This is a genomic window from Paenibacillus sp. J22P218 (assembly GCF_056269195.1).
Genome location: NZ_JBWDNL010000003.1, coordinates 633517 through 691187, shown reverse-complemented (window position 1 = coordinate 691187; position 57671 = coordinate 633517). Strand labels below are relative to the sequence as shown.

General features: G+C 53.3%; 46 protein-coding genes and 1 riboswitch (2 of these 47 only partly in view). Of the genes, 37 read left to right on the top strand and 9 right to left on the bottom strand.

Annotation, left to right across the window (positions count from 1 at the left end):
- The 8 genes from AC0YN0_RS17715 to AC0YN0_RS17680 all read left to right on the top strand — a co-directional run.
- Positions 1-2007, top strand: the final stretch of a protein-coding gene (locus AC0YN0_RS17715) for an endo-1,4-beta-xylanase (protein WP_475822437.1). The gene continues 3624 nt to the left of window position 1, outside the view; 2007 of the gene's 5631 nt are visible here — the last part of the coding sequence; its start codon lies off the left edge, out of view; the stop codon is at positions 2005-2007.
- 208 nt (positions 2008-2215) lie between these two features.
- Positions 2216-3172 (top strand): ABC transporter permease, encoded by a 957-nt coding sequence (locus tag AC0YN0_RS17710; RefSeq protein WP_475822528.1) that lies wholly within the window; start codon positions 2216-2218, stop codon positions 3170-3172.
- 12 nt (positions 3173-3184) lie between these two features.
- The gene (locus AC0YN0_RS17705) at positions 3185-4060 is read left to right on the top strand and encodes a carbohydrate ABC transporter permease (protein ID WP_475822436.1); all 876 of its coding nucleotides are present in this window, start codon (positions 3185-3187) and stop codon (positions 4058-4060) included.
- 105 nt (positions 4061-4165) lie between these two features.
- Positions 4166-5704 carry an extracellular solute-binding protein gene (locus AC0YN0_RS17700; RefSeq protein ID WP_475822435.1) on the top strand — a complete coding sequence of 513 codons (1539 nt, stop codon included), beginning with the start codon at positions 4166-4168 and terminating at the stop codon, positions 5702-5704.
- Between the two features lie 72 nt (positions 5705-5776).
- On the top strand, positions 5777-7039 hold the full coding sequence (locus AC0YN0_RS17695; protein WP_475822434.1) for an FAD-dependent oxidoreductase: 1263 nt from the start codon (positions 5777-5779) through the stop codon (positions 7037-7039).
- Positions 7040-7078: 39 nt separating this feature from the next.
- Entirely contained in the window at positions 7079-8710 is a 1632-nt protein-coding gene (locus AC0YN0_RS17690) for a response regulator (RefSeq protein WP_475822433.1), read from the top strand.
- Complete coding sequence (locus tag AC0YN0_RS17685; RefSeq protein WP_475822432.1) at positions 8703-10583, top strand: cache domain-containing sensor histidine kinase; 1881 nt, start codon at positions 8703-8705, stop codon at positions 10581-10583. Before AC0YN0_RS17690 ends, AC0YN0_RS17685 begins: the two co-directional genes overlap by 8 nt.
- A gap of 67 nt (positions 10584-10650) precedes the next feature.
- Positions 10651-10803 carry an NINE protein gene (locus tag AC0YN0_RS17680; RefSeq protein ID WP_475822527.1) on the top strand — a complete coding sequence of 51 codons (153 nt, stop codon included), beginning with the start codon at positions 10651-10653 and terminating at the stop codon, positions 10801-10803.
- Between the two features lie 127 nt (positions 10804-10930).
- Here AC0YN0_RS17680 and AC0YN0_RS17675 read toward each other — a convergent pair whose 3' ends face one another.
- The gene (locus tag AC0YN0_RS17675; RefSeq protein WP_475822526.1) at positions 10931-11335 is read right to left on the bottom strand and encodes a CHRD domain-containing protein; all 405 of its coding nucleotides are present in this window, start codon (positions 11333-11335) and stop codon (positions 10931-10933) included.
- Positions 11336-11504: 169 nt separating this feature from the next.
- Here AC0YN0_RS17675 and AC0YN0_RS17670 point away from each other — a divergent pair, with 169 nt between their 5' ends.
- Positions 11505-12104 carry a carbohydrate-binding family 9-like protein gene (locus AC0YN0_RS17670; RefSeq protein ID WP_475822431.1) on the top strand — a complete coding sequence of 200 codons (600 nt, stop codon included), beginning with the start codon at positions 11505-11507 and terminating at the stop codon, positions 12102-12104.
- A gap of 199 nt (positions 12105-12303) precedes the next feature.
- The gene (locus tag AC0YN0_RS17665) at positions 12304-12747 is read left to right on the top strand and encodes a GlcG/HbpS family heme-binding protein (RefSeq protein WP_475822430.1); all 444 of its coding nucleotides are present in this window, start codon (positions 12304-12306) and stop codon (positions 12745-12747) included.
- Positions 12748-12990: 243 nt separating this feature from the next.
- On the opposite strand, the gene helD is transcribed toward AC0YN0_RS17665, so the two are convergent.
- Positions 12991-15390 carry an RNA polymerase recycling motor HelD gene (helD, locus tag AC0YN0_RS17660; RefSeq protein ID WP_475822429.1) on the bottom strand — a complete coding sequence of 800 codons (2400 nt, stop codon included), beginning with the start codon at positions 15388-15390 and terminating at the stop codon, positions 12991-12993.
- Between the two features lie 231 nt (positions 15391-15621).
- Here helD and AC0YN0_RS17655 point away from each other — a divergent pair, with 231 nt between their 5' ends.
- From AC0YN0_RS17655 to AC0YN0_RS17645, 3 genes are all read left to right on the top strand, one after another.
- On the top strand, positions 15622-18162 hold the full coding sequence (locus AC0YN0_RS17655) for a GH39 family glycosyl hydrolase (RefSeq protein WP_475822428.1): 2541 nt from the start codon (positions 15622-15624) through the stop codon (positions 18160-18162).
- Between the two features lie 176 nt (positions 18163-18338).
- Entirely contained in the window at positions 18339-19652 is a 1314-nt protein-coding gene (locus AC0YN0_RS17650) for an MFS transporter (protein WP_475822427.1), read from the top strand.
- A 36-nt stretch (positions 19653-19688) separates the two neighbouring features.
- Complete coding sequence (locus tag AC0YN0_RS17645; protein WP_475822426.1) at positions 19689-21974, top strand: glycoside hydrolase family 3 protein; 2286 nt, start codon at positions 19689-19691, stop codon at positions 21972-21974.
- Positions 21975-22407: 433 nt separating this feature from the next.
- Here AC0YN0_RS17645 and AC0YN0_RS17640 read toward each other — a convergent pair whose 3' ends face one another.
- The gene (locus AC0YN0_RS17640; RefSeq protein ID WP_475822425.1) at positions 22408-23295 is read right to left on the bottom strand and encodes a LysR family transcriptional regulator; all 888 of its coding nucleotides are present in this window, start codon (positions 23293-23295) and stop codon (positions 22408-22410) included.
- 134 nt (positions 23296-23429) lie between these two features.
- On the opposite strand from AC0YN0_RS17640, the gene AC0YN0_RS17635 reads away from it, so the two are divergent.
- From AC0YN0_RS17635 to AC0YN0_RS17575, 13 genes are all read left to right on the top strand, one after another.
- Positions 23430-24929, top strand: coding sequence for a carboxylesterase/lipase family protein (locus tag AC0YN0_RS17635; RefSeq protein WP_475822424.1), 1500 nt, complete (start codon positions 23430-23432; stop codon positions 24927-24929).
- A complete protein-coding gene (locus AC0YN0_RS17630) occupies positions 24889-26043 on the top strand; it encodes an AbrB family transcriptional regulator (protein WP_475822423.1) in 1155 nt (384 codons plus the stop codon). Before AC0YN0_RS17635 ends, AC0YN0_RS17630 begins: the two co-directional genes overlap by 41 nt.
- Positions 26044-26061: 18 nt before the next feature.
- The gene (locus AC0YN0_RS17625) at positions 26062-26772 is read left to right on the top strand and encodes an SDR family NAD(P)-dependent oxidoreductase (RefSeq protein WP_475822422.1); all 711 of its coding nucleotides are present in this window, start codon (positions 26062-26064) and stop codon (positions 26770-26772) included.
- Between the two features lie 113 nt (positions 26773-26885).
- Positions 26886-27530, top strand: coding sequence for a ThuA domain-containing protein (locus AC0YN0_RS17620; protein WP_475822421.1), 645 nt, complete (start codon positions 26886-26888; stop codon positions 27528-27530).
- 91 nt (positions 27531-27621) lie between these two features.
- Positions 27622-28380, top strand: coding sequence for a tryptophan-rich sensory protein (locus AC0YN0_RS17615; protein ID WP_475822420.1), 759 nt, complete (start codon positions 27622-27624; stop codon positions 28378-28380).
- 405 nt (positions 28381-28785) lie between these two features.
- Positions 28786-29103, top strand: a complete 318-nt coding sequence (locus tag AC0YN0_RS17610) for a copper amine oxidase N-terminal domain-containing protein (protein ID WP_475822419.1) — start codon at positions 28786-28788, stop codon at positions 29101-29103.
- A gap of 11 nt (positions 29104-29114) precedes the next feature.
- The gene (locus tag AC0YN0_RS17605; protein WP_475822418.1) at positions 29115-29423 is read left to right on the top strand and encodes a hypothetical protein; all 309 of its coding nucleotides are present in this window, start codon (positions 29115-29117) and stop codon (positions 29421-29423) included.
- A 253-nt stretch (positions 29424-29676) separates the two neighbouring features.
- Entirely contained in the window at positions 29677-31332 is a 1656-nt protein-coding gene (locus AC0YN0_RS17600) for an AraC family transcriptional regulator (protein WP_475822417.1), read from the top strand.
- A 108-nt stretch (positions 31333-31440) separates the two neighbouring features.
- Positions 31441-32439 carry an ABC transporter substrate-binding protein gene (locus AC0YN0_RS17595; protein WP_475822416.1) on the top strand — a complete coding sequence of 333 codons (999 nt, stop codon included), beginning with the start codon at positions 31441-31443 and terminating at the stop codon, positions 32437-32439.
- 21 nt (positions 32440-32460) lie between these two features.
- Positions 32461-33468 carry a FecCD family ABC transporter permease gene (locus AC0YN0_RS17590; protein ID WP_475822415.1) on the top strand — a complete coding sequence of 336 codons (1008 nt, stop codon included), beginning with the start codon at positions 32461-32463 and terminating at the stop codon, positions 33466-33468.
- On the top strand, positions 33461-34486 hold the full coding sequence (locus tag AC0YN0_RS17585; RefSeq protein WP_475822414.1) for a FecCD family ABC transporter permease: 1026 nt from the start codon (positions 33461-33463) through the stop codon (positions 34484-34486). The genes AC0YN0_RS17590 and AC0YN0_RS17585 overlap by 8 nt, the downstream gene beginning before the upstream one ends.
- A 33-nt stretch (positions 34487-34519) precedes the next feature.
- A complete protein-coding gene (locus AC0YN0_RS17580; RefSeq protein ID WP_475822413.1) occupies positions 34520-36115 on the top strand; it encodes an alpha/beta hydrolase in 1596 nt (531 codons plus the stop codon).
- Complete coding sequence (locus tag AC0YN0_RS17575; RefSeq protein ID WP_475822412.1) at positions 36093-36671, top strand: nitroreductase family protein; 579 nt, start codon at positions 36093-36095, stop codon at positions 36669-36671. The genes AC0YN0_RS17580 and AC0YN0_RS17575 overlap by 23 nt, the downstream gene beginning before the upstream one ends.
- A 77-nt stretch (positions 36672-36748) precedes the next feature.
- Here the strand turns inward: AC0YN0_RS17575 and AC0YN0_RS17570 are convergent, their stop codons facing one another.
- Positions 36749-37612: a helix-turn-helix transcriptional regulator gene (locus AC0YN0_RS17570; RefSeq protein WP_475822411.1), complete on the bottom strand. Its 864-nt coding sequence runs from the start codon at positions 37610-37612 to the stop codon at positions 36749-36751.
- Positions 37613-37876: 264 nt separating this feature from the next.
- Here AC0YN0_RS17570 and AC0YN0_RS17565 point away from each other — a divergent pair, with 264 nt between their 5' ends.
- From AC0YN0_RS17565 to AC0YN0_RS17520, 10 genes are all read left to right on the top strand, one after another.
- A complete protein-coding gene (locus tag AC0YN0_RS17565) occupies positions 37877-39016 on the top strand; it encodes an LLM class flavin-dependent oxidoreductase (RefSeq protein ID WP_442052655.1) in 1140 nt (379 codons plus the stop codon).
- A gap of 18 nt (positions 39017-39034) precedes the next feature.
- Positions 39035-40345 (top strand): ABC transporter substrate-binding protein, encoded by a 1311-nt coding sequence (locus AC0YN0_RS17560; RefSeq protein WP_475822410.1) that lies wholly within the window; start codon positions 39035-39037, stop codon positions 40343-40345.
- Positions 40346-40349: 4 nt separating this feature from the next.
- Positions 40350-41222 (top strand): carbohydrate ABC transporter permease, encoded by an 873-nt coding sequence (locus AC0YN0_RS17555; protein WP_475822409.1) that lies wholly within the window; start codon positions 40350-40352, stop codon positions 41220-41222.
- A gap of 21 nt (positions 41223-41243) precedes the next feature.
- On the top strand, positions 41244-42059 hold the full coding sequence (locus AC0YN0_RS17550) for a carbohydrate ABC transporter permease (protein ID WP_475822408.1): 816 nt from the start codon (positions 41244-41246) through the stop codon (positions 42057-42059).
- A 169-nt stretch (positions 42060-42228) separates the two neighbouring features.
- Positions 42229-43338 (top strand): glycosyltransferase, encoded by a 1110-nt coding sequence (locus tag AC0YN0_RS17545; RefSeq protein ID WP_475822407.1) that lies wholly within the window; start codon positions 42229-42231, stop codon positions 43336-43338.
- The gene (locus AC0YN0_RS17540; RefSeq protein ID WP_475822406.1) at positions 43338-43967 is read left to right on the top strand and encodes a glycerol-3-phosphate acyltransferase; all 630 of its coding nucleotides are present in this window, start codon (positions 43338-43340) and stop codon (positions 43965-43967) included. The genes AC0YN0_RS17545 and AC0YN0_RS17540 overlap by 1 nt, the downstream gene beginning before the upstream one ends.
- Before the next feature lie 513 nt (positions 43968-44480).
- Positions 44481-45770 carry a GTPase HflX gene (hflX, locus tag AC0YN0_RS17535; protein ID WP_475822405.1) on the top strand — a complete coding sequence of 430 codons (1290 nt, stop codon included), beginning with the start codon at positions 44481-44483 and terminating at the stop codon, positions 45768-45770.
- 181 nt (positions 45771-45951) lie between these two features.
- The gene (locus tag AC0YN0_RS17530) at positions 45952-47259 is read left to right on the top strand and encodes an ArsR family transcriptional regulator (RefSeq protein ID WP_475822404.1); all 1308 of its coding nucleotides are present in this window, start codon (positions 45952-45954) and stop codon (positions 47257-47259) included.
- Positions 47260-47512: 253 nt separating this feature from the next.
- The gene (locus AC0YN0_RS17525; RefSeq protein ID WP_475822403.1) at positions 47513-48232 is read left to right on the top strand and encodes a type 1 glutamine amidotransferase; all 720 of its coding nucleotides are present in this window, start codon (positions 47513-47515) and stop codon (positions 48230-48232) included.
- 20 nt (positions 48233-48252) lie between these two features.
- Positions 48253-49512, top strand: a complete 1260-nt coding sequence (locus AC0YN0_RS17520) for an ammonium transporter (protein ID WP_475822402.1) — start codon at positions 48253-48255, stop codon at positions 49510-49512.
- A 316-nt stretch (positions 49513-49828) separates the two neighbouring features.
- Here the strand turns inward: AC0YN0_RS17520 and AC0YN0_RS17515 are convergent, their stop codons facing one another.
- Positions 49829-51241: an 8-oxoguanine deaminase gene (locus AC0YN0_RS17515; protein ID WP_475822401.1), complete on the bottom strand. Its 1413-nt coding sequence runs from the start codon at positions 51239-51241 to the stop codon at positions 49829-49831.
- A gap of 52 nt (positions 51242-51293) precedes the next feature.
- Positions 51294-51392: riboswitch (purine riboswitch) on the bottom strand.
- A gap of 190 nt (positions 51393-51582) precedes the next feature.
- Between AC0YN0_RS17515 and AC0YN0_RS17510 the strand changes: the two genes are divergently transcribed.
- Positions 51583-52902, top strand: a complete 1320-nt coding sequence (locus AC0YN0_RS17510) for a family 43 glycosylhydrolase (RefSeq protein WP_475822400.1) — start codon at positions 51583-51585, stop codon at positions 52900-52902.
- Positions 52903-53234: 332 nt separating this feature from the next.
- Here the strand turns inward: AC0YN0_RS17510 and vanT are convergent, their stop codons facing one another.
- The 4 genes from vanT to AC0YN0_RS17490 form a co-directional block, all read right to left on the bottom strand.
- Positions 53235-55484, bottom strand: a complete 2250-nt coding sequence (gene vanT / locus AC0YN0_RS17505; RefSeq protein WP_475822399.1) for a serine racemase VanT catalytic subunit — start codon at positions 55482-55484, stop codon at positions 53235-53237.
- Positions 55481-56287 carry a D-alanyl-D-alanine carboxypeptidase family protein gene (locus AC0YN0_RS17500; RefSeq protein WP_475822398.1) on the bottom strand — a complete coding sequence of 269 codons (807 nt, stop codon included), beginning with the start codon at positions 56285-56287 and terminating at the stop codon, positions 55481-55483. Before AC0YN0_RS17500 ends, vanT begins: the two co-directional genes overlap by 4 nt.
- Positions 56284-57351, bottom strand: a complete 1068-nt coding sequence (gene vanG, locus AC0YN0_RS17495) for a D-alanine--D-serine ligase VanG (RefSeq protein ID WP_475822397.1) — start codon at positions 57349-57351, stop codon at positions 56284-56286. Before vanG ends, AC0YN0_RS17500 begins: the two co-directional genes overlap by 4 nt.
- 209 nt (positions 57352-57560) lie before the next feature.
- Positions 57561-57671, bottom strand: partial view of a hypothetical protein gene (locus AC0YN0_RS17490; RefSeq protein ID WP_475822396.1) — the final stretch only. It continues 639 nt past the right edge of the window; 111 of the gene's 750 nt are visible here — the last part of the coding sequence; its start codon lies off the right edge, out of view; its stop codon occupies positions 57561-57563.

Here is a 57671-nt window from a genome sequence, read left to right as displayed (position 1 = left end):
GCCAATGCTGCCGAGCTTGAAACGGCATTATGGGTGCAAGGAACAAGCGGATCGACCGCGAAGTTCAAGACGCTGTGGGATGAGCAATACCTATATGTCTATGCGGTCGTAACCGATGCAGTATTAAGCGATGAAAGTCAGCAAGCGCATGAAGAGGACTCCGTGGAAATCTTCGTCGACCAGAACAACGGCAAATCGCCGTTGTATCAAAACGATGACGGCCAGTATCGGATTAACTTCAACAATATCAAAACGGTGGGCGGTCACGCTTCCCAAAGCAATTACGAGACGGCAACGAGGCTTGTGCCTGGCGTTGGTTACGTCGTAGAAGCGGCGATCCTGCTCGATACGATTACCCCTGCGGAAGGTACAGTCATCGGCTTCGACTTCCAGGTTAATAATGACGAGGACGGCAATGGTACGAGAGACAGCGTTGCGAATTGGGCGGATCCTTCGGGCCAATCCTACCAGGATACTTCCAAGCTCGGTGTGCTTCAATTCGTGAACAACGCGGATACGGCTCTGAACCCGCCGGCGAATGTCACGATTCGCGCAACATCCTATAATAAGCTCGAAGTCAAATGGGATGCTGTCGATCAAGCGGCAGGTTACAACGTATATCGCGCAACGTCCGAATCCGGACCGTTCGTGAAGCGGAATGCCGCTGCAATCGAAGCGGAGACCTACCATGATTCCAATCTAAGCACATCGACAACGTATTACTACAAAATCTCGTCGGTTGATGCGAACGGACTTGAATCACTGTTGTCTGATGCCGTGTCCAAGCGCACAGGTAACGCGCCTTCTGTCGATCCGGTCAATCCGAGCAGCCCGGAGGATGGTTCAGGCAGCGGCTCGAATGACGCGATTGTTCCGACGATTGCATCAGGCGGACGCGCTCTAGGCATTATCAGCAACGACTTGTTAGGCGGCCAATTAGCTGAAGCTGGGAATAATGCCGACGGCGTGAAAGAAATCGTGTTCGAGCTGCAGCCTGCAACGGGCACGAACGGCTACGCGATCCAATTGCCGACATCGGCTTTGAGCGATGATGAGGAATACGTCATTTCCATCAAGACGGATATGGGCATCATTCAGTTACCGAGCAGCATGCTCGCAGGTATGGATATCTCGTCCGATACGGTAACGATCGTGTTCAGTCCGGCAAGTCTAGAGGACGTAAGCCAGGCTGTACGTGACGAAATCGGCGATCGGCCGGTGTTCGATCTGCATGTGCTTGTGAACAATCAAGTTGTGACATGGAGCAACGATAATGCTCCCGTAACGATTATCGCTCCGTACGAGCCTACGGCGGAAGAGCTTGAATCGCCGGGCAACCTTGTCGTTTGGTACGTGGATGACAACGGCGTCGTAACGGCAGTCCCGAACGGACACTATGATGGGAAGACTGGAAGCATCGTGTTCCATACTACGCATTTCAGCATGTATGCTGTTGCTTACGTGGAAAGAAGCTTCGAAGATATCGGGCGTTATGGATGGGCGCAATCGGCAATCGATGCACTGGCAGCGCGCGATATCATTAATGGCACGTCCAGCACTACCTATTCGCCGGCTGCCAACATGAAGCGCGCAGATTTCTTGCTCCTTCTCGTTCGAGCTCTTGAGCTTAAGAACGATGGCGGAACGGCATTTGCAGACGTTGCAGCAACGGCTTACTATTACGACGCGGTCCGCATTGCGAAAGGACTTGGCATTGCGAGTGGCGATGGCAATGGACGCTTCAACCCGAACGCTCCGATTACGCGTCAGGAAATGATGGTGCTGACGGCACGCGCGCTCGAAGCGGCGGGACAGCGGATTAACTCCGAAGGATCCTTGGCTAGCTTCTCGGATGCTTCCGAAGTCGCGGACTATGCGCGTGAAAGCGCAGCGGCACTCGTCGCTTCCGGTATCGTGAACGGTATCGGCGGCGCGCTTGAACCGGGCGGCCTTCTGACTCGCGCGCAAGCTGCGGTCATTCTGCATCGCCTCTTAGGACTCGTATAGTTTAGTTTTTAAGCGATGCAGGTCTCCCTTTCGGAACACCTGATAACCCCGACCATCTAAGGTCGGGGTTATTTTTATTTGAAACCTTTATGCGTGTGAAAATCAAATTATTAATCTCTATAGAATTCGACCATAAATCAAAGGATTGTCTTCTACTCAGCTTTAGGCTCGTTCTTTACAATGAAGACACGACAGAGAAAAGAAGGTGATGAGGTTGAGTAAAGCAAGCACGATGCAGGCCTCGGGAAGACCGAACAAGAGCGGTCGCCGATGGAAGCTGATCCGTGGCAATCTCGATATGTATGCGTTGCTAATTCCGGGGATTATCTTCCTGCTATTGTTCAAATATACGCCGATGTACGGCGTCGTGATCGCGTTCCAGGACTTTAATATTTTCGGCGGCATATCAGGCAGCGAGTGGGTTGGGCTGCAGCAGTTCGAGAAGCTCATGCACTCCGATGAGTTCATGCAGGTGCTTTTCAATACGCTGCTGATCAGCTTGTACAAGATTACGATTTTGTTCCCGATACCAATCGTCATCGCTTTGCTGCTGAACGAAGTGCGGCGAATGTTTTTCAAGCGGACGATCCAGACGATCATTTATTTGCCCCACTTTCTATCGTGGGTCATTATATCGGGGTTATTCGTGAACATCCTGTCGCCATCGGGCGGTATCGTCAATGAGATTATTCGATCCTTCGGCGGGGAACCGATATCGTTTCTGACTGACAACAACTTCTTCCGCAGCATCGTCGTCTTCACGGCAGGCTGGAAGGAGATCGGGTGGAATGCGATCGTGTTCATTGCCGCTATCGCGGGCATTGAGCAAGAACAGTATGAAGCGGCAGCAATCGACGGAGCGGGGCGTATCCGGCAAATGTTCTCGATCACGCTTCCCGGCATTCTGCCTACGATCATGCTTATGCTTATCCTTCGAATCGGCAGTCTCTTGGAGGCTGGAACGGAGCAGATCTTAACGATGTACAATCCGCTCGTTTATGAGAGCGGCGACGTTATTGGCACGTTCGTGTACCGCTTAGGCTTGGGGCAGCAGGATTACAGCTTCAGCACGGCGGTCGGTTTATTCAATTCCGCGGTCGGCTTCTTGCTAATCGTGATCGGCAATATGCTCAGCCGCAAATTTTTGCAGAGAAGCATTTGGTAAGGGGGAGATAACATGCGAGGCAAAAAATTCGGAGACTACGCGCTGGACAGCGGCATTTATCTCGTTCTGACCTTAATGGGTCTCATGACGCTGCTGCCGTTCGCCAACGTATTGTCCAAGGCGATCAGCGAGGAGTGGGCGATTGTAGCGGGCAAAGTCGGGATATTCCCGAAGGGCTTCCAGCTGGATACGATGAAGTTCGTCATCACTAACAATCAATTTCTTCATTCTTTGTTTATTTCGGCACTGGTTGCCGTAGTCGGAACGCTGGCGTCGCTGCTCATTACGGCGATGACGGCTTATCCGTTGTCGAAGCGGGAGCTTCCCGGCATGGGCATTATCATTGTGTTGTTCATCTTCACGATGATGTTCAGCGGCGGTATTATTCCTAACTACCTGCTTATCCGCGAGCTGAACTTAATCAACAGCTTGGGCTCGCTCATCCTGCCGGCGTTAGTTAGCGTGTTCAACATGCTCGTTATCAAAAGCTATTTCGAGAGTCTGCCCGCCAGCCTAGAGGAATCCGCAAAGCTTGAAGGCGCGAGCAACTTCACGATCCTGTTTCGCATCATCTTGCCGCTGAGCGGTCCCGTACTGGCAACGATCGGACTGTTCTATGCGGTCTATTATTGGAACGATTATTTTAATCCGATGCTCTACATCAACAGTTCGTCGCTGAAGCCGCTTCAGCTGTATTTGCAAGACATTGTCATGAATGCGGATACGTCCTCGGCGCTTAACAAGAGTGCGGACGATCTCATGAACGTGCCGGCGGAAGGGGTCAGATCGGCAACGGTCATTGCGTCTACGATTCCGATTTTGCTGGTGTACCCGTTCCTCCAGAAGTATTTTATCAAAGGCGTATTAATCGGTTCGGTCAAGGGTTGAGTGGTGTTGGCGCCAAGCGTGCGTTAACTTGTTCGGAATGAGAGTGAATCTGCCTAGCATTTCTGGACAATTAATGATAAATAATACATTCAGGAGGGTCACGTTATGAAAAAGGGTCTAAAAGGGGTCATGATTTCGCTGGCTGCTGTGCTAATGGTAAGCGCTCTGGCAGCCTGCTCGTCCGGTAATGGCAGTGGCAATGAGAATAACGGCAAATCAGGCAATGAAGGCAACCAAGCCGCATCCGGTCCGTCGTCGGTGAAGCTGAAACGGCTTAACGTTTGGCAAAATGAAGACTACAACACATACCCTGTAGCGAAGCTGCTGGAAGAGAAAACGGGCTACAAGGTGCAGTATGATATGCTTCCGCAAGACAAGTGGGCAGAGAAGCTGAATTTGATTATGGCTTCCGGCGAGGGCTATGACCTCGTTACTTCCTACAGCGACATGGCTTTATATTCGGATTATGCGCAAAAAGGGGCGCTTGTCGATCTGACGCCGCTTATTGAAGAGTTCGGCCCTAATATCAAAAATGCGATTTCGCAGCAGTCGATGGACGCGCTTAAGGTTGACGGCAAGCTGTATGCGATTCCGACTTCCATTACGTATCCGGTGAACGCCAGTATTCTGATCCGCACGGATTGGTTGGAAGCGTTGAATCTGCAAATGCCTACGACAACGGATGAATTGACCGCTGTTCTGAAAGCGTTTAAGGAGAAAGATCCAGGCGGCAACGGCGAATATAACGTACCGCTGACGATCCGCGGCGATCTTCCGATGCTCGACAATATCGTAGGCGCTTTCGGCCTGCCGAATACATGGAATGACGTCGACGGTCAGCTTGTTCCAAGGGTGCTCGATCCGTCCTACAAGGATTACATTACTTATATGGCTGATCTCTACAAGCAAGGTCTGCTCGACAAAGAATTCGTAGCGAACAAGGATGCAACGGCGAAAGAGAAGTTCGCGGGCGGCAAAGCTGGAGCGATCATCGTCCACTGGGCCGATATCCCGACGATCTCCGATACGATGACGAAAAACTTGCCTGATGCGAAGTTTTCCTTTATTCCGGCTTTGAAAGGTCCGGCAGGAGAGGCCGGCTTCGCGGCGAACGCGGGCTTCGACCGCTTAACGTTCATTCCGAAGGCATCCGAGCATCCCGAGGATGCGATCAAATGGATCAACGCAAGCTTGGAAGAGGAGACATTCAAGACGATGGCTATCGGTGTGGAAGGTACGCACTATACGGTTGAAGATGGCGCGTACACGCCGATCCTTCCCATCTTCACGGATGAGCGCAACTTGGCAAACAACTACATGGCCGGAACGGATGAGGAGAAATATCCGCAATACTGGCAAGCGCGCGTCCGCAAAAACCCGGTCATGTTCGAAGCGTTCGACTTTATCAATAATAAACAATCGGATGATGTGAAAATTCAGAACAAGCTTGGCGTGGCGCCGTATATGCCAACTTACTCGAAGAACAACATGCAGCTGGAATCGATGGTTGGCGATTATACGATTAAATTGATCGCTGGCGCAGAAACGCTGGACGGATTGGAAGCATTCCAAGCGAAATATAAGGCAGCAGGAGCGGAAGCGAGCTCGAAGGAAATCAACGACTGGTATGTTACGACGAAATAATGGGATAAGCGGCGGCGGTCAGGGAGAGCGCTCGCCGCTTCCTTCATTCCAATGACATGGGGAGAGATTATAATGAACAACGTGAATTATGCATTCGAACGCAAGGTTGAAACGCATGCGCATGCGGACGTAATCGTTATCGGGGGCGGGCCTGCGGGTACGGCTGCTGCTATTGCCGCAGCACGCTACGGCAAGAAGGTTATCGTGCTGGAGAAGTCGGCGCAGCTTGGCGGCATGGGTACGCTCGCTAACGTCAGCATCTTCATGCCTGTCGGCAACGTAACCGGCATCTACCGCGAGATTATATCGGAGATCTTGGCAGATTATTTACCGAAGGGCCATGATGAGTCGATCGCTCCTCAATATTCGCCGTTTATTGTGCGTCAATATTTGAACGAGAAAATGAAGAAGGAACAGGTGCAGGTGAACTTTCACTGCGAATTCGTGGGAACGATTCGGGAAGGCAGCCGAATCCGCGCGGTTATCGTATCGACTCGCGAGGGGCTGCGGGCATTCGAAGCGGAGCGGTTCATCGATTGCACGGGCGATGCGCGGGTAGCGATCGATGCTGGCGTTCCTTATCACACGGGCAGGGAAGAGGACGGCCTGACGCAGCCGATGACGCTTATGTTCACGATGCAAAATACGGGCAAGCCCGTAACGCCGATCCTGCCGGAAGGCTGCTACCGTTATGAAGACGTATCCGATTTGCCGCAGGGGCGGAGACTGTACTGGGAGCAAAATGACGATGGCGTGCTTCTGGTTAATATGTCGCGCGTGAAGGCGAACGGCGCTAAAATAGAAGAAGTTAATTACGCGGAGACAGAGGCGCTTCGGCAAGTGTACTCGATCGCCCATTATTTGCAGAGAACGGGATTCGAGAATTATGCGATTTCCCATATTGCTCCGCAGACAGGCGTCAGGGAGACGAACCAAATCGAAGGGCTGTATACGCTGAACGAGCATGACGTCGTGTCCGGGACCAGATTCGCGGATGCGGTCGCGCAGACGAATTACGAGATCGACATTCATAGTCCCGATGCCAAGAAAACGACGGATGAGCGCAAGATTAGCGGGTACGATATTCCATACCGCTGCATGGTGCCTGCCGCAATCGACAATCTGCTCGTAGCGGGCAGAGCGATCGCCGCGACGCATGTCGCGATGTCCTCGATGCGCGTGCAAGCGACTTGTTATGCGCTGGGCCAGGCCGCTGGTGTTGCGGCTGCTGTATCGTTGGATAGCGAAGAGGCTGAGGCGGCTATGAGAGACGTTTCAATGGATAAGCTGCATGCTATTTTGGAACAGCAAGGGGTTAAGTTCATCGGCAAGTAAAGCTGTCAGCGTGAAATACGAGGGAAGGAGGACAGAGCGATGTATAAATTGCTAATCGTTGACGACGAACCGACGGTCAGAACGGGCTTACGCTCCTATTTCAACTGGACGTCCTACGGGATCGAAGTAATGGGAGAGGCAGATGACGGGGATGTCGCGCTGGAGATGATCGGGAGGGAGCAGCCCGATCTGATCCTGACGGATGTTCGGATGCCGAATATGGACGGCATCACGCTGTCGCGGCAAATTGCGGAGCGCTATCCGGCATGCAAAATTATCTTTGTGAGCGGCCACGACGATGCCGATTATTTGAAGTCGGCGATGAAGGTTAGCGCCGTTGATTATATTTTTAAGCCGGTTAATCTGCAGGAGCTTAGCGCGGTCATTGAGCGGGTAGTAGCCGAGCTGGATGCCGAGCGGGCGGAGCAGCTTCATAAGCAGGAGCTGCTCGAGAAGCTGAAAGAGGGCATGCCGCTGCTGCGCGAGAAGTTTCTGCTGTCGCTGATCGGGAATGGCATCCCGCATGCGGAGCTTGGCGAGCGGATCGATTTTCTTGGCTTGCGGTTACCCGTGAGGGCCTGTTATTGGGTCATTGTTATCTCCGTTGACGACCTTGCGGACGTAATGGGCAGCCGCACCGAACGGGATCGCCAATTGCTTTGGTATGGGGTTCTGAATATATGTCAGGAGCTGATCGATACGTACGTTGGCGGGTATGTGATCGAGCATCGTGGCGGCGAGTTCGTTGGCATCCTGCGTGCGGAGGGCGAGCTTGCTTCGGATGCATCGGAGGCGTTGTTCGCGCTTGCCGGGGATATTCGCGGCAATCTGGAGCGTTACTTGAAGATTGGCGTTACGATTGGCATGAGCGATCGCGTCTCAGCTCTGTCCGATCTGAACTCCGCGTATAGGCAAGCGCGCGAAGCAGCCGACCATAAATGGTATTTGGGCAAAAACCGCATCATTACGATGGATAGCTTGGAGAGCTCGATGTCGGATACGGGCGGTATCAGTAAATACGATCTCGTTCATAACGAGCAGCTCGTATCGGCTTTGAAAGCAGCTGAGGGCGACCGGCTGCGCGAGGTGCTAGGCCTCATTTTCAGCGAACTGGGCCGTAACCGGCGGGACGGTCTGAAATACGGGCTTAACGTCTGCCAGCAGCTAGTCCTTACCGTGGGGCAGCTGCTCATGGAGCTGAGCGTACAGTCACCGGAGCTGGAGCAGGCGGAAGCATCCTTATGGAAAGCGTTATCCGACAAGGAAACGCTGGGCGAGATGCGCCAGCTGCTTGAAGCTTATTTGCTCGCGGCATGCGAGCGAATTGGCGAGAAGCGGACGGGCAAGGTAGCGAACCTAGTGGAGCGGGTGCGAGCCGTCATCGAGCAGAACTATGCGAACGGCGACTTGACCGCGGCCGATATCGGCAAGGCGGTGTTTCTAACGCCGACCTATGTAAGTCTGTTATTTAAACAGGAGACGGGGCAGACGGTCGGCGAGTATTTGACGCAGGTGCGCATCGACAAGGCGAAAGAGCTGCTTCGTGATCCGCAATATAAATCTTATGATATATGCCATGCGATCGGCTATACCGACCCGAGCTATTTCACAAAGCTGTTCAAGAAGGCGACCGGCGTGACGCCGAGCGTGTATAGGGACAACTATGTATAGAAACCGCAGGTCTGTCAAAAGGGAAAGCGGCGGGAGTGAAACGGCGGGACCGATCCGACGCTTTGCTCACCGCCTTTCGATTCCCCGCCCTTGGCTTATTGCTTATCTGCTTCTGATCGTCGTTCCGGCCGCCGTCTTTCTGTACGGCTATTACGAGCGTTCGGCTGCCATTCTAAAGAGTGAAATCGTGCGGACAACCCAGCAGGCGCTGAAGCAAGCGGGCAGCAATCTTGCTTATCGGCTGGAGCATATCGAGGATATTAGCAATGCCGCTTTCATGAATACGAACCTCCATTCCTACCTTTCTGAGAGAACGGATAATGCTTCGATCGGCATTCAGATGCAGGTAATCAAGGATTTAAGGTATTTGGTCGATACCGTGCAGTCCAATTCCGACGTATTCCATGTGCGCTTGTTCGTGAACAAGTCGAAGCTGTATGCTGGCGAGCGAATCAATTTTTTTACGTTGGACAGCTTGAAGGAGCGGCCTTGGTATGACGGCATTATCGAAGGCAACGGCGGCATCGTGTGGACAGGGGCGTACGAGGAAACGTACTTAGAAGCGGGCAACGCCCGCATCTTCTCCTCTGCCCGTATGCTGAGGGATCCGGATCACTATGACAACGTGTCAGGCGTGCTCATGATCGATGTGAAGGAAAGCTTGGTGTCGAATATATTATCGGCGCTGCAATTTGCGCCGGGTACGCAAGTGTATCTCGTGGATGAGGCAGGAGCTATCGTCTATCATCCTGATCGGGAGAAGATCGGGACTTCGATTGATGCTGCCATCGAGGGCGTATTAAAGCAAGGAGACGAGGGCAGCAGCACGCTGAAGCTCGATGGGGAAGCCAATGACGTCATGTTCACGACGCTGAACCCAACCGGCTGGAAGCTGGTTGCGCAGGGTACCGAATCGCAGCTGTCGCCTCAAGCGCTGAAGCTGACGCAGCGTTCGGAGTGGACGTCGCTTCTTGAATACGTCGCGCTGTTTCTTATTCTGCCGTTCGTGCTGCTCGCTATTATCGTGCGCGGGATGAATCGCCGGGTGAATCATGTCATTACCGTTATTCGCAAGGAGGGGTCGGAGAGCCTGAACGAGCTGTCGCCTGTTAACGGCGATTTCCATATGCTCGAGCGCAGCGTCGACCATCTCATTCTTCGCGTGCGAACGCTTGTCGAAGAGAAGTACAAAGCTCAGATCCATGAGCGGGAGGCGCAGCTTCAGGCGCTTCAAGCTCAGATTAACCCGCACTTCTTGTACAATACGCTCGATACGATCAATTGGATCGCGATCGGCAAGGGCGCGACCGATATTAGCGGGATGATCGACAGCTTGGCAAAATATTTCCGGTTAAGTCTCAATAAAGGCAAAAACATCGTCAGCGTGGAAGATGAGCTACGTCTGGCGGAGGTGTATCTGGAAATTCAGCAAAGCCGGTTCCCGGATACGTTCGAATTCAAGCTGGAACTGGGGCCAGGAGTGGAAGAGCATCAAATGCCGAAGCTGATCCTGCAGCCGATCGTTGAGAACGCGCTGCTTCATGGCATCCGCAAGGCGAAGGGAAAGCGGGGTACGATCGTAATTTCCGCGAAGGAGGATAACGGCGATCTCCTCTTCACGGTATCCGATAACGGTATTGGCATGGAAGAGGAACGGGCGCGGCACCTTCTCACCGAACCGGCAGATCCGCAAAGCGAGAATAGCCTGGGCAGCGGAAGCTCCTACGGATTGTTCAACGTCAACGAACGTATTAAGCTGTATGCCGGAGACGATTACGGATTGTCTATAACGTCTCAGCTAGGTTTGGGTACGACGGTTTATGTGAGGCTTAAGGCTGGAGACGGAGCGGTGGAGTTGGATGGATATAGATAGGTAGTTGCGGGGAGCGCCCTTCAGGATGCTTTTTCGCCTGCGTTATTGTTTTGTATATTTCTAGGATATTTTTCACCGTTTTTACGTGGGCAAGATAGGTACGGCTATTTTGCAAATTATTACGATTGGCGGCTTTGGTATTTGGCTGCTTATTGATCACTGCAAACAAATCACTAAATCATATTTAATTACATATTTGCATGGTTGCGGGTTTATTTAACGTGATGAATGCAACAAAAAGGCACATCCTCGAGGGGATGTGCCTCAGACTGTCGAGAAAGTCACGACAGCCTGGCGAGCCGTTGGGCTCGTCTTTTTTTTGTTGTTCATGTTTGTATAGCGAAAAACTATACTTTTTTGACCTGACCGCGTATTTCTCCGTTCGGATTCTGGATCGTGTGCACATTCACATAAGCGTTGCCGGCATTAAACTCGGTAATTAAGTCAGCAATTGTTTGTCCGGTCAATGGTCCGATTAAATCCGCGTCCGTAAGAACGCCGCGAACGACACCCCGTCTGACGGAAATGCCGAACTTATTCGGTCCGAACAGGAAGGCAACAACGGGTCCGTTCACACCTTTTTGACCAAGATGAATGTGAGCTGCCGTGACTTTGGCGATATTGCGGACGACTAGCTGGAATCTGAGCTCGGTACCCGCACTGTTGAGACGGAAAAAAGCGGTTCCCGTTGCATTCGTCCGAACCGGCGGCACCTCGTTTCTTCCTAGTAGACAAGCTTTGTACGTTCTGATAAGACTTCACTCCTCTATACTCGTAATGCTATACACTATTCCGCAGATGAAGGATGGCTTGTTTATAAGTCTATGACTCTATGAAATATGTGAATTTTTACGAGAAGGGCAATCTAAACGATGGTATAATTAGGCATATTATGATGATACCGCCGAAGGGAGCAGGACGATGCGATATAACTGCAAGAAGGTAGAGGGAACGATTGAATCGGTGCAATGGACCGAGCTGGAGGCCGTTTCCCTTGTGCAAGTGGTGGATGGGGAACAAGCGCGACTGCGCACGACGGTTAAGGCGTGCTGGTCGCAGGAAGCGATCATGGTTCGTTTCGATTGCGAGGACGACCATGTTGTATCGACGATGACGGAGAGGGATGCGCCTCTGTATCAAGAGGATGTTGTAGAAATCTTTCTCGATGATACCGCCCAAGGCCAGCTGTACAGGGAATTTGTCGTCAGCCCTAACAACGTCGTGTATGACGCGTTGATCGGCAATGACGGTGAAGGGAATATCGATGTCAACAAGCAGTGGGATGCGGACGGATTGCGTACAACCGTCGTATCTGGGGATGATGGAGCTTGGGCATGCGAGCTGTATATCCCGTTGTCGAACTTCGACTATATGCCGGCCGTTGGCGCGGAGTGGCGCTGTAACATGTACCGGATCGACGATGATAAGCAAGGCAACCGCCACTTCTGGGCATGGTCGCCGACAGGCGCGATCCACTTCCATTTATCAAAGCATTTCGGTACGTTAGTATTTGTGGAGTAGAATATAGGATAGCCGTACGATAAAACCACACTATAGAGGACGGCGATAGCCGTTTACGCTTGATTCAAAGAATCATGCCGGATCAGAGATTTTATGGAGCAAATGACGCTCACCTTTCTGGGGCAATGACCATATCATGCAGTTAGAATGACGGTGCATGTTGCATCGTGCTGAGCTTCATAACAAGGAGTTGTGTGATATGGTCAGAATGACATTGGATATTGCAAAGCGATTGACTGAGGTCGCGGAGCAAAAAGGGCGGCAAATGGGGCTTAACTGTGATATTGCAATCGTCGATGAAGGCGCGAATCTGATCATGTTTCACCGTATGGACAATGCAAGAATCGCTGGTATTAATATTTCACAGAACAAGGCTTGGACGAGTGTGGCGATGCAGATGCCGACAGCTAATCTAGCGCAATCCGCTCTCCCAGGCGGTCCTACGTTTGGGATTAATACAACCAACGAAGGTAGACTCGTGATTCTCGGCGGGGGGATTCCTTTGATCGGCGAAGGGAGAATTGTCGGGGGGATCGGCGTCAGCGGGGGCACGAGCGCCCAAGATATTGAAGTGGCTTCTGCTGCTGTCTACGCTTTCGAGAGCATGTTGAAGGCGAATGGAATGGGACGCTATACGTATTAGAATTAGTTATGAAGCACCGTGTCAGCAGTATCATTGATTCTGTTGCACGGGGTAGTACCGACGCAGAATTGAATTTATGGAGGATTTGTGAGTCGGTACTTACACAAAATCGGCAAAATGGGTAAAAGTAATAGCTAGCTTGTTGGAAGAATGCTCTATAGTCAGCCAGTCCAGTAAACCAGACAATAAGAAAGGCTCTTGGAGCGCGAATCGCGGTCCAAGGGCCTTTTTTGTTCATGCCTGTTATACCAAGCCTGGATTGCCGGCGGTCGCAGCCACTTCCCGCACGTCGACTCGGACGTAAGTGTCGTCCGGCTGCGAAGCGGCGAACGGCGTCGGCTCGCCGATGGCGTAAATGTGGAGCAGGTGCATCGCGCGCGTGCATGCCGTATAGAACAGCTTGCGTTCGCTCTCGCGGGAGTACTGCTTCTTGGAGCCGTTATAAATAAGGACGGCGTCGAATTCCACGCCCTTCGCCAAGTAAGCGGGAATAATATGGACGCCTTTCTCGAAGTTCGGCGTCGTCTTCTTAATGAGCCTTGGCGCAACACGCAGCAAATCTTTAAGCACCTTAAAGGCTGCCTCGCTTTCCTTGGCCGTCTTGCATATGATCGCGACGGATTCATACCCTTGGTCGATTAACTTATGAACATCGGCAGCCAGCGACTCGTGCAGAATCGAACGTTCCTTCACAAGCGTGACGGCAGGTTTCTCTCCGCTGCGGTTGAATGGCACGATATGTTCGCCGCCCGGCACCATGCCGCGCGTGAACTGAACGATCTCCTGCGTCGAGCGATAGCTGCGAGTGAGCGAGATCAGCTCCGTCTGCTCGGGTCCATACAGCGCGTAAAGCGGTCCTGCATCCTGCAAGGCGGAGGAGTGGGCGTAGATCGCTTGATTGAAGTCGCCCAGCGCCGTCATCTTCGCCCGCGGGAATAACCGCCGCAGGAAGGCGAGCTGGAACGGCGAGTAATCTTGCGCTTCATCGATGAATACGTACCGGATGCCGTTGTTCGAGTGGAAGCCGAGCATCAGCTCGCGCAAGTACAAGTAAGGCGTGGAATCCTCATAAGCCAGCTCGCCCTCTTTAATGCGATTAATCGTTTGGCTGCTTAATTCATGCCAGCGAGGCGGCAATGACACATCGCCAACTAAGCGGCTCGCAAGTGAATGATTGCGGAACAGCTCGCAGTAGAGGCTGGTCGTATCGACGAAACGAAGCGCCTTAACCCACTTGCGAAGCGGCTTCAGCTTGCTGCTCACGACCATGCGGGCCATAATGTCCCGTTCGCTCATCGCATTATCCGATGAGGATGGATCCTCGTCGCCGCCCGTCAGGGCTAGATACCGTTCATACGCCTGCTGATACTGATCCTGATCGAGCAATTCGATTTGCTCCTCGACCCATAACTCTCCATACTGCTCCTTGCCATGCTTGGCAACAGCCTTGAGCACCCAGTCGCGCAGCAGCGCGAGACGGTTCGCCAGCGTGATCGATGCGTCGTAGCTATAAAATTTTCCTTTCAATTGACTTGCGGTAATGACCGCTTTGCCGCGGAACGGAATGGATTTGAAGATCATTCCTTCCTGCAGGAGCAATTCCTTATAGGAAGTAATTAATTGCATGAATTGATCGGAAGACTTGAATTGGATGCCTTCCATGCGGGCATCGTAGCCCGGCTCGGATGCCGACGAGAGCACGTATTCGAGCTGCTCGAACGGATCCTCCAGTTTGAACTCGTGGCCGAGCCGGCGCTCCAAGTATTCCTGGAATGTTGCCTGCACCATGTTCTCCTCGCCGAGCTCCGGCAATACGGTGGACACATAACTATTGAACATCGGGTTCGGCGAAAATAAAACGACCTGATCGGCGCTGATCTGCCCGCGATATTTGTAGAGCAAATAAGCGACGCGCTGAAGGGCGGCCGATGTCTTGCCGCTGCCCGCTGCCCCTTGGACGATGAGAAGCTGGCTGCGGTCATCGCGAATAATGCGGTTCTGCTCCTTCTGAATCGTCCCGACGATGCTCTTCATCTGGCTATCTGCGCTGCGGCTCAGAACGGCTTGCAGCAATTCATCTCCGATCGTTATGCCCGTATCGAACATGAACCGGATGTTTCCGTCGCGAATGCCGAATTGCCTTTTGAGCGTAAGCTCGCCTTCGATCTCGCTGTTTAAGCTGCGATAGGAAGCAGGGCCGGGTGTACTGTCATAATATAGATTCGAGATTGGCGCACGCCAATCGTAGATTAGAAATTCGTTGTCGTCCTTATCAAGCAGGGACGCAATGCCCAAGTAGATACGCTCCGGCTCGCTTCCATGCTCGGCGAAGTCGATTCGGCCGAAGTACGGCGACTGCAGCAGCTTGCGAAGCTTCTTAATTTCTACCGCCGTATTTTTGTGCCGATGCTCCCTCTCGAACAATACCTCGGATTGCTGCCGCATACTAATGGACGTTTCCCCAAGGTCAACCTCTTCCATAAAGTTCATCGTGACCTCATCCCAGAACTCGCGCCGCATTTCTACGACGTCTTTGCGCACGAAGCCGACTTCCTCCTCGATTTTGGCGATCCGCTCTTCGATGATGGACGTAATCTCGTCGACTCTCTGCTGCTCGCTAGCCCAGTCTTGCTCTTTGCTCAATGAAGCCACGCTCCTAACCTTGCTATTAATGATAATTAATGATGGATGAATGATATTTGTATATCAGGATATGCTCATTATTTGCTAAATGGCCGTATACCGCCGTTCAACGAGTCTATCTTATTGTTTCCACAAAATCAACCAAAGCGCGAGGTGACTATTACATGCCGCGCGGAAATAAGTGTATACTCCCATTATAACGAGCATTCGGGATAAAAGGAGCGGTTTGAGGTGCGCAACGCGATGTACGAGCTGGTGGAGACGGACGACAGCCTGCCGTTTGACGTGTCCTTGCACAGCGTTAATTTCGTGCCCGGCCATTGGCATACGAGCATCGAGATTATTTTCGTGCTTAGGGGCACGCTCGAGGTGACGGTGGGGAACGAGACGAGGACGCTTGGCGAAGGCGACGTGCTTCTTATTAATCAATGCCATGTGCACGAGGTCATCGGTTTCGATACGAATATTATCGCTACTTTCCTCATACCGGTCAGTTATGTGAAGGAGAAGCTCAATCGGTCGGAGGATATTGCGTTCGACTGCTACTCGGGTACGGCCGGCAAGGAACGGCGCGGCGCTTTGGATCGTATTCGCCGTTGTCTCGCGGAGATGGTACAGCTAAAGCATAAGAAGGGCGAGGTATACGAGCTCGATATGCAAATTCGGATGCTGGAAGTATTCTCGATCCTGCTCAAGCAATTCGGACTGCCGGGCGGAATAAACACAGGTGCGATGAACGAGAAGTACATGGAGCGTATGCTTCGCATCATTTCATATATAGACGATCATTATCGTGAGTCGATTACACTGCAAGCGCTGGCCGAGAGGGAGTTTTTGTCCGTTCCGTATTTGTCCAAATTTTTCGGCGACCATATCGGGCTGGGCTTTCAATCCTATCTGTCAAATGTCCGACTGAAGCATGCGGTAGTCGATTTGCTGGGCAGGGATGAGGCTTCTATCGCCGATATGGCGCTGGATCACGGCTTCCCGAATGCGAAGTCATTCTACGCGGCGTTCAAGAACAAATACGGCATGACCCCGAACGAATATCGCAAGCAGCACCGTCCAGATACGGGAGATCGCAAGGAGAAAACGTCGTCCAACTATTTGACGTTCAGCCAATCGAGCGCGCTCGGTATTATCCAGCATTATTTGCAGCGTAGTCCGGCGCAGCAGGCAGAGGACGTAATAGCTCTTGAAGCGGAGTATCATAAGATCGACGCGCTTGCGCCTGCAGCCCCGATTCGTCACACATGGCGCAATCTGATGACGATCGGCAAGGCGAAGGAGGGGCTTCATTCGGGCGTTCAGCAACAGCTTCGGGAGCTGCAGCGCAAATGTCCGTTCCGGTATTTGCGGTTTCACGGGATTTTCGACGACGCGATGATGGTGTATGCCGAAGATGAAACGGGGATCGCGCAATTCAATTTTCGATTGATCGACGAACTGTTCGACTTCTTGCTCTCTATCGGCTTGAAGCCGTTCGTCGAGCTTGGCTTTATGCCCTCCGCGATGGCGGCTAATCCGAACGAGACCATTTTTTATGTAAAAAGCTGCGTAAGCCCTCCTCGATCGGTAGCGCTATGGTGCGAGCTGATCGACCGATTCATCCGCCATTGCATGAATCGCTACGGGGCGGATGAGGTGGAGAGCTGGAAGTTCGAGTTCTGGAACGAGCCGGAATTCGATGCGTTCTGGCCGGGAACGATGGAGCAATACCGCGAGCTTTACGAGGGAACGTACAGGACGCTGAAGGCCATATCGCCGAGATTGGACATCGGGGCGCCGGGCAGAATTATTACGCTCGATTCAGGCGTTTTTATCACCGATGAATTTTTTGCTTTTTGCCGGGAGCGGGATTGCATGCCCGATTTTGTTCCGCTCCACTTCTACCCGCATGACGATCTGGGCAATGTCCTGCAAGCGGAGAAGATCGATGCTTTCAATAAGCTGGAGCCTTACCGCAAGCTATTGAAAGAGTTCGTAGGCATATCGGCGAATCCGAATTTTCTGAAGGACAGTCTTATTGAGGAGCAGAAGCTGCTGGCTAAGCACGGCTTGGCGGATGCCGAAATTTACTTAACGGAGTGGAACTCAACCGCCTATCACCGCGAGCTGACCAACGATACGACCTATAAGGCGGCCTATATCGTCAAAAACATCGTCGACAATCTCGATCGAATCGAAGGATTCGGCTACTGGCTGCTGAGCGACAATATCGAAGAAATGGCGGCGCCGCCGCAGCTGTTTCATGGCGGACTCGGCTTGGTCGCCCAATACGGGATTCCGAAGCCCGGTATGCTGGCATACGAGTTCCTTGCCAAGCTGGGGGACAGGCTCATCGCCAGGGGCGATCGATTTATGGTCACAGCGGGAAGAGGAGGTTATCAGTTGCTGACCTTCAATTACTGTCACTTCGACGATCTGTACGCGATGGGCGACATTTCGTTCATTGACCACTTGAACCGCTACAACGGCTTTAAAGACAACAAGACGGTGAAGCTCGAGATCGAATGGATGGGCCTGCCCGCCGGCAAATATAAGCAGGTAACGCGTTCAATCAGCCGCAAACGCGGAAGCAGCTTCGATCGTTGGGTGGAGATGGGTGCTCCGGATCCAATCAGCGCAGAGGATGCCGAGGACTTGATCGCCGGCGCGCGACCGCATAAGCTCCATCGTTATGTAGAGGTCGAGGAGGGGCAAAGCTACTCCTGCGTATCCGTTCTGGAGCCGCATGGCGTCGAGCTTATCGAGCTTATGCCGGTATGGTAAGGTAAGCCGCTATGTCGATATTTAAGGTCGAAAGGCTAGCCGGAGTGTAGCGCTTTCACAAAACACATTAAATAAAGACGCAAAAGTCTGCAAGCCGCCGCCTCTCCCGAGGGTGGCGGTTTCTTTTATAATCAGATTTGTAAGCGTTATCAAATTTCACTCGGGAGGTAGCAAATATGGCTGGAGCAATCGCGAGCAAGCACAATAAAACGTCGTTCGGCAGACTGACGTTCGGCATTATGTTCGGATACGGCTGCATGATGATGGCATTAATGACACCCGCGCTACTATTGTTGACTTTCAAAATGATCGAGATCGATCCCGACGGATACACGTCGTCTTACGGGCTTGTAGCAGGCATCGGCGCATTCTTCGCCCTGATCGGCAATCCGATCGGAGGCGCGATCAGCGACCGCACGAACATTTCGTTCGGACGCCGCCGCACATGGATATTAATCGGCCCCGTTATCGGGTGTGCCGCGCTGCTGTTGGTCGGATTGGCGACAGAGGTTTGGCAGATCGCGATCGGCTGGGCCGTCGCGCAGCTGTTCTTCAACTTCGGAATGGCGGCATACACCGCGCTCGTTCCCGATCAAGTGGCGCCGGAGAAACAAGGCACGGTATCGGGCTTGATCGGGCTCGTGCTGCCGATCGCGATGTCGATTGGCATGGTGCTGATGATCGTTATGACCGACGTATCTTCGGACGTGAAGTGGATTCTGATGTCGGTTATCGGCATCGTCGGTCCGGTCATCAGTCTGTTCATCATTAAAGACGGCAAGGTCGAGACGGCTCAGGAGAAGAAGGCGCATATGCCGCTTGGGGAGAAACTGAGCAAAGTGTACCCGAGCCTGCGCCAATTCCCGGAATTCACTTGGGCGATCGTATCCAAGTTTCTGCTTATGATGGGCTATTGCAGCAGCTTGTATTTAACGGTCATGCTCGTTAACCGCATGGGCTTCACGGAAAGCGAGGCGACGGCGAGCGTCGGTACGATCAACATCATTTCGATGATCGCGATGGCGATTACGAGCGTATTCGGAGGCATGCTGTCGGATAAATTCCGCAAGCAGAAGCCGTTCCTGTACGGCTCCGCATTCATTATGGTTATTGGCATACTCGTATTCGCCTTTGTTCCGAACTACATGGCCTATATTATCGCATCGGCCGTTATCGGTCTCGGCGCCGGCTGCTTCACGGCAGTAGACATGGCGCTCGTCTCGCGGATTCTGCCGCGCAAGGAAGACGCGGCTAAGGATTTCGGGCTCATGAACGTGGCGAACGCATTGCCGCAATCTATCGTTCCCGCGATTGCACCGCTTCTGCTGGCCGTCGGCGGCTGGTCCTTCTTCTATATTGCTCTCGCGATTTGCGTCGTAATCGGCATAGCGGCAGTGAAGCCGCTGCCGGAAATCGGGCAGCCATTCGGTCTAGATCGCAAGACTGGAGCAGGCGACCCGGTTGCTCCTATTCAGACCAAAACGGTTTAATTAATAAATCTGCAACAGGATATGGAGGATACTAAAATGACGAATCATACTGAAAGAGTCGCATCGAACAACCAAACCGAAATTCGCTACGTGAACAATAACGGAGGGCCGACGCTAGGTTATTCAGCCGCATCGAGCGTTCCGATTATCGAGCAGGACGGATTGTCGTTCAAAAACTTAAGCAAGGACGGCACCTTGAAGCCATACGAGGATTGGCGTCTGACGCCGGAAGAGCGGGCGAAGGATCTGGCTTCCCGCCTGTCGGTCAAAGAGATCGCCGGACTTATGCTGTACAGTCGGCACCAATCGATTCCGGCGGCAAGCGGCGGCTGGTTCTCCAGCACGTACGGCGGCAAGCCGTTCGAGGAAAGCGGCGCGCAGTCATGGGATCTGACCGATGAGCAAAAAGCGTTTCTTGCGAACGATCATCTTCGCCATGTGCTCGTTACCGTTGTGGAAAGCCCGGATACGGCAGCGCGTTGGAACAACCTTGTGCAGGCGTTCGCCGAAGGAACGGGCTTCGGCATACCGGCCAACAACAGCTCCGATCCGCGCCACGGTTCGGATTCCAGCTCCGAGTTCAATGCGGGTGCCGGCGGCAGCCGGGTATCGAAGTGGCCGGAGACGCTCGGACTGGCTGCGTCGTTCGATCCCGAAGTTACGCGCAAGTTCGGCGAAGTCGCTTCGAAGGAATATCGCGCCTTAGGCATGACGACGGCTCTGTCGCCGCAGATCGATATTGCGACCGATCCGCGCTGGTTCCGCTTCAGCGGCACGTTCGGCGAGGATTCGGCCTTGTCGGCCGATATGGCAAGAGCTTACGTGGACGGCTTCCAGACGTCGGAAGGCGATCGTGAGCTGGGTAATGGCTGGGGCTATGACAGCGTCAACGCGATGGTGAAGCATTGGCCGGGAGGCGGTTCGGGCGAAGGCGGCCGGGATGCGCATTTTGCCTGCGGCAAATATGCGGTCTATCCGGGAGGCAATTTCGAAGAGCATCTGATTCCGTTTACGGAGGGCGCGTTCAAGCTGGACGGGAAGACGGGGCAAGCTTCCGCGGTCATGCCTTATTACACCGTTTCGTACAATCAGGATAAGGTGAACGGCGAGAACGTCGGCAACTCATATAGCTCGTACTTGATTACGGATCTGCTGCGCGAGAAATACGGTTATGATGGCGTCGTCTGCACGGACTGGATGATCACCGGAGACGAATGGGGAAGCAAAGCTTCGTTCTTGACGGGCAAGCCATGGGGCGTGGAAGGATTATCGATTGCCGAACGCCATTATAAGCTCATCATGGCCGGCGTCGACCAATTCGGCGGCAACAACGAGGCGGGGCCGGTACTGGAGGCGTACGAAATGGGCGCCGCGGAGCACGGAGAGGCGTTCATGCGCAGCCGCTTCGAGAAGTCTGCCGTACGTCTGCTGCTGAATATGTTCCGCCTTGGCTTGTTCGAGAATCCTTATTTGCTTCCAGAGGAAAGCGTTGCCCAGGTAGGAAACGAGGCATTCCTGCAGGCAGGCTTTGAAGCGCAGCTGAAGTCGGTCGTCATGCTGAAGAACCAAGAGCAGACGCTTCCGCTTCCTGTTAGAAGCAAAGTGTATGTACCGAAGCGATTCACGCCGGCAGGCCAAGACTGGTTCGGCAATCCAACGCCGGAGAGGTTGGAGCATGCGGTCAACATGAACGTCGTCGGACGTTACTTCGACGTAACGGACAATCCGGACGAGGCGGACTACGGACTCGTATTCATCCATAATCCGAAGCCGGGCTTCGGCTACAGCGAGGAGGACGCGGCAAGCGGCGGCAACGGATACGTGCCGATCAGCCTGCAATACAGGCCGTATACGGCCGAGCATGCCCGCGAGCATAGCATCGCCGGCGATCCGCGCGAAGGCGATGTGCTGGACCGTGCGTATAAGGGAAAATCGGTGACGACGCATAATGAGAGCGACCTCGATACGGTGCTGGAGACGAAGGAAATGATGAAAGGCAAACCGGTTATCGTATCCATGCTGTTGTCCAACCCGGCGATCGTAGCGGAATTCGAATCAGAGGTAGAAGCGATCGTCGTGAACTTCGGCTTGGAGGAGCAAGCATTGATGGATGTGCTTTCCGGCGCTTTCGAGCCGTCCGGCTTGCTGCCGATGCAAATGCCGGCCGACATGAAGACCGTCGAGGAGCAGCTTGAGGACGTCGCTCATGATATGGACTGCCATGTCGATTCCGAAGGCCATGCATACGACTTCGCGTTCGGGCTCAACTGGAGCGGCGTAATCAACGATGCCCGTACAGCCAAATACCGCAAAACCCGCTAAGTTAAGCACCCTGAATAGCTCAACAGTTGGCCACCCGACGAGCCGCCGGTGAACGATGGTAAATGAATAACCCCGCAAAGCGTTGATTAAGCGCTTTGCGAGGTTATTTTTCGTTGTTTAGGAAATGATTGAGCTCGAAATGGGAGGTAAGCTCCTGCACGGCATGAGGCGGTACGCTCCAAAAGTCAGCTAATCCGCTATAGAGTCATTCTAGGCAACTAATTAGTCTTGTACCAAGCGAGCCACCTGTTTAGTTCGATATCAGGCAACTAAACGGGCTAGTTTGGTGAATGGGTGGCGAATCGGCCGAATTAGTTCGATGAAAGGCAACTATCGAGCCCGCAACCGTGTGGCAACTAAGATTAGTACGACGAAATGTACCTAATGAGCCATGTACCCGGCGGATAATTCACCGTTAGGTGATTTTGTTCTTTTACTGGCGTTGATCGTTAATGGTCTTAAACAGCTCGATCGTAAAGTCCTTGAACGTTTTCGTCGCGTTCGACATATAGCGGTTGCCTCTCCAAGAAAGGTTAATATCGCGGTGGCTTTCCGGCTTCTCGATCGTGACGGGGACGATACTGGGACTTAGAATGGATCGCTGCGTGATGGAAGGAATCAACGCGATGCCGACTTTAGCCTGAAGCATGACCTTCACCGTCTGCACGCTGTCGCTCTCGAACACGATATTCGGCTGAAAGCCGGAGAAGTGGCAGAGGCTGTCGGAGAGCGTCCGTATGCTCGCGCCTTTCGTGTAGCTAACGAAATTGTATTCGGCTGCCTCGCTGAGATGGATGCTTCCGCGCTTGGCCAGCGGATGGTCGGCATGAACCGCGAGCACGAGATCTTCCTTGAGCAGCAGCGTATTGTTCAGCTCCGGATAATGCGACGGCGTAGCCGATATGCACAGATCCCAGTCGTTCGACAGAAGCGATTCGTCCTTGTCCCGGCGCACCAGTTGCAGATTGATTTTCGGGTAAATTTTATAAAAGTTGATGAACAGATCGGGCATCAGATTGGACGCCGCAAGGATAAGCAGCCTTACTTTGCCGCTAGGCTCCTCGGTAGCATCCTTCAGTTCCAGCAGCGAATCGTCAACGTGGTTAACGATAACGATGGCATGCTTGTAGAATTTCGCTCCGTGCTGGTTCAATTGAATCGAACGCCCGATGCGGTCGAATAGCTGCACGCCGACCTCCTTCTCCAGCAAGGCAATCGTCTTGCTGATCGAGGGCTGCGAAACATGGCATTCATCGGCTGCGCGCGTAATGCTGCCGCACTGGGCAACCTTGCAGAAATACCGTAATTGCAACAATTCCATAACGATTCTCCTCGCAGATTCATAACCTTCAGGCTATGTTTGATATGAATGATTATGTATTAGACGTTTAGAACGGTCAAGACTATACTTGGTCTCAAGCAAGGCAAAGCGTGCGGCATGAAGGGGGTGAGCATGTGATTGTGGAGACGCGTTACGGCAAGATACGAGGACACCTCGATAACGGCATGCTTTCGTTCAAAGGGGTCCCGTATGCGAGGGCGCCTGTCGGGAGCCTGCGCTTCCAACCGCCTCAAGCACCGGAAGCATGGGACGGTGTTAAGGATGCAACAAATTACGGCAATCGTGCCATACAGCAGACGCGGGAGGAAGGCTTTTCCTATTCGGAAGATTGCTTGAACCTGAATATATGGACGCCGGCGGCAGACGGCAGCAAGCGGCCCGTCATCTTCTTCATTCACGGGGGAGGCCATGTGGAGGGCTCGAACTCCGACGAATTTTCCGCCGGACACCGGCTTATTAGGGGCAAGGATGCCGTCATGGTGTCGCTTAACTATCGGCTGGGCGCTTTCGGTTATCTATATTTGGGCGGTATTCTTGGTGAACGGTACGCCCAGTCCGGCAATTGCGGCTTGCTCGACCAGCTGTTCGCGCTGCAATGGGCGAGGGACAACATCGCTTCGTTCGGCGGCGACCCGGACAACATCATTCTGATGGGACAGTCGGCAGGGGGCAAATCGGTCGCGAATCTCATGGTCACTCCGCTCGCGCGAGGCATGTACAGCAAGGCCATTATCCAGAGCGGGGGCGTGCAGTGCATTCGGGACCGCGCAACGGCAATGGAACTGGCGAGCCGCGTATTGCGGCCGCTGGGCATAGAGGAGCTAAAGGACGCAGACGCAGCGGAAGAAAGGCTGCGGAGCATGGAGGCCGAAGAGCTGCTGGCCGCGCAGGTTGAGGCATATGCGCAGTTCTCGTCAGCCCATCTATTCGGCCCGGTCATCGACGGGCATGTGTTACATGAACCGCCCGAATGCTACATCAGCTCGGGCAAGCTGGGCGCTACTCCGGTGCTCATCGGCTATGCGCGAGAGGAGCTGACGCCGGCAGAGAAAGATCCTGCATTCGACGAGGCAGACGTACCCGACAAGCTTTTCTACACCTATGGCAACCATGGCGAAGGGCTTCTCGAAAAGTATAAGCAGTTCGCCCATCAAGCTCATCCGAGCATCGCCTTCGGCAAGCTGCAGACGCAGTATGTGTACGGCAATGCGAGCATCTCGCTTACGCAGCTGCTTGCGGAGAGCGGCTGCGAGGTGTGGTGCTACCGCTGGGATTTCGAAGGCCGGGGCTTGCCGAACCATTCCTCGGAAATGCCTTATCTGTTCGGAGTCGGCAAGGCGGAGCGCGAAGACGGTTATGATCCCGAGCATGCCTACATGGATGAGTGGATGAACGAAGCGTGGATGGCTTTTGTGACGAAGGGCAATCCGAATCATCCGGCGCTGCCATACTGGCCATCCTGCAGCTCGGGAGAAATCGGTTATCGGCTGCTGCTGGACGAGAGGCCGAATGTCGAGCCGCTTCATCTGCATGCTTACGATAAGCGGTTTCCGATGCAAGTGATTTCATTATATGAAAGCGGTTCATCGCGGGCGGGAGGAATACAGAATTGACGGCATGAGCAGCTCGCTTCAAATGATCATTACTTTTTCAATCGCGATTGCAACGGGCTGGCTGGCCAAAAGGTTAAAAATTCCTGCAGGCGCTTTGGTCGGCGGCATGATCGGCGTATCCGCCTTTCACGTTCTGACGGGAGCGGCAGCAGTCCCGGGTTTGGCAAGACCTATCCTGCAAATGGCAGGAGGGGCGCTTCTAGGCCATGCGATCAGCAGATCCGACTTGTTCAACTTAAAGAGGCTAGTCAAGCCGGCACTGCTGCTTATACTCGGTCTGATCGTCATCAATATCGTTCTGGGCTACTCGCTCTTCAAGCTCAGCCATCTCGATCTGACGACGGCGATGTATGCGGCCGCGCCTGGCGGCGTATCGGATATGTCGCTGATTATCGAGGAGATGAACGGCGATACGACGACCGTCTCCATTTTGCAGATTTTCCGGTTATTCAGCATCTATTTGCTGTATCCGCCCGTGTTCAAGCTGTTGGCCAGAAAGCTCGAACGGAAGCCGAGATCGGGACATGGGCAAGAGCAAGGCAGCAGCCTGGAAGCAGCCGCCCGGGAGATAAGCGGGGCCTCGGAAGCGCCGAAGCGGCGTTGGCGCTGGTCGCCTGCCGCCAAAGAGCAAACCGGAAACTTCACTCTGACGATGCTGTCCAGCTTGTTCGGCGGACTGTTGTTCATCTTATTGAAAGTACCGGCAGGAGGCATGGTTGGAGGCGTATTATTCAGCGGCATGTTCAACGTCCGAACCGGACGGGGCTACGTGCCGAAGAAATTCGGATTTTTCCTTCAAGCAGGGGTCGGCGCCTTGATCGGCTCGAACATGACCAAGGAGAGCTTAGTCGCGGTCCGGCATTTGATTTTCCCGATTCTGATCATGACGGCGGCGCTTATTTTATTCACGGTTATTTTAGGCTATGCGATGTTCAAGCTGACATCGCTGGACATTACGATAAGCGTGCTCGCGATTACGCCGGGCGGCATTCAAGAGATGTCGATGATCGCAAGGGATCTCGGCTGCGATACGACGCCGGTCGTCGTCATGCATACGGTTAGGCTTGTCGCCGTTATCTGCATTTTTCCAAGCGTCATTAAGTTGCTCCTATAGAAAGGATGAACGACGAACATGAACATTCTCATTACCGGCGCGGACCGGGGGCTCGGATATGGTATGACGGAAGAACTGCTGAGGCGCGGTCATACGATATTCGCCGGACAATATTTGAACGAATGGAACGAGCTTGAAACGCTTCAGCAGAAATATCCGGAGAGACTGCACTTTATTTCGCTGGACATAGGCAGTCAAGATAGCGTTGAGGAGGCGAAGCGACGGATCACGCAAACAACGGATCGGCTCGATGCCATCATCAACAACGCGGGGGTCAACGGACGAAGCGCGGATGATGAGCCGCTCAAGCAGAACTACGAGACGATGCTGGCGGTGTATAACATCAACGCGATCGGCGCAATTCGCGTGACGGAGGCCTTCCACGACATGCTGGAGAAGGGGAGCGGGAAACGGCTGATGTTCATCTCTTCCGAGGCGGGCAGCGTAACGGAGAGCAACCGGACGGACTTCTATTCCTACTGCATGTCCAAGGCCGCGCTCAATATGTACGTCAAAATCCTGTTCAACCGTCTGCGGCCGGACGGCTATCAGTTCCGGCTGTATCACCCGGGCTGGATCAAGTCTTATATGGGCGGTCAGCTATCCGACCGCGGGGAGCTGACGATTGCCGAAGCGGGCGAGCGTGCCGTTGACTATTTCTTCGATCAGCAGGTGGATGAGGAGCAGCTTGTGCTTCGCGGCTACGATGGACGTATTTTATCTTTTTAAAAATATAAGAAAGTATAAAATTTTTGTTTATATTGTGCTTATAAATTAGAAAGGGATAGCCCCGTGTCGCTCTAAAGCGGTACGGGGCTGTCCCGAGGAGAGGATGAAGGGTAATGGAACAACGCCGATATAAGGCGCTTGCGCTAGGTCACTATACGGATGCGAGGTATCATCCGTTTACCGATATCGATAAGGAACTCGAGTCCATCTTCGAGGGCAATCTGCAGGTGGAGAGTACGGATCAATACGAACGATTGAATACGGAGGAGCTGTCTTCGCACAGGCTATTCATCTCATACACGGAATTTATGAGGGAGAAGCCGCTGCCGGCCGATCAGGTTGCGGCGCTGCTATCGTATGTGGCAAGCGGAGGCGGTTTGCTTGCTATTCATAACGGCATATCGTTGCAGCGCAATGACGAACTGGCGAGCATGCTGGGGGCTGCGTTTACGGGCCATCCCGCATTTACGGCGCTGCCGGTCGGGATTAGCGCGCCGAATCACCCGATCATGCAAGGGATCGATGCCTTCACGGTCGATGACGAGCCGTATCGGTTCGCGTTCAATCCGCTTCAGCGGACGACGATATTGGCCGAATACGAGCATGAAGGAGAGAGATGGCCTGCGGCATGGGCGCATGAATACGGACTTGGCCGAATCGTTTATTTGATGCCGGGACATCAGCTGTCGGCCTTCAAGGTGGACATGTACCGCAAGCTTATTCTGAACGGCGGATTATGGGCGGCGCGAATCGAGTAAACGCTTAAAGAAAAGACAAGGCCCATATGAATAAATGTCGGACAAGATGGGTATGTATCAAACATAACGACTCACCGAGAGGGTTGATAGGATGAGGGTTCTAAATGCGGCGGCGCTTGTCTTGGTTATTGTCATGAATGTGTTGGCAGATCGACTGCCGCTTGGCGGCAAAACGACGGGAGAACTTTCCGCGCAGTATCCGGTATTGATTACACCAGCCGGTTACGCATTCGGCATATGGCTTGTCATTTATGCGCTGCTGATCGCTTTTGTGGTCTATTCCTTTACTAAGAAGGGAAGGGAGAGCAAAGCCGTTCAGGCGGTCGGCATCTATTTCATCCTTAGCTGTCTATTCAACGTTGCTTGGCTGCTGGCCTGGCATTATGAATATGTGAACAGCAGCGTATTCATTATGCTCGCGCTCTTGTTATCGCTTATCGCCATTTATATGAGAATCAACTCGTCCGTTGTGCGGACGGCTGCAACAAGCTCCGACCGCTGGCTGGTGAGGCTGCCCTTCAGTCTCTACTTAGGCTGGATCAGCGTGGCAACCATCGTCAATATCGCATGCGCCCTGTACGCCGCCGAATGGCAGGGTTTCGGCTTATCCGAGGAAACGTGGGCGATCATCATGCTGTCCGTCGCCTTCGTATTAGCTATATGGGTTGGTGCGACTAGACGCGATCCGGTCTTCATGCTCGTCTTCGTCTGGGCATTCGTCGCCATCTTCGTCAAGCAGCAGCAAGCGCACACCGCCGTCGCCATCACCGCTATCGTTCTAGCCGGCATTATCGCCGCTGGTTTGGTCGTGGTCACCTTAAGGCACCAAAAAACGATGCAGCATAAATAAATACCTTAAATGAAAAAGCGACAGCAAGGGCGAGTAAATCTCGTCTTTGACTGTCGCTTTTTTCTGTTTATTTTGGGAACTTTTCCAAAGACGATTCGTCTAGGTAGATGACGTGAAGGGGTTAGCGGACAGAGACTGCTATGTTGGATTTCTGCAGGATAGAGAGTGCCTAGGAGAGTCTATAGGTTGCTATACTGGATATTTGCTTCAACTTCGCAATGGGATGTTTGATCATCGGCAGTTACCCGGGATCGCAAGCCTACGCCAATACCTCTACATATACAGATTCAGCGAAATCCATCTCCGCACCGATTACAGTATCTTGGAATGGGAGTCAATTGACTTTAAGCCATGCTCCGGTCATGAGAAATGGGAGAGTGCTTATCCCGATTCAAAACGTACGTTTTGAACGGAAAGCAAGCAACTTTCGACGTTCCCCCGACAACGATTAATGGCGTTACCTATATGCCGCTTCGCTTCTTTGCCGAGCTTATGAATGCCGACATCAAGTGGAACGCGAAAAGCAGTACGGTCGAAATCGGGTATGAGCAGAGTCTCCATACCGCGGTTGTTGGCCATACAGCCGTATGGCTGGATACAGACGGCAAAACCCTGTATTATTCGGATAATTATAAAACGCCGGTGGCGATCAAAAATGTCGTTCAGGAGCTGAAAGGCAGCTGGGGAACGGTGTCCCGATCAGATTACAAGCGCAATCATTAAGGACGGCGCTATTGTTGCAAGATCGAGCGTTCTGTATAGTCGACAATGAAAAAAGCATTAGCACCGTTAACGGAAACGCGGTCATGCTTGACCAAGCGGTTCTGAAGCTCGTACAGCCCGATGGTAAGGCTGTCTGCAGCTATGATCTAGCGGAAATAACGGGGCTTAATACCGTCTTTACCGTTGAAGCAGTTTACGACGATTATTTGCTTATTCGTACGCATGATACGAGAATGTTAATGGGTATTCAGTTGTCCACCAAGGAATTCGTCTACTTGTACAAGCAATTATATACCGAGAAGGAGAAGGAAACGTCCTAACTTTCTCTCGTCAAGCCGTAAAAGCTTACTACGGCGGCGGTTGGGAAGCTCTTACTACTTCGTATACAATTCCTCAGAAATAGATCAAGCAGCCCTCATCATGATCGTAGGATGAGGGCTTTTTGTCGCTCTGATGTGAGCTATTTCCAGCTATTGCAGTTCCTCTGATTGCTGTAAACCATTTCAAAGCTGGTTTATATTTGATACACTTAAATGAATATGATTATCACTATCATTTACGGGAGAGTTGCCAATGGCACTGCATATAAAAGGAAACGAGCAAGTCGAGCCATTGCTCGGGAACGGAATTGATGAGTTAACAGCGAAGCTGTGGGATATTGAGATTGTGTCAGGCGGCCAAGCTCTTCGTATGATGCCGCAGCTGACGACTCATAACGCGTTGCTTGTGCTGCTGAACGGTTCGGGAACATTGATGCGGGATGCTTCAATTGTTCGCATAAAGCAGGAGACGGTATACGTCGCTCCGGCAGAGAGCACATTCGGCTTCGAGGGAGTGATCGGAGAGGAATGCGCCGTTGCCGTCATTCACTTCCGATTGTTCCGCGAATCGAGCCGAAGCCAGGAAAAGCTGCTTGCGGAGCATGCGAAGGAGCTCGTCGGAAGATGGGATGGCGTTGCGCTGTCGCCAGCCGGCCGATTAAGCGGGCTGTGCCGGATGATGAAGGAGCAGCATGGGAGCGAGGATCCGCTTTCCCGCTGGCGGGCGCAGATGACCCTGCAGGAACTGCTCTATGAGATATTCACAGCTGCGCGCAGACGTCCCAAAGCGGACAGCCGCGAGGCGCTTGAGCAGGCAAAGACGTATATGGATGAGCATTACGGCGAGGAGCTGACGATTGAGCGGCTGGCGGGAATCGCGGAGCTCAGTCCGAAATATTTTGTTGATTTGTTCAAGAAGCATTACGGCGTAAGCGCGCTGGATCATCTGACGCATGTCCGAATGAGCAAAGCGAAGCGGCTGATGCTGAGCTCGGACATGCGTCTTAAGGATATTGCGCATATGGTCGGATACGAGGACGAGTTTTATTTCAGCCGCAAATTCCGCAAGTCGGTCGGCCTCTCTCCAACTGCCTTCATTAAGAAGCGAAGGAACAGGCTTGCGGTGTACGGCTCCGCCTCGCTTCTTGGTTATTTGACGCCGCTGCATGTCGTACCATATGCCGCTCCTCTACACTCAAAGTGGGCGGGATACTATTTCAGCTTGATAGGCGCGGACATTGCTGTGCATTTGGACGCCTATCGCCACAACTACCATAAGGAGGCCAACCTTGCCACGCTTGCTGCTGCGAAGCCATCGTTCATTATTTGCCCGGCCGGACTTGAGTCGGAAGAGAAAGCGAAGCTTTTGGAGCAGGCCGAGGTCTACGAGCTGCCCGGAGAGGAAGCCGGCTGGCGAGCGGGGCTGCGCGCGGTTGCGAATCGGTTGGACGAGAGCGCCGAGGCTGAGCGGTGGATCGAGGCGTATGATCGAAAAGCGCTTCGCGCACGCGAGAGCTTGGAAAGCGAAGGCCGGGCGATTCTTACGGTACGGCTAATCAAAAACCAGCTGTATGCTCATTGCAACCGCGGCATGGCAGATGTTCTGTTTGGCTCGCTTGGCGCGACATTTCCGATCGCAGGTGCGATGCTGCCGTTCGATCGTCCAATTACGCTTGAGGAGCTCAGCGGGATTGAAGCCGATGTGGTGCTGCTGCTCATCTGCCAGGAGACGGAGACGCTGGAAGCGTGGAAGGCGCTCCGTCAGTCGCCAGAGTGGCTGTCCCTGCATGCCGTTCGCGATGAGAAGGTGAAATTAATCGCCTCCGACCCTTGGCGCGAATATTCAGCAAGCGCGATGGAACGGATGCTGGACGACGCTCTGGGCTTTTTATCAGGAAAACGTCCATAAAGGTTCAGGATTTTGTCCATGGTCGCAAAGAGACTCTTCGATTACTATCAATAATGATAGTCATTCTCAATTAAGGCTTCACCAATCGAAGGGAGATTTTTGTTCATTATGAAAAAAGCAATGTTAAGTATAGGTCTGCTCGTCATCATGGCTATGTTAGCGGCAGCATGCGGAAGCAACGGCAACAACACGAATGCGGGAGCGTCGGATACGCCGGCTTCGAATACGCCTGCTACGGAGGCGCCGAAAGAGGAGCCTGCAGCAACGACCAAAACCGTTAAATACTTGGATAAAGAGTATGTGCTTCCGGCAAGCACGGAGCGCATCGTTATTACGGGCGCAGTAGAAGCGATGGAAGATTCTATCGTCCTGGATGTAAATCCAGTTGGCGCCATTACATTCTCCGGCGTATTCCCTCCGTTGTTCCAGTCGATTACGGAAGGCGCGGAGTCGATCGGCGAGAAGACCGAGCCTAACTTCGAGTCGATTTTGGCGCTGAAGCCTGACGTCATTATCGGTTCGTCGAAGTTCAAGCCTGAGGTTACCGAGCAATTGGAAAAAATCGCGCCGACGATTCCTTATTCCCACATCGCGACGAACTGGGAAGCGAACCTGCAGCTGCTCGGAGAGCTGAGCGGCAAGCAGGAGCAAGCGGCACAGGCTATCTCGCAGTATAAGACGGACCTCGATGCGGCGAAGACGAAGCTGGGCGATAGCATGAAGGGCAAGAAGGTTGTAGCTGTACGCATTCGCGGAGGCGAGATCTTCGTCTATCCGGAGGGTGTATTCTTCAATCCGGTACTGTACGGCGATCTGGGCATTGAAGTGCCGGCGGAGATTACCGCAGCGAAGGCACAGGAAGCAGTGTCGGTAGAGAAGTTCGCAGAGATGAACCCGGACTACTTATTCGTGCAATTCTCGGCAGACGAGAATGTTGAGACGCCGAACGCGCTGGAAGATCTGCAGAACAACCCGATTATCAAAAACGTTAACGCCCTTAAAAATGGCAAGGCGTTCGTCAACATCGTCGATCCGCTTGCGCAAGGCGGCACGGCGTACAGCAAAATCGAATTTCTCAAAGCAGCAGTAAGCAGCTTGACCCAATAGATTCAATAAGGCGTGTTATTTATGCGAAAAAAAACCGCGCTGCCCGCGATCATTCTTATGATCGCTCCTGCAGCGGCAATCATTATGATCGTATTATCCGTCCTGTACGGGGCGAAAAGCATATCGGTTAATGAAATATGGGAGTCCATCGTCCGGTTCGATGCGAATAATGTCGATCATCAGATCGTAATGACCTCCCGCTTGCCAAGGGTGATCGGCGCCATGTTAATAGGCGCCTTTCTTGCCGTATCGGGAGCGCTCATGCAGGGGATGACAAGAAACTATCTTGCTTCTCCCTCTATTATGGGCGTATCAGACGGCTCGGTATTTGTTGTAACGCTCGCTATGGTGTATTTGCCAAATACGCATTCGGTTGGCCTCATTACGCTGTCGATGATCGGCTCGGCGCTTGGAGCCGGGCTCGTATTCGGCATCGCATGGCTCATTCCGCACGGGATGTCGCCGGTTCGGCTAGCTATACTAGGCACGATTATCGGAACTTTCCTTAGCGGGGTGGCGGAAGCCGTTGCAACCTATAACCAAATCTCCCAGGGACTTAGCTTCTGGTACAATGCTCGGCTGCATCAGCTTGATCCGGAACTGATCAAGCTGTCCATTCCGTTCGCGATTGTCGGCTTAGGCCTCGCGTTTGCTTTATCGAATTCCGTCACAGTGCTCTCACTCGGAGACGAGGTGTCGGCTAATCTAGGCGTGCGCACGAAGCTGATTAAAGGTTTGACGATGCTGTCGGTCGTTATTCTGACGGGCGTATCCGTGGCGCTGGCCGGCAAAATTGCTTTTGTCGGGTTGATTGTCCCCCATATCGCCAGATTTCTGTCCGGCGTCGACTACAAATGGATTATTCCCGTATCGGGCGTGCTCGGGGGACTGTTCCTGGCGCTCTGCGACTTGATCGCGCGTTTCTTCAACTATCCGTTCGAGACGCCGATCGGCGTCGTGACGGCATTGTTCGGCGTTCCTTTCTTCCTCTATCTAATCAAGACAAGAGGAGGCGGCAAGCATGCGTAAATCTTCGGCTCGAAAGTACATGGCCGTGCTTGCGGGGCTGCTGGCCGTTATTGCTTGCGCCGTATATCTCAGTCTGACGAACGGCACGTTCGATATGTCGGTGCTCGATGTTGTGAAAACGCTGCTGCGGCTTGATCCGAATCATGAGCATGACTTGGTCATATTCGAGTTTCGCTTGCCGCGTATCGTGCTGGGCGCGTTAGTCGGCTTCGCGCTCGGCGTTGCGGGGGCGGTCATACAAGGCGTTACGCGCAACGGGCTGGCCGACCCCGGTATTCTAGGCATTAATGCGGGCGCAGGAATGGCGGTGGTGCTGTTCATGTTTCTATTTCAGGGAGAGATGAATACGACCGGTTGGCTCGCTGTATTCACGATGCCGATGTTCGGGGTTGCCGGCGGCTTGGCGGCGACGGCGATGATCTATCTGTTCGCCCGCGAGCGGGGAAGCGTCGATCCGCAGCGCCTTGTTCTTGTCGGCATTGCCGTCTCCTTAGGGTTCGGGGCGGTTACGATGTACGTTTCGCTTAAAATGAATCCACGCGATTTCGAGATGGCTGCGGTCTGGATGGCTGGGAGCATATACAGCGCGAATTGGAAGTTCGTCGTTATGATGCTGCCATGGATCATCGTTCTCGTACCGCTGCTTTGGACGAGGGCGCAAATCCTCGATCTGTTCCAGCTGGAAGAGTCCAGCGTTAGAAGCCTCGGTGTAATGGTAGAGCACGAACGCAACAAGCTGCTGCTGGGCAGCATCGGGCTTGTCAGCGCCAGTGTAGCCGTATCCGGCAGCATTGGCTTCGTCGGGCTGATCGCGCCCCATATGACGAGACGGCTCGTCGGTCTTCAGCACCGGCTGAGTCTGCCAATCAGCGGATTGGTAGGGGCTGCGATGGTGATAACCGCCGATTTCATCGGCAAGACGTTGTTCGCTCCGGCGGAGCTCGCGGCGGGCATTGTCATCTCGATTATTGGCGTGCCTTATTTTGTCTACTTGCTAATGCGATCGAGACAAGCATAACGATTCAGCCGGAAGGAAGGGAGTTAACTTACGATGAACAGATATCAGAAACTGTCGGCCCAGGGACGCGGACTTCTTCTCTATCTGCCGAGCTCTTACGGAACGTCGCCGGAGGCACGGTATCCCGTTGTTTATGTACAAGATGGAGGCGAGCTATTCGAAGCCTGCTTGAATCAGCTGGAGCATCTATTCCAGCAGGGCAGGCTGCCGGAGCTTATTCTCGTCGGCGTCGAATCCCCTGACCGAAATAACGATTATACGCCATGGCCCGCGGATTCTCTGCTGGAAAGCTATCCTGCCTTCGGCGGTCAAGGGCGCGCTTATGTCGATGAGCTTGCAGACATCGTCAAGCTATATATCGATACAAATTATCGAACGTTGCCGGACGCCGCGAATACGGCGATTATCGGCGGCTCCTTCGGCGGCCTCATCTCTATGTTTGCAGGGTATTGGCGGCCAGATACGTTCGGCAGACTGGGCTTGCTGTCGACTTCTTTTTGGTATAAGGGCGTGTTGGATTATGTGCTGGAGCAGCCTGCTCTAGCCGAGCATATTCGGATCTATATGTCCGTCGGCGATTGCGAAGGGATTTATAAGAAAAATACACAGATGAACATGGTGCCGTATACGAAGCGGGCGCATGCAGCTTGGCTCGCGAAGGATGGCGATGCTCGACGTATCCGGTTTGAGCTTACGGAAGGCGGAACGCATGATTTGCACTGCATGGCGACCCACTTCCCCGAAGCACTCGCTTTCCTATTTGCAGAAGGAGAAGCCGGAGCATCTGACCGTGCGGTCAAGGAGCTTGCCTACACGATATCGGGTACGCGCCAGTGGAGGATGTACGCGAGGCGTACGGGTCGGGAGTATCGGATATTCGTCTATGTGCCTTCGGCGCCGCCACCCGAGCAAGGATATCCGGTGCTGTATGCGCTGGACGGCAATGCTTCTTTCGGGTCGCTCGCTGAAGCCGTTCGTCTGCAGGGTCGTCCGCCGCGCGGCTTCGAACCATGCGTCGTTGTCGGCATCGGATATCCCTCCGACGAACCTATTGTGTCGGAACGGCGATTCTTCGATTATACGGAGAAGGCCGATTCATCGAAGCTGCCTGCACGGCCGGATGGCTCGGCTTGGCCGGAGACGGGCGGCGCGAGCGAGTTTCTCGCCTTTATCGAGGAGGAGCTGAAGCCGGCCGTCGAACGGCGCTTCAACATTGATCGCGAGCGACAGTCGCTCTTCGGCCATTCCTTGGGAGGATGGTTCGCGCTGTATGTGCTGACCGAGAGGCCAGAGGCGTTCTCAGCGTATATTGCTGGCAGTCCGTCCATCTGGTGGAACGGCTCTGCGCTGCTCGAACGACTGCCGATGGCGCTTGCTCATTTGCCGAAGCGTGCACCGATCGCGCTTTACATTGGAATCGGCTCGGAAGAGAAGCCGTCAATGGTCGAAGAAGCCGAGCGGATGCATCTGCTGCTGCAGCCGTATGAGGAGCAAGGGCTGCTCAGAATGTCATACCGTAAGTTCGAGAACGAGGGACATGTGTCGGTTATCCATCCGCTTATAAGCGGCTTACTTCGTTTTATTATGCAGAAAGAGGGTGCTACGAATGGAGTTAATTCAGCTCATTAAGGAGAGGCGCTCCGTGCACCGGTTTGAGCCGAAGGAAGTGCCGGTCGAGCTGGCAATGGAGCTGCTGGATACGGCAGTGTGGGTGCCGAATTACCATATGACGCAGCCTTGGCGTTTCATTATCAGCACCGGCCAAGGCAAGCGTCGTATGGCGGAAGCTGTCCGCCGCATGAAGGAAATACGTGAGCCCGATGCGTCGAAGCGCGAGGCTACCGGGCAGAAGTTTTATGATAAAATCATGTCCATTCCGATGATTATTACGGTTGTCATGGAAGAGAGCACGAATTTGATCGTGCGGGAAGAGGACTACGCCTCGACGAGCTGCGTGATCCACAACTTCAGCTTGCTTGCGTGGGAGCGTGGCATCGGTCTCGTATGGGAGACGTATCCGTGGCTGCTTGAAGCGGTCTTCCGCGAAGCGATGGGCATTCGGCCAGGCGAGAAGGTGCTTGGCAATCTCCATGTCGGCTACCCCGCAATGATACCGAACGCCCAGCCTCGTATCCCGGCAGCTGAGCGGGTCACTGTGTTTGACGGAACGACGTCTGCAGAATAGGACAAATGAACAAATAGCGGCGCAGGAAGGTGTTCCTGCGCCGCTATTTGTTATGTCCGCTTATTTCCTTCCAGACGTTATTGTTCCCCTTTTCGATAAATAGCCGGAGCCATGCCCATCTGCTTCTTGAATGCTTTGGAGAACGAGAACAAGTCGGGATAGCCGACGGAAAGCGCAATTTCGGACAGCTTATAGTCGGTCTGCTTCATCAGCAGCACTGCCTCGTTCATTCGCAGCTGCTGCACATATTTCATTGGCGATTGGCCGAAAGCGCGATGAAACGACTTGGACAAGTGAGTACGCTCAATGCCGATGTAATCGGCTACGCTCTCGATCGAGATGCCGTCAGCATAGTGAATCTCGATGTAATCCTTCGCTTGCTGCAGCCAGGTGCCGGAGGATGCTGCATGAGCTTTCGGACCGCTCGGCGGAACGGTTAACACATCGAAGATACGATGGAATACAGATAGCCGAGCGAGATCAGAGTGCGGCCGTTCTTTATTGGTGACGAGCTCGAAGAAGCCCTCCATGGCTTGAAGCGCTTCGCTTGTAAGTCCGCCCCGCATATGCGGGCTGTATGGCGTTAGCCCGATTCGCTCCAGCAGTTGAAGCGCATGTTTGCCGTCGAAGGCGAAGAACGCCTTGCGCAGCAGCGCCTGCTCGGAGGTGTAATATTCATGCGTCACCTGCGGGAACAAGCAATAAATATCGTTCGGACGCAGCGCATACGTCTGGCCGCCTTGATGGAAGGTGCCTTCTCCTTCAATAACGGCGATTAAATAATAATAGGGCGATATACGGGGGCCGATATGATAGTTCGGTTTGGCCATATTGGCGCCGAGTCGGATAGGCCAAGCCGCGCCTGCCTTCTCGAAGGACGATGGCGTGAAATAATGAATTTCCAACAGCTCGTGGTTATCCTCTCTCATCTGCTCGAACATGGCAACCGCTCCTTTTACACCTGCTTTTAAAATCAATGAAACCACAAAATGACAAACGATTCAACATACAAATTGACATTGACCCGCATCAGCTTGATTGATATTATTCAGGTAACAAATTAATCCGATAAGGTTTGTTGGTTATCTTCCGGACAACTGGCGGTTCAACGATAATCGCATCGCAAGCGTTTGTGGTTGCAATCTATTTCATATGAGATACCATTCTTTACTTCACGATAACGAAGCGTAAAGGGGACAACAGCAATGAGTAATCAGACAGGGGCACAAGTAGAATTCGGCTGGTTCATTCCAACGAACGGAGATGGACGATACATCGGCGTTAAGCCGGAGAGAGAGCCGTCGCAGCAATATTTCGTAGAGGTCGCACAGGCTGCCGAGGAAGCGGGTTATGAGTTCGCGTTAATACCGGCCGGCGGCGAATGTTGGGATGGATGGATCGTTGGATCTTGGGTCGCATCCGCAACGAAGAAGCTGAAGCCGCTTATCGCGATGAGACCGGGACTGATTACGCCGGTGCTGGCTGCGCGGATGGCCTCCACGCTGGATCGGATGTCGGGAGGAAGGGCGCTCATTAATGTCGTGACGGGCCATTACCCGGCTGATCTGAAGGCAACGGGGGATCCGCTTCATGGAAGCCATGATGAGCGGTATGAACGGACGAAGGAGTTTCTTGAAGTCGTTAAGGGCGTATGGCAGCAGCCGGAATCCGGAGCGGAAGGCTTCAATTACGCCGGCCAGCATTACGAAGTGGAAGGCGGCGTAAGCAAGCCGGTGCCGCTCCAGCAGCCGCATCCACCGCTTTACTTCGGAGGCAGCTCGGAAGCGGGCAAGCGCGTAGCCGCCGAGACGGCCGATGTGTACTTGATGTGGACCGAGCCGCTCGATTGGATCGAAGGCCAAATTGCCGAGATGGAGACCTACTTGGCTGAGCTCAAGGAGAAGAAGGGCATCGACCGCAAGCTGCGCTACGGCATTAGGGCGCAGGTAGTCGTACGGGAGACCGAAGAAGAAGCTTGGGCAGCCGCTTGGAACATTCTTAGCAAAGCCGATCCCGAGCAGTTGAAATCGAAGGAAAAGCTGCACTCGAAGACGGATGCGCTGAATCAAAAACGTCAGATGGATCTGTTCAGCGGCTCGAAGGAGCAGAATTACGTCATTGGACCGAACCTGTGGTCGGGCTTGTCCGCTATTCGCGGGGGAGGGGCCGTCACATTCGTTGGCACGCCGGAGCAAGTATCCGATCGCTTGATCGAATTCGTCGAGGCTGGCGTAACGTCGTTTATTTTGTCGGGCTACCCGCATTTGGAAGAAGCCCGTATATCGGGCGAGCTATTGTTGCCTCTTGTGAAGCAGAAGCTGGCCGCTAGAGGCATCCATACTTAATTTATCGGAGGAATGGATATGAGACAAATTCAGATTAAGAAACCGCAATTGGCATTATTGGCGCTTATGCTCGTACTAAGCACGGTGCTTGCAGCTTGCGGCTCTAACAATACGAATACAGGCAATAAACCGGGTGAAACTGCGGCTGCTCCGGGAGGCGAAGCCGAAGGCGGCAAGCCGGTCACGATCAGCTTCATTCACTGGCGCGGAGAGGATGCGGCGGTGCTCGACGAGATTATTAAGAAGTTTGAAGCCGAGCATACGAACATCAAGGTAGAGACGCAAGTATTCCCGTCCGATCAATATCAATCGACGGCGCAAGCCAAGCTGCTTGACGGCTCGGTAGGCGATGTGTTCGCATCGTTCCCGGGCGCGCAATTCGAAGCGATCGCGAAGGCGGGACTATTCACCGATCTGAGCGGCGCTCCGTTCGTAGCCAACTTTACGGATACACTCATTAAAGCCGGACAGAAGGACGGCAAGCAACTCGCGCTTCCTTATCAGCTCGTGTATAACATTCCTATCTATAACGTGAAGCTGTTTGAGAAATACGGCATCGAAGTGCCGAAGGATTGGGATGGCTTCCTTGCGGCAGCCGAGAAGCTGAAGCAAGAAGGAATCGTGCCGATTGCATTCCCGGGCGCCGATATCGGACCAGGCCAGTTCATGAACCCGATGGTCATGAACAACGCGCCGGACGAGGCGATCTTCGAGAAGCTCGAAGCTGGCGAAGCGAAGCTGACCGACGAGTGGTGGGTGAAGACGCTGACTCAGTTCAAGGAGCTGAACGATAAAGGCTACTTCCAGAAGGATGCGCTCGGAACGAAGGGCGACGCTGCCGGTGCGCTGTTCGTACAAGAGAAAGCAGCTATTTTGGCAACGGGCTCTTACCAGCTTGTAGGCAATAAGAAAAACAATCCGGAGCTTCAACAAGGCCTGCTCGCACCGATTACGGTACCGGCTGACCAAGCCGTGTTCGAAGGCATTCATACGACGACGTTCATGCTGGCGGTGAACAGCAAGTCGAAGCATCCGGAAGAGGCGAAGACATTCATCGAGTTCCTTAGCCGCCAAGACATTGCGGGCGAATATGCGAACGGCACGGGTCAGAACGTAACGATTAAGGACGTAGAATATACAAGCGATGAATTAAAAGCAGTCGCGGAGTGGACGTCGAAGAAAACGCGCTTCCAGCCGCGCTTCACGATCAAAAACGCGGAAGTTCAAAAAGCGGTTACGAGCTCCATTCAAGCGGTGCTTGGGGGAACGGATCCGGCGAAAGCTGCGGCGGATGCGCAAACGATCGTCGATCAGCAGATAGGCAAGTAAGGACATGAAGAAGAATCTGAAGCTGTTACCGTTCTTCTTGCCTGGCGTGGCGCTTTATTTGGCGCTCTTCCTCTATCCGACGGTAACGGGCTTCTATTATTCCTTGACCGATTGGGACGGCTTATCGCCGTCCTATCAGTTTATCGGAGCGGATAATTATGCGAACGTAGCCAAGGATATTATTTTTCACAAGTCGATCGTGAACAATATCAAGTTCATGGCCGCCGTCGTCGTGCTGCAGACGGTCGTTTCGCTGCTGCTGGCGCTTCAGCTGTCGAAGCAGACGAAGGTGAACGTCGCGCTGCGGTCGCTTTATTTTGTGCCAACGATATTGTCGTCGGTGTCTGTCGGTTTTATTTGGACATTCGTCTACGATCCGTCGCTCGGCATGCTCAACAATGCGCTTGAGGCCGTCGGCCTGTCCTCGTGGACGCAGAACTGGCTCGGCGACGCAGGCATCGCGATCTTCTCGATCGCTGCGGTGCAAGCGTGGGCGCATATCGGACAGATGGTTATTTTGTTCGTAGCCGGCCTGCAGGCAATCCCCGAGGAGCTTGTGGAATCCGCGAAGCTTGACGGGGCGACGAAGCTGCAGCTGTTCTGGCGCGTCATCTGGCCGCTGCTTGCTCCGGCAGCAGCGATCGTCGTATCGTACACGACGATTCAATCGTTCAAGGCGTTTGATCTCGTCTTCACGATGACCGGCGGCGGCCCGGCGTATTCAACCGAAATATTGTCGACCTATATTTACAATTCGGCGTTCATGAACTATACGTTCGGCAAGGCGTCGACCGCGTCCGTTTATTTTCTCGTTCTTATCTCGCTCATTACGTTTCTTCAGTTCCGCGCGCTGCGGACGGATCGTGTATCTTACTAGTAGGCAGGCAGGTGGTATGGTTTGGCGTTCAAATGGTTAGGAAGATTGCTGCTGCTCCTGTTCGCAGCCGCGATCATCGCTCCGTTGCTTATCGTATTGTTCACGTCGCTTAAGACGACGCCTCAGTTCTATGCAAATCCGCTGGGACTGCCAAAGTCGCTGTCGTTCCATAATTACAAATCGTTGTTCGACGGACAGCCGATGTGGGGATACTTCCGCAACAGCATCGCCGTTACGTTAAGTACCGTAGCGCTGGAGCTGATGCTTGCAGGTTTCATCGGATACGGCATTATGCGCTCGGGAAAAAGAGTCGGAGCTGTCGTATTCGGTCTGTTTGCTGTCGGTCTCATGGTGCCGTCGCAGGTCAATATGATCCCGATCTACTCTTTCGTTCATAAGCTGGGCTGGAGCAATTCGCTTACGGGGCTCGTTATCGTGTCGGTATCCGTACTGCTGCCGCTATCGGTGTTCATGCTGACGGGCTTCATGAAGACGCTGCCTAAGGAAATATTGGAGGCGGGCGAGATCGACGGAGCAGGGGAATGGACATTGCTGGCGCGTATCGCGCTCCCGCTTAGCGCCCCATATCTCGCGGCGACAGCTGCATTCCTATTCGTTATCGTATGGAATGATCTCCTGTTCCCGATGCTGCTGCTTAACGGCAAGGATAAGCTGACGCTTCCGCTTGCGATGCTCCAATTCCGCGGCGAATACATTACCGATTATCCGGTGCTGCTGGCCGGTGTCGTGACCACGGCATTGCCGATGATCGTTTTGTTCGTGTTTTTGCAGCGTTACTTCATATCCGGCGCGCTTGCAGGCTCGCTCAAGGGATAGCTTCATTCATAAGACAAGGCCAACCGCCCTGGGACGGTTGGCCTTATTTGTTGTTCAAGATAATCTTCATAGGCGCGGCATCGGCGCAATATAGTTAAACTAGAGACTTTCCAATGGGAATCCATCGTCGCCAGAAGGCTTGTCCATATCGATAGCAGGGGGTAGTGAGATGATATTGTGGATCATCGTTCTATTGCTGATGGCTTGCGCTGCCGGGTTTGTTTTGTTCCATAAAAATACGGTTCCTATCCCTAAGCCTTCTGGTGCTGAAGATCCGGCGGCCAGATCGGGCAAGCTGTCCATTATTATTCCCGCGAGGAATGAGGAAAAAAATTTACCGCATCTTCTGGGATCACTTATGACTCAGACGTATAAGCCGTTCGAAATTATCGTCATCGATGATTGCTCCGAGGATCGGACGCGAGCGATCGCGGAGAGTTATGGGGTAACAGTTATTGCCGGATCGCCGCCCCCGCCCGGATGGACAGGCAAGAACTGGGCGGTGTGGAACGGTTACATGCAGGCGACGGGCGATTTGCTCGCTTTCCTTGATGCCGATGTCCGTCTCGCTCCTCATGCGCTGCAATCACTGATTGCCGCAAGGGAGGATACGAGGGGGGCAATCTCTGTTGTGCCCTATCACGAGGCGGAGCGATTTTATGAGCGATTGGCGCTCATTCCGAATCTGCTTGGACTATATGCCTTCACCTCGCCGATGGAGCGGGCAAACAAGCTCAAAGGGCTGTACGGGTCTTGTATCTTGACGACACGGACAGACTATGAGCGGGCCAAAGGGCATGAGGGCATTAAGGTTGAACTGCTGGACGATCTCAATCTAGGCGCCAAGTTCATTGAAGCCGGCGTTCCGGTAACGAACTATATCGGTTACGGCATTGTATCCTTTCGTATGTACCCGGGCGGTATTCGCAGCGAGATCGAAGGCTTCAGCAAAGGAGCGGTAATGAGCACGAGCAAGCTTAGCGGCTTCACGACACTGCTCGTCGCGATATGGCTCATTGGACTGATCGCCGCAGAGGCCGCGCCTTTCGCGATCGGTACGGCATGGGCGTGGCCGCTATTCATCGGCTACTTGCTCTACACGGCGCAAATCTACTATTTCATCCATTACACGGGCCGATTCGGCTGGTGGCTGCCTGCCATTCATATGCTGAGCACCGTATTTTTCCTCTATATTATGCTTTATTCGTTGTATCAGGTCGTGTTCTTCGGACGGGTAGCGTGGAAGGGGCGGCGCATTGAGGTAGGAGGTCGGAAGTAGTGGCGGTGACGATCACCTTGTGGACGCTGTTGTCGTTTCTTTCCGGCTCTCTTATGTTCTCGTATTGGCTTGGTCTTATAGCGAAACATAACTTGCGATCGCACGGTGACGGCAATCCTGGTGCGCTTAATTTATGGCGATCGGCCGGCTACGGGTATGGGCTGACCGGCATCGCGCTTGATTTTGCCAAAGGGTATGTCCCCCTCTTGTGGATTGTCCATACGAATGCCATATCCGGCTACCCGCTCATCCTTCCTTCTGCGGCGGCGCTGCTCGGCCATGTATTCTCTCCCTTCTTGAGAGGCAAAGGGGGCAAGGCCATTGCGACAACGTTCGGCGTATGGAGCGCGCTAACGGCGTTCAAGGCAGCTCTTGCTTATGCCGTTATCCTGGCGATATTGCTGGCAGTGACGAGGTTGCTGTTAAAAGGCAAACGGATAACGTCCCGGATCGACGCTCTTCAGGTCGTCCTGGGTATGCTGCTGCTTACCGTATATATAGCTGTCAGCGGCAGCTATTCCCGTGCGATCCTGCTGTTCGGGATCATTAATTTGCTCCTGCTTATGTTCACCCATAGACTGGAATTGCGTCAGCTCCTAGCATCGAATCAAACGGACCAGCATTATTGAAGCGGAAATCCAATATAGCGAAGTACACACCTGTTTGCTTTCTGTCGTTGTCCTATGTTAGAATGGCTTTACTTTAATTGGGAACGGAGGGTTACGTGTGATAGACTTTATCCGAGTTAGAAGTTCGCGCGGCTAATTGAATAGCGCCAATACTCTGCCTGTGTGCAGAGAACTCGGGATAGGTCTGCTCATTAAAGGTAACCCATAGCAAATATGATTGGCTGGAGAGTAATGGAATGATCGGATAGCTCTCTGCCGCCTTTAACCAAATGATGCTTTCGTAAAGCGCATGAAAGGTACTCGTGGGTAGTGACGGGTCTCTTTTGCAGCGCTGACCGGAATGACCTCGCTGACTTGTGCGATGGCAAGCAAGCTTCGGCTTGCTCCATTCCAGGCAGTATCTACTCCGTGCTTCTCTATTTCGTCAAAGCGAACACACAGGCCGCAGCGTCCGTGTGTTTTTTTGTTTGCCACATCGATCAAATCAAGGGAATTTGAAGGAGGAACTACTATATGGAACAACCGAACAACAAAGCCGTTATCGTCGGCGTTAACTTACAGGATCGGCCTGATTTTCTATACTCTATGGAGGAGCTTCGCAATCTTGCGGAGGCGTGCAACGTCGAGGTTGTGGGGGAGCTGACCCAGAATCTAGCCAAGATCAACAGCTCGCATTATATTGGCAGCGGCAAAATCGATGAGTTATCAGCGCTCGTCGCGGGCGTCGATGCATCTACCGTCATCTTTAACGACGAACTATCCCCGTCGCAAATTCGTAATCTGGAGAGCTCGCTGGAGAAGAAGGTTATCGACCGTACGATCCTTATCCTCGACATCTTCGCGGAACGGGCTAAGACGCGCGAGGCTCAGTTGCAGGTTGAGGTGGCTCAGCTGCAATATATGCTGCCTAGGCTCGTAGGCTTGCGCGAATCGCTTGGACGCCAGGGCGGAGGCGGCGGCTCCGGCATGAAAAACAAAGGAACGGGCGAGACGAAGCTGGAGCTTGATCGCCGCCGTATCGAGGACAGAATCCACGCGCTTCAGTCCGAGCTTGAGAAGCTGGTCGCGCAGCGCCAGGTGCAGCGCAAGCAGCGGCAGAAGACGGGCATTCCCGTTGTCTGTCTCGTCGGTTATACGAATGCGGGCAAGTCGAGCCTGATGAATGCGCTGCTGGATGCTTTCATGCCGGAATCGAATAAGCAGGTATTCGCCAAAGACATGCTGTTCGCCACGCTGGAGACCTCGGTTCGCAACATCGAGCTGCCGGACAATAAGTCGTTTCTGCTTACCGATACGGTCGGCTTCGTCAGTCAGTTGCCGCATTATTTGGTAAAAGCGTTCCGTTCAACGCTCGAGGAAGTAGCTGAAGCGGATCTTCTCATTCAGGTCGTCGATTACTCGAATGAGGAGTACGAGCGGCTTATCGATGTGACTAACTCGACATTGAAGGAGCTTGGCGCCGACCATATTCCGATGATCTTCGCCTACAACAAAGCGGATATGACGAGCGAGCCGTATCCGCAAGTGAATGGCGATAAGGTATATATGTCGGTCAAGGAAGGCGCGGGACTGGATGAGTTAGTGACGCTCACGAAGAAGCGGATCTTCCAGGACTACGTGAAGTGCGAGGTCATTATCCCGTTCGCGGAAGGGCGCGTCGTGGCTTATTTCAATACGAATGCGAACATTCAGGAAACGAGCTATGAACCGAACGGTACGCGTCTCGTTATGGAATGCAGACAAGCGGATTACGACAAATTCAAGGATGTTTTCGTGGAGCCGCTGGAAGTCGAAGTCGAATAGAGCCGGGCAGCCGGAATTAGCGAAACTTAATTTAAAGAGAGTGCCTCCGGGCGCTCTCTTCGTCGTTGAGGCCTTTTTAGCGCGTGAAAGTGGTCAATTAGGTTGATCTTTATTAGAGGCGTGCTTCAGTGGTAACATAGAGGAAATATGAGGAACGAGCCCGAATGAGGAGGGTGCCCGGTTGAAAATCAAGCTCGGTTACGTAGGCGTTGAAGATACGATGGGATTTGTCACCGATATTATAAGGCAAAGCGCCGAATTCGAATGTTACCCCTTCACGCATGAGCGGTTCGAGGATATTGGGCCGATCGTGTCGGCTCATGCGCATAAAGTCGATATGTGGCTGTTCTCGGGACCGCTTCCTTATCAAGCCGCTAAGGAGCAGGCGTCTAATATCCAGCAGCCGATGTTCTATATCTCCTATAGCGGAACGGGGTTGTACCGTACGTTATGCCAGCTGTTCTATCGGCAGCGGATCGACATATCCAGGCTTAGTTTCGATATGTACAGCGCAGAGGAACTGGCTAAGGTCGCGGAAGAGCTGGAACTCGGCGGCAGCGTGCTGAACGGAAAGCCGTTCGAGGGCTCGTACCAAGCGCTGATCGACTTCCACCTGGATATGTGGCGGCAAGGGCGAATCGATTACGCGGTTACCTGCGTTTGGTACGTTCATGACAAGCTGAAGGCGCTTGGCGTGCCGGTGCTGCGGGTAATTCCGACGGAATCGTCCGTACAGGCGGCGCTGACCGAAGCTTGGCGGACATGGGAAACGCTGCGCTACAAGGATACTCAGATTGCTGTTCAGTTCATTGAGACCGACCCGTATTCGGGCATTACGAAGGATTCGTACGTGTCGGATGAGCTGTTCCGCATGGAGCTTGCGGTAAGCGAGGCGCTGCTCGATTATTCCAGAAGGGTGCAGGGCTCGTTGAAGACGATATCGCCAGGGAGATATGCAATCTTCACGACGCGCGGCATATTGAAAAATATAACGGAGCATTTCACGCAAATGCCGGACTGTCCCGAGCTTAGCGGCTTGGGCGCAGAGCTGACCTGCGGCATCGGCATTGGCCGCACGGCTTACGAGGCGGAGATGATGGCAGGCAACGCGCTCATGCAGACGAGGCATTACGGTAAAGGAGCTTGGATGGTCGTCTTCAACGACAAGACGGTGTCCGGTCCTTTGGGACGCGCTGAGCGTATTTCTTACTCCTATTCGGCGGAAGGTCTGCAAGAGGTTAGCGATGATACGGGATTAAGCGCGTTAACGTTAGGCAAGATCGAAGCGATCCTGCGTAAATTGCAAACAGATGTCATCCATTCCAACGAGCTGGCTCAGCAAATGGGCATTATGCCGCGAAGCGCGCGGCGTATACTCATCCAACTCGAATCGAGCGGATATGCTTCCGTCATCGGCGAGGAAACGACCAGTACCCGCGGCAGGCCGCTGAAAATGTACAAAGTGGCACTGCGTCGGGAGAGCCAATAGGCTAATACAAAAAAAGCTATAAAGTTAACAAGGTTTCAATCTTACACAGTGAAGCACACCGAATCAGGCGTTTTAGCGCTGTAGGTGTGTTTTTTTGTGTAAAAAGGAGGCAAGGGCAAAAAGTTTGTCAGGTTAGTTGACATGAAGGTGTTTTTTTATTAATATACGGTCATAACCTTTAATCAGCCGTAAATAGAAATGAAGCCGTAAGCAACTGCGCGGATCACGAACGGCGCTTACGAGGAGGGATACAATGAATATTATCGCATTCAAGCATTTTGACTTCGATGACGAGTACGCTTTGAAAGCTTGGGCGGCGCAGCGCGGCCATACGCTGCGTATGCTGACACCCTCCCATTTAACCGAGTACGATTATCCCTCTTCTGCATCATTCGATATGCTCGTCATATTAGGAGGGCCGATGAGTGTTTATGAGGATGAACAGTATCCGTGGCTGGCCATGGAGAAACGGTTCGTTCGGGAAACGATAGATGCCGGGAAGGCCGTGCTTGGCATTTGCCTCGGCGCACAAATGTTGTCCGAGGTTCTCGGCGGCAAAGTTAGCCGGAATACGCAGAAGGAAATCGGCTGGCATGCGGTATCCCGTACGGAGGAGCAGCATCCAAGCTTTAGCCGCATGCCGCAGACGTTCACCAGCTTCCAGTGGCATGGCGATACATTTACGCTTCCGGCTGGAGCAAGGCGGCTGGCGTATTCGGAGGCTTGCGGAGAGCAGGCGTTTGCCTACGGCGATCTCGCCTTAGCGCTGCAGTTCCATCTGGAGACAACACCGGCATGCATCGCAACGATGCTTGAGGTGTGGCACAGTGAGCTGATTGATGCGCCTTATATTCAGACGGCTGAAGCGATCTTGGAACAGTCGGGAAGAAGCGAGGTTTCGCATGCGATGTTGGCCGGTATTTTGGACGGCATGGCAGACATATATGAGAGCAAACGACAACTACGAATCTAGGCAGAGGGGATTGAAGCTTTATGGAACTTGGAATAAACGGAATTTGGACGATGCTTGGCGCTATATTGGTGCTGTTCATGCAATGCGGATTCATTTTGCTGGAGGCAGGCTCGACCCGGATGAAAAACGCGGGGCATATCGCCGGCAAAACGGTATTTACGGTTGGTATCGTGTCGATTGTATTTTGGGCGGTAGGTTATGCTTTTATTTTCGGCTCGGAAGGAAATTCGTTGCTTGGCTGGGGCGATTACTTCGGTTTCAATGTGATGGACGTGCCGGAGGGAGCAACGGTTGCTCCAATGATCATGTTCCTCTTCCAAATGGCGTTCGCGGCAATCTCGATGTCCGTCGCTTGGGGCGGGTTCGCTGAGCGGGCGAAACTATCCGTTTACTTAATATTCGCGGTGTTATTCTCGGCTCTTGTCTATCCCGTCGTTGCGCATTGGATTTGGGGCGGCGGCTGGCTTGCCGAGCATGGCAAGCAGGACTTTGCCGGTTCGACGGTCGTTCACTTAACGGGCGCAATGGCGGCGCTGGCAGCTACGCTGCTGCTTAAGCCGCGTATCGGTAAGTTCAGCAAAAACGGCAAAGCGAACGACATGCCGGGACATAACCAAGTATTCACGACGCTTGGCGTTATGATTCTATGGATTGGCTGGTTCGGCTTCAACGCCGGCAGCTCGATCACGGCTGGCGACGGCAGCTTCTTCGGCTTTATCGCCGTCAATACGCAGCTTGGCGCTGCTGGCGGAGCGATTGCCGCGCTTATCGTAAGCTGGATGTTCGTTGGCAAGTCGGATATCGGCGCGATGCTGAATGGCGCGCTGGCCGGGCTAGTTGCCATAACGGCTTCCTGCGCATTCGTAGATCCGTGGGCTGCGATTGTAATTGGCTTGATTGCCGGTATCGTAGTCGTACTGAGCATGCGTTTCTTCGAAAAAATGGGCATCGACGATCCGATCTACGCCTTGTCGGCACATGGCGCTGCGGGCGTCTGGGGCACATTGTCCAATGGCTTGTTCGCTACGCCGGAGCTGGCTGAGAAAGTAGGAGTCGGCAAAGCAGGCCTATTCTATGGCGGCGGCTTGGAGCAGCTTGGTGTACAAGCACTCGGTATTGCAGCTTGCGGAGCGTTCGCTTTCGCGGTATCGTACATCATTCTTTTCGTAATGAAGAAAACGATGGGACTGCGCGTAACGGAAGAACAAGAGATTATCGGACTGGATGTCAGCGAGCATGGTTCATACGGCTATCCGGAGCTGTTGAAAGAAAAGCACTAATTCATGTTTTAATACTACCGAGAAAAAGGGCCTCAGCCTCCACTTTGCAGTGGAGCTTGGGGCCCTTCGTATAAGATGGTCAATCCGTTTTCCTATATTGACCGGTATACTGCATGTCTCGCAACCTTCGCATTTGAGTGGATTTTGTCCAATCAAATAGCCTGTTCCGGACAAAAAAATACTTTTGAATGGAAAACATCCAATCTAATCCACCCATTCCCAACAAATCCGCCACAAAGCGCTCATTAGCCTGTACCAAATCCATTCAAACGGCTTATTTGATGTTATTTAGCCCATTAGCCTGTATGAAATCCAATCACCCGCGTCCGCGCTGCTTGTAATAGTTAGCGCCAGTATGCTTCGTCGCCGTTTCCAGCAAGCGGAGCGCGGCTGCTTGCGCCGATACGGCTAGGCGCTGCTCGTTCACATGGACGAGTTGTCCGTCCTTCACGACGACTTTGCCGCCGACGATGGTCATATCGACGTTCTGGCTAATGCCTGTGACGACGGGCAAGGCGGTATCGTCGAACAACGCTCCGGCATATTCGAGCTTGCGGGTATCGATCATGAAGAGATCGGCAGCCTTGCCGACTTCGAGCGAGCCGATGGCATCCTCCCAGCCGAGGACGCGGGAGGAGCCGACCGTCCCGAGCCATAGGCTCTCGGCGGCGGTTGGACTTTGCTTGCCTGCGCTAAGCTTGTGCAGCAAGTAAGCTTGGCGCACCTCGCCAAGCAGATTGGAAGCGTCGTTGGACGCCGAGCCGTCGACGCCGAGACCGACATGGACGCCCGCTTTCAGCATATCCGCGAGCGGGAAGATGCCCGATGCCAGCTTCATATTGCTGCTTGGACAATGTGCGACCCCGCAGCCGCATGCGCCCATGCGGTGAATCTCGCCATCGTTGAAGTGTATGCCGTGCGCATACCAGACGTCGTTGCCGAGCCAGCCAGTTCGCTCCATATAGTCGAGCGGTCGAAGTCCCTTCGTCGCGAGGCAGAAGTTCTCTTCATCCTTTGTTTCCGCCAAATGGGTATGCATGCGCACTTTATAGCTCCGCGCCAATACGGCCGATTCCCGCAACAAATCTTCGGTAACGGAGAACGGGGAGCAAGGCGCGACCCCGACGCGCACCATGCCGAACTTCGACGCATCGTGATACGTCTCGATAACGCGCTGCGTATCCTTCAGAATAACGTCCATCGACTGCGTCACCTCGTCCGGTGGAAGCCCGCCCTGCGAGCGGCCAAGATTCATGGAGCCTCTCGTAGGGAAGAAACGGATGCCTAGCTCGGCGGCAGCTCTGATTTCCTCGTCGATGAGCTCGCCGGATATTCCGTTAGGAAAGCAGTAGAAGTGGTCGGAAGCCGTCGTGCAGCCGGTCTTGAGCAATTCACCGAGGCCGACCATCGCGCTCAAATAAACGTCCTCCGGGCGCATATGGCGCCAAATATCGTAGAGCGTTAGCAGCCAGTCGAATAGTTCGACGTCCTGCGCCCACGGTATATTGCGGGTGAACGTTTGGTATAAATGATGATGGGTATTAATAAGGCCGGGATATACGATCTTACCCGTCGCGTCGATGACGGTATCGGCCGTATCGTAAGGGATATCGAGACCGATGGCTTTAATTTCATGCCCGTCTGCGTACAGACTGCCGCCAGGATAGGTGTTGCGACCTTGATCCATCGTAATGATGTTGCGCGCGTTGCGGATTAATAGCGTTGCCATCGTACAAACCTCCTTTTAAATGAAAAAAATCCTAACCGCGAGCGCAATACCCAGCAGAGGGCATTACGTTCGTAGTTAGGATTTTTACGGATCCCAGTAGAGCCCCCGAACCGATTATCGAGGTTATACGAACTGCATATGAGTGTGAGTTTAAAGGAAATAGATTAATTACATAGTAATCAGCAGCAGAGTTGTTGTCAACTATTCTGACATCAGTGTGCGTGACATATCCTTTTTGAATCGACTATTTAATTTAAGATCGTCTCATGGCGGCGTTTGGGCGTTGCGCGTTATGCTGGAGTAAACATGTTGTTTATTCGAGCTGCAGGGAGGATCATTAAATGAGCAGTAGCTACACAGAAACGAACGTGAAGACGGTATCGTCGAACCCGATTGTTACTTCGATTTTTACGGCAGATCCGTCCGCCCATGTATGGGAAGACGGCAAAGTATATATTTATGCATCCCATGACATGGATCCGGCGAGAGGCTGCGATCTGATGGACCGTTACCACGTCTTCTCCTCGGAGGATATGGTGAACTGGACGGACGAGGGCGAGATATTGCGGGCTGATGACGTTGCATGGGGACGGCCGGAGGGCGGCTTCATGTGGGCGCCTGACGCGGCTTATAAGAACGGCACCTATTACTTCTATTACCCGCATCCAAGCGGTTCCGAATGGAATCAGACGTGGAAAATGGGCGTTGCGACCAGCGACAAGCCGGCGAGCGGCTTCGTCGATCGCGGATATATTGAAGGTATGGGCGGCTTCGCCATGATTGATCCAAGCGTGCTGGTCGATGACGATGGACGCGCATATATGTACTATGGCGGCGGAAGCAGATGCGCTGGCGGAGAGCTTAACGACGATATGATGTCGCTTAAGGACGGCATGCGCGATATGGAAGGGCTTGAGGATTTTCATGAGGCGGTATGGGTATTCAAGCGCGAAGGCCTTTATTACATGATGTACGCCGACAATCTAGATGGCAACAACTGCATGCGTTATGCGACAAGCGATAAGCCGCTTGGTCCTTGGTCGTACCGGGGAATATTTCTGGAGCCTACGGGCTGCTCGACGACTCACGGCTCGATTGCCGAGTACAAAGGCCAATGGTATCTGTTCTATCACAATCAGGAAATATCGAACCAAGGCACGTTGCGCAGCATGTGCATCGACCGCTTGTATTTTAATGAAGACGGTACGATTCAAACGGTCGTTCAGACGAAAGGTGATATTACGCCTGTCGGTCCTGCACCGCTGCCGAATCCGAACCGTAAAGTGTATGCTGCGGAAGCGGGCAAGCTAGGCGGCGGCGCTGCTTTGGAGCGCAATAAGCAGGGTGTGAATGTGATCTCGCAGTTGCAGACGGAAGGCTCGTATTTCGAGTTTGGACAGGTAGACGGCGGCTCTGGCGGGCGCGCGGCTATTCATGTTCGGTATGCGACGGAGGAAAGACTCTCCAAGCTGCATCTCACTGTTAATGGCAGCGACTATTCGCTGCTTAACGCGTTGTCCACGGGCAGCGAAGAAACGTTCAGCGAGGCGGTTACGATTACGGTTAAGCTGGAATCGGGCAGTGACAATACGATACGCCTGACAGGCGGCAAAGGCGCAATTGTCGTAGAAAGCATTGCCGTCAGTCCGTTTAACGATTAACTCCCTATACCAAGAAGCTCGAGCTGCATGCGGCTCGGGCTTTTTTTTTGACTAGTTTTGGGCAGGGTATTCGATGCTATGTTGGATAATGGCAGTAACTTTTCATCGTTTTGCTGTATCGGACGAGCTATATTGGATATTTGCAGCATACCCGACGGTCTTGGATCTAAAAAGGAGTCAAATGGCCAAAGTTACTGCAAAAATCCAACATAGCTTCAAGGAGCAGCCAAAGTGCCGTCTCTATGATGCAAATATCCAACATAGACAGAGCGAGAAGGGGCCTAATCAGCAAGCATTACTCGGATATCAAGCTTCCACCCCAACCGTCAACCTCAGCCCTCGTGTGTATACACGCGGGCGATTCGGCTGCCGAGGCGGCTCAGGATTTCGTTGGTCAGCGTTCCGCAGCGCTTCGCAAGCTGGCCGGCCGCGATCAGCTCGTCGCCGTCATGCCCGATCAACGTAGCGGTGTCGCCTTGCTGCGCCTCCTCGATGCCGGTGACGTCAACGATCATCTGATCCATGCAGATGATCCCCTTGATCGGGGCCCGCTGGCCGCGGATCAGCACATACCCGCCGCGTTCGGAAAGCTCGCGGGGGATGCCGTCCGCATAACCAATCGAGATCGTTGCGATCCGTACGTCGCGTTCGGGGACATACGAATGGCCGTAGCCGACGGGGCTGTACGCTTCGACAGCCTTGACCTGCGTTACCGTCGCTCGCAAGGAGAGGACGGGCCGCAAGTCGACCCGCGCCAGCGGCGTATCGTCTTCGTGGCTCATAAGTCCATATAGGGCAATGCCGGGACGAGCCGCATCATACACGCAGGACGAATAATTCAATAACCCGTAGCTGCTCTGAATATGAGCGATTCCGGGGTCGAAGCCGGCGGCGCGAATGAGGCTCATCGCATGATCGAACCGCTGCAATTGCCGGTGAGTGAAGGTCACATGCTCCGGCTTCCGGCTGTCCGATACGGATAGATGGCTGAACGTGCCGGTCACTTTAAGACGCTTGAACGTGTAGCAGGCGAGCAAGCTTTCTGTATCGTCATGCGGTACGCCGAGCCGATTCATGCCGGTATCGATCTTTACATGCACGTTCAGCGCCTTGCCGCACGCGTCCAGCTGCTTGCCGTATTCCTCGCTTACGAGCGTCTGGGTGAGCTTGTACCGTTTGAGTTCGCCCGCCCGACGAGGGGAAGTGTAACCCAATATGAGAATATCGCCTTTCACGCCATGCTTCCTTAATTCGATCGCTTCCTCGATCTCGGCGACTGCGAGCTGCTTGATGCCCAGCGCATTCAAGTGCCGAGCGATACGGACGCTGCCGTGTCCATAAGCATTTGCCTTTACAACGGCGATAACTGCACAAGAATCGGGAAGCACTCCGTTTAACTCGGACAAGTTATGCCGTAAGTTCGGAAGGCTGATCTCCGCCCAGGCGCGGTGAACAGCATGCCCTTTAACAGCTTCTTTACTGCGCGCGCGAATAAGAGACAACCTCTCCTCCGCGTAAACCGCGATCATCGAAGCCAAGATGGACAACAGAGCGACAGTCAAATAATGAACCAAGCTGTTCGTAACGAGCAGTTCGGTTTGCCCCGCTGTTTTTGCCCCGAACCGAACGAGGACGATGATCGCAGGATGCAATATATAAATCCAAGTGCTGAGCTGTCTCATGTACAATCCGGCGCTTTTGCCGATTCCAAGCCAGTCTTTACCCGTTAGCAGGCATTGGAACAGGAAATAGACGGCGGGAGCGAGAGTCAGGTACATGCTGTCATGTCGAGGCCATTCTAGCCCTCTTAAAATAATGCCTTCGGCAAACATCAAGACGGTAGACACCGTAAACCAGGCGGCATTAGCCCTAAACGAAAGGGGCTTGCGCCAACCAGAAGTCTGCGGATCCGCTGTCCGACGAAACGCCGCAAAGGCGCCCAAAGCAAAGTACATAGGGGCGAAAAAGATCCCGTTGCGCGTGTAATCGAACAAAGTGAACATGCCATCGTACAACTTCAACAACGTATCATTGGTAGCCGTTAGACCGTAGTAGCTATCGCCGAACAGTCCGATTGCATATAGACCGGCAGCCGCAATCAGCATTCCCTTCGGCGACAGACGGCTATAGAGCACATAAGTGATGTACATTCCCAAGATCGAAGCGGGCAAATACCATAGATGATAAAACGTTCCGTTAAAAATCAGATCGCTGGTCAATCCCGCCCAGCTGAATCCGGTTTCCGCCGCTGAAAAATAGCCCGCGTAAACATTAATCGGGATATAGATTATAATTGCAATTACATAAAGTTTCCCCGTTCTCAGCGCGTATCGATGCAACGATTTCGAGTTTCGATTGCTATCATCGTTCATCTTTTTGCGGAAAAAGAAGTAGCCCGAAGCGATGAAGAAGAAAGGGACGGCGAGGCGCGCCGCGATGCCGGTCAGCAGAAAATCGGCATCCGGGCTGTACGTCATAAGCGGACCGGTATGAACAGCTATGACGAGCAAGGCAGCTGCGATTTTGAACCAATCGATGTTGATTTCAGCCCCGCCCGAGCGGCTGCGCTGCGCGGTGATCACGACGGAATCCGTTCCCGTTCATGCATGATGGTAACGATGAAACCATCCCTGTTGTTGCCCGACCATTCGTATCCGGTGGCATCGCTACTCATCGGAATTTCAATACTCCTTGAATGGCTTCCTTTCACGTAAAACACCTCTGCTGTTAGCTTTCCCTCGCTCCAATGCTCGTAAGGATTGTCCGCCGTGAATCGTTTCATATACTCAAGATATTGCTCCAAGCACCAATCATGCCGCTCCATAATCAACGAATGCGGAGCACCGATATACCGATAATGCCATGGCTCGCTTGCAATGCCTGTCACCGCTTCGAAGCCTTCCTTATAGCGCTGGATGAAGCCGAAGGCGGCCGCCATGCTCTTGAAGGCGGCGAATTCGCCATGGTCGGGCAGCGAAGGGCGAATGTAATCGACCTCGCCGCTCAGCTCGCCAAGATCGACGGCAAGTCCGGTCTGATGCTCGCTTCGGTCAGGCAAAGCGACATAGCTTGCCGTAAAGTCATAGCCGTTCTCCGCCAAGGAACGGTCGTAGATTTGCTGCTGCTGTTCGCGGGTGCGATAGCCGCTGACGATTCCGATGCGGTCCGATAAGCCGCTTGCCGATAGCCATAGCTCCAGTTGCCGCAGGCATGTCCGTTCCAGCTGCGGGTTTCGCTCCTCTGAGCTCGCTCTAAGCACCGACACGACAGGAGCAAGCTGATCGGCGTGCGGCGGCGAGGCGACCGGATGCTCTCGATTCACGAGCACGAGGTGTCCGGTATGAATCAGGCTGCTGTCCAGGCTGAACATAGTCGCAGGAGTCATCGTGCCCGCTCCTTTCCGGCGATGGCTTGCTCGATAAGCCGGTCCATCAGCTGAGAATACGATACGCCGCTATGCCGCATCATGTTCGGGTATCGGCTGGACGCGGTGAAGCCGGGCATCGTATTGACCTCGTTGAACACGATACGGCCATCGTTCGTGACGAACATGTCCACTCTGGCGAGACCCGAGCAGCCAAGCGTCTTGTAGATGATTTGCGCCGCGGCCCTCACTTGTTCGGCGATTCCTGCCTCCAATCGGGCAGGAAGGCGAATCTGCGAGGTGCGCAGCGAATACTTCTCGTCATAATCGAAAAACTCGCCCGCCAGCTCGATCTCGTCGATCTCGGCGATGAACGGCTCGTCTCCGCTGCCGAGCACCGCGCAGCCAACCTCGAAGCCGTCGATATTTTGCTCGATAATAACTTTGCTATCATGGGAGAATGCCTCCCGAATGCCTTGAAGCAGAGCTGCAAGATCATAAGCTTTCGTAATGCCGAACGACGAACCCGATCTGGAAGGCTTCACGTACAAAGGAAAACCAAGCTTCATCGCTTCGCCCGCTGCCGCCTCCCAATCCTCACTCTCCCATACAGTAACCGAGGCGGCTGTCTGAATGCCTGCAGCGCGAACGAGCGTACTCGCTATCGCCTTGTCCATGCTTATTGCCGATGACATTGTATCGCACCCGACAAAAGGTATGCCTGACAGCTCTAGCAGCCCTTGCACGGTTCCGTCCTCGCCATTGCGCCCATGAAGGACAGGGATGACGGCGTCAAGAGATACGGTTCGATATTCAGTACCGGTTAGTTCGACGATTCCAGCTATAGAACGGCTAGGCGATAGGAAGGCAGGGATACAGCTTGCATGGTAATGCCAGCGATCGCTCCTGATCTCATCGGTGCTTCCGTTATATCGATACCAAGTGCCTTCACGCGTAATTCCAAGCATAATGACAGCGTATTTGGAGCGGTCCAAATGGTCGATCACCGAGGCGGCCGATTGCAGCGACACCCCGTACTCCGTAGACTTTCCTCCGAACAGAACGGCTATATGTTGAATGGTCATTAGTTATTTTCTCTCCTCTCGAATTCCGAGCTTGCCCTTGATTATAGGGAGCGGAATTAAATAATCCGGAAAGAAAACATTAAGAACTATTAAGATCGCTTAAATATTTTCATAAAAGTTCACAGACGCAGGTAGCAAAAATAGAAGAGGATGTCCCGCTCGTCATTGCGGGGCATCCTCTTCTATTTCGTATAACTCACGGGCAATGATTACTTCGCTGCCGCAGCTTCCCACTCTGCGATTTGCACATTGTATTGCTCGAGCAAAACGCTCAGTGCTTGCTTGATAGCCGCTTCGTCGTCGGACTGAACAGCCTTTGA

What these genes read in the sequence shown, in the direction of transcription:
- AC0YN0_RS17710 (WP_475822528.1), top strand. Translation starts at nt 2,216, where the DNA reads ATGAGGTTGAGTAAAGCAAGCACGATGCAGGCCTCGGGAAGACCGAAC.
- AC0YN0_RS17705 (WP_475822436.1), top strand. Translation starts at nt 3,185, where the DNA reads ATGCGAGGCAAAAAATTCGGAGACTACGCGCTGGACAGCGGCATTTAT.
- AC0YN0_RS17700 (WP_475822435.1), top strand. Translation starts at nt 4,166, where the DNA reads ATGAAAAAGGGTCTAAAAGGGGTCATGATTTCGCTGGCTGCTGTGCTA.
- AC0YN0_RS17695 (WP_475822434.1), top strand. Translation starts at nt 5,777, where the DNA reads ATGAACAACGTGAATTATGCATTCGAACGCAAGGTTGAAACGCATGCG.
- AC0YN0_RS17690 (WP_475822433.1), top strand. Translation starts at nt 7,079, where the DNA reads ATGTATAAATTGCTAATCGTTGACGACGAACCGACGGTCAGAACGGGC.
- AC0YN0_RS17685 (WP_475822432.1), top strand. Translation starts at nt 8,703, where the DNA reads ATGTATAGAAACCGCAGGTCTGTCAAAAGGGAAAGCGGCGGGAGTGAA.
- AC0YN0_RS17670 (WP_475822431.1), top strand. Translation starts at nt 11,505, where the DNA reads ATGCGATATAACTGCAAGAAGGTAGAGGGAACGATTGAATCGGTGCAA.
- AC0YN0_RS17665 (WP_475822430.1), top strand. Translation starts at nt 12,304, where the DNA reads ATGGTCAGAATGACATTGGATATTGCAAAGCGATTGACTGAGGTCGCG.
- AC0YN0_RS17650 (WP_475822427.1), top strand. Translation starts at nt 18,339, where the DNA reads ATGGCTGGAGCAATCGCGAGCAAGCACAATAAAACGTCGTTCGGCAGA.
- AC0YN0_RS17645 (WP_475822426.1), top strand. Translation starts at nt 19,689, where the DNA reads ATGACGAATCATACTGAAAGAGTCGCATCGAACAACCAAACCGAAATT.
- AC0YN0_RS17640 (WP_475822425.1), bottom strand. Translation starts at nt 23,295, where the DNA reads ATGGAATTGTTGCAATTACGGTATTTCTGCAAGGTTGCCCAGTGCGGC.
- AC0YN0_RS17630 (WP_475822423.1), top strand. Translation starts at nt 24,889, where the DNA reads ATGAAAGCGGTTCATCGCGGGCGGGAGGAATACAGAATTGACGGCATG.
- AC0YN0_RS17625 (WP_475822422.1), top strand. Translation starts at nt 26,062, where the DNA reads ATGAACATTCTCATTACCGGCGCGGACCGGGGGCTCGGATATGGTATG.
- AC0YN0_RS17620 (WP_475822421.1), top strand. Translation starts at nt 26,886, where the DNA reads ATGGAACAACGCCGATATAAGGCGCTTGCGCTAGGTCACTATACGGAT.
- AC0YN0_RS17615 (WP_475822420.1), top strand. Translation starts at nt 27,622, where the DNA reads ATGAGGGTTCTAAATGCGGCGGCGCTTGTCTTGGTTATTGTCATGAAT.
- AC0YN0_RS17600 (WP_475822417.1), top strand. Translation starts at nt 29,677, where the DNA reads ATGGCACTGCATATAAAAGGAAACGAGCAAGTCGAGCCATTGCTCGGG.
- AC0YN0_RS17595 (WP_475822416.1), top strand. Translation starts at nt 31,441, where the DNA reads ATGAAAAAAGCAATGTTAAGTATAGGTCTGCTCGTCATCATGGCTATG.
- AC0YN0_RS17590 (WP_475822415.1), top strand. Translation starts at nt 32,461, where the DNA reads ATGCGAAAAAAAACCGCGCTGCCCGCGATCATTCTTATGATCGCTCCT.
- AC0YN0_RS17585 (WP_475822414.1), top strand. Translation starts at nt 33,461, where the DNA reads ATGCGTAAATCTTCGGCTCGAAAGTACATGGCCGTGCTTGCGGGGCTG.
- AC0YN0_RS17580 (WP_475822413.1), top strand. Translation starts at nt 34,520, where the DNA reads ATGAACAGATATCAGAAACTGTCGGCCCAGGGACGCGGACTTCTTCTC.
- AC0YN0_RS17575 (WP_475822412.1), top strand. Translation starts at nt 36,093, where the DNA reads ATGGAGTTAATTCAGCTCATTAAGGAGAGGCGCTCCGTGCACCGGTTT.
- AC0YN0_RS17570 (WP_475822411.1), bottom strand. Translation starts at nt 37,612, where the DNA reads ATGTTCGAGCAGATGAGAGAGGATAACCACGAGCTGTTGGAAATTCAT.
- AC0YN0_RS17565 (WP_442052655.1), top strand. Translation starts at nt 37,877, where the DNA reads ATGAGTAATCAGACAGGGGCACAAGTAGAATTCGGCTGGTTCATTCCA.
- AC0YN0_RS17560 (WP_475822410.1), top strand. Translation starts at nt 39,035, where the DNA reads ATGAGACAAATTCAGATTAAGAAACCGCAATTGGCATTATTGGCGCTT.
- AC0YN0_RS17555 (WP_475822409.1), top strand. Translation starts at nt 40,350, where the DNA reads ATGAAGAAGAATCTGAAGCTGTTACCGTTCTTCTTGCCTGGCGTGGCG.
- AC0YN0_RS17545 (WP_475822407.1), top strand. Translation starts at nt 42,229, where the DNA reads ATGATATTGTGGATCATCGTTCTATTGCTGATGGCTTGCGCTGCCGGG.
- hflX (WP_475822405.1), top strand. Translation starts at nt 44,481, where the DNA reads ATGGAACAACCGAACAACAAAGCCGTTATCGTCGGCGTTAACTTACAG.
- AC0YN0_RS17525 (WP_475822403.1), top strand. Translation starts at nt 47,513, where the DNA reads ATGAATATTATCGCATTCAAGCATTTTGACTTCGATGACGAGTACGCT.
- AC0YN0_RS17520 (WP_475822402.1), top strand. Translation starts at nt 48,253, where the DNA reads ATGGAACTTGGAATAAACGGAATTTGGACGATGCTTGGCGCTATATTG.
- AC0YN0_RS17515 (WP_475822401.1), bottom strand. Translation starts at nt 51,241, where the DNA reads ATGGCAACGCTATTAATCCGCAACGCGCGCAACATCATTACGATGGAT.
- AC0YN0_RS17510 (WP_475822400.1), top strand. Translation starts at nt 51,583, where the DNA reads ATGAGCAGTAGCTACACAGAAACGAACGTGAAGACGGTATCGTCGAAC.
- AC0YN0_RS17500 (WP_475822398.1), bottom strand. Translation starts at nt 56,287, where the DNA reads ATGACTCCTGCGACTATGTTCAGCCTGGACAGCAGCCTGATTCATACC.
- vanG (WP_475822397.1), bottom strand. Translation starts at nt 57,351, where the DNA reads ATGACCATTCAACATATAGCCGTTCTGTTCGGAGGAAAGTCTACGGAG.